Annotated in this window: 44 protein-coding genes (1 of these 44 running past the window's edge); 27 read left to right on the top strand and 17 right to left on the bottom strand. The window is 68.1% G+C overall.

The features are described 5' to 3' along the window. From KHO18_RS16510 to KHO18_RS16500, 3 genes are all read left to right on the top strand, one after another. On the top strand, positions 1-2,452 hold the 3' portion of the coding sequence (locus KHO18_RS16510; RefSeq protein WP_144196922.1) for a LuxR C-terminal-related transcriptional regulator. 356 nt of this gene lie to the left of the window's left edge; 2,452 of the gene's 2,808 nt are visible here — the last part of the coding sequence; its start codon lies beyond the left edge, outside the window; it ends in the stop codon at positions 2,450-2,452. A gap of 158 nt (positions 2,453-2,610) precedes the next feature. Continuing rightward, positions 2,611-3,696 carry a Zn-dependent alcohol dehydrogenase gene (locus tag KHO18_RS16505; RefSeq protein WP_092297031.1) on the top strand — a complete coding sequence of 362 codons (1,086 nt, stop codon included), beginning with the start codon at positions 2,611-2,613 and terminating at the stop codon, positions 3,694-3,696. Positions 3,697-3,755: 59 nt separating this feature from the next. Further along, positions 3,756-4,676, top strand: a complete 921-nt coding sequence (locus tag KHO18_RS16500) for a TauD/TfdA dioxygenase family protein (protein ID WP_144196923.1) — start codon at positions 3,756-3,758, stop codon at positions 4,674-4,676. Positions 4,677-4,751: 75 nt separating this feature from the next. On the opposite strand, the gene KHO18_RS16495 is transcribed toward KHO18_RS16500, so the two are convergent. Genes KHO18_RS16495 through KHO18_RS16485 form a run of 3 tightly spaced genes read right to left on the bottom strand, consistent with a single transcriptional unit; the run spans position 4,752 to position 7,983 of the window. Next, positions 4,752-5,582: an SDR family NAD(P)-dependent oxidoreductase gene (locus tag KHO18_RS16495; RefSeq protein ID WP_144196924.1), complete on the bottom strand. Its 831-nt coding sequence runs from the start codon at positions 5,580-5,582 to the stop codon at positions 4,752-4,754. 27 nt (positions 5,583-5,609) lie between these two features. Continuing rightward, positions 5,610-6,797, bottom strand: a complete 1,188-nt coding sequence (locus KHO18_RS16490; RefSeq protein ID WP_144196925.1) for a lipid-transfer protein — start codon at positions 6,795-6,797, stop codon at positions 5,610-5,612. A gap of 46 nt (positions 6,798-6,843) precedes the next feature. Next, positions 6,844-7,983 carry an acyl-CoA dehydrogenase family protein gene (locus KHO18_RS16485; RefSeq protein ID WP_144196926.1) on the bottom strand — a complete coding sequence of 380 codons (1,140 nt, stop codon included), beginning with the start codon at positions 7,981-7,983 and terminating at the stop codon, positions 6,844-6,846. 247 nt (positions 7,984-8,230) lie between these two features. Between KHO18_RS16485 and KHO18_RS16480 the strand changes: the two genes are divergently transcribed. The 8 genes from KHO18_RS16480 (at position 8,231) to KHO18_RS16445 (ending at position 18,220) form a co-directional block, all read left to right on the top strand. Then, positions 8,231-9,367: an acyl-CoA dehydrogenase family protein gene (locus tag KHO18_RS16480; protein ID WP_144196927.1), complete on the top strand. Its 1,137-nt coding sequence runs from the start codon at positions 8,231-8,233 to the stop codon at positions 9,365-9,367. A 30-nt stretch (positions 9,368-9,397) separates the two neighbouring features. After that, positions 9,398-10,591 (top strand): lipid-transfer protein, encoded by a 1,194-nt coding sequence (locus tag KHO18_RS16475; protein ID WP_144196928.1) that lies wholly within the window; start codon positions 9,398-9,400, stop codon positions 10,589-10,591. Between the two features lie 28 nt (positions 10,592-10,619). After that, positions 10,620-11,063 carry a MaoC family dehydratase N-terminal domain-containing protein gene (locus KHO18_RS16470; protein ID WP_144196929.1) on the top strand — a complete coding sequence of 148 codons (444 nt, stop codon included), beginning with the start codon at positions 10,620-10,622 and terminating at the stop codon, positions 11,061-11,063. Positions 11,064-11,076: 13 nt separating this feature from the next. After that, positions 11,077-11,496: a MaoC family dehydratase gene (locus KHO18_RS16465; RefSeq protein WP_144196930.1), complete on the top strand. Its 420-nt coding sequence runs from the start codon at positions 11,077-11,079 to the stop codon at positions 11,494-11,496. Positions 11,497-11,544: 48 nt separating this feature from the next. Further along, positions 11,545-12,378, top strand: a complete 834-nt coding sequence (locus KHO18_RS16460; protein WP_092297054.1) for an SDR family NAD(P)-dependent oxidoreductase — start codon at positions 11,545-11,547, stop codon at positions 12,376-12,378. An 84-nt stretch (positions 12,379-12,462) separates the two neighbouring features. Continuing rightward, entirely contained in the window at positions 12,463-14,016 is a 1,554-nt protein-coding gene (locus KHO18_RS16455) for a long-chain-fatty-acid--CoA ligase (protein WP_211943566.1), read from the top strand. A gap of 6 nt (positions 14,017-14,022) precedes the next feature. Then, positions 14,023-16,743, top strand: coding sequence for a LuxR C-terminal-related transcriptional regulator (locus KHO18_RS16450; RefSeq protein ID WP_211943565.1), 2,721 nt, complete (start codon positions 14,023-14,025; stop codon positions 16,741-16,743). A gap of 55 nt (positions 16,744-16,798) precedes the next feature. After that, positions 16,799-18,220, top strand: coding sequence for an aldehyde dehydrogenase family protein (locus KHO18_RS16445; RefSeq protein ID WP_144196933.1), 1,422 nt, complete (start codon positions 16,799-16,801; stop codon positions 18,218-18,220). A 214-nt stretch (positions 18,221-18,434) separates the two neighbouring features. On the opposite strand, the gene KHO18_RS16440 is transcribed toward KHO18_RS16445, so the two are convergent. After that, complete coding sequence (locus tag KHO18_RS16440; RefSeq protein WP_039009350.1) at positions 18,435-18,638, bottom strand: cold-shock protein; 204 nt, start codon at positions 18,636-18,638, stop codon at positions 18,435-18,437. A gap of 867 nt (positions 18,639-19,505) precedes the next feature. On the opposite strand from KHO18_RS16440, the gene KHO18_RS16435 reads away from it, so the two are divergent. The 9 genes from KHO18_RS16435 (at position 19,506) to KHO18_RS16395 (ending at position 34,746) form a co-directional block, all read left to right on the top strand. Continuing rightward, entirely contained in the window at positions 19,506-22,394 is a 2,889-nt protein-coding gene (locus KHO18_RS16435; RefSeq protein WP_144197159.1) for a bifunctional glycoside hydrolase 114/ polysaccharide deacetylase family protein, read from the top strand. After that, a complete protein-coding gene (locus KHO18_RS16430) occupies positions 22,357-26,502 on the top strand; it encodes a tetratricopeptide repeat protein (RefSeq protein WP_211943564.1) in 4,146 nt (1,381 codons plus the stop codon). The genes KHO18_RS16435 and KHO18_RS16430 overlap by 38 nt, the downstream gene beginning before the upstream one ends. A gap of 47 nt (positions 26,503-26,549) precedes the next feature. Next, positions 26,550-27,101: a penicillin-binding protein activator LpoB gene (locus KHO18_RS16425; RefSeq protein WP_244844859.1), complete on the top strand. Its 552-nt coding sequence runs from the start codon at positions 26,550-26,552 to the stop codon at positions 27,099-27,101. Between the two features lie 40 nt (positions 27,102-27,141). Beyond that, on the top strand, positions 27,142-28,632 hold the full coding sequence (locus KHO18_RS16420) for a PelD GGDEF domain-containing protein (protein ID WP_144196936.1): 1,491 nt from the start codon (positions 27,142-27,144) through the stop codon (positions 28,630-28,632). 3 nt (positions 28,633-28,635) lie between these two features. Then, on the top strand, positions 28,636-29,622 hold the full coding sequence (locus KHO18_RS16415; RefSeq protein WP_211943563.1) for a tetratricopeptide repeat protein: 987 nt from the start codon (positions 28,636-28,638) through the stop codon (positions 29,620-29,622). Then, complete coding sequence (gene pelF, locus KHO18_RS16410; RefSeq protein ID WP_211943562.1) at positions 29,619-31,214, top strand: GT4 family glycosyltransferase PelF; 1,596 nt, start codon at positions 29,619-29,621, stop codon at positions 31,212-31,214. Before KHO18_RS16415 ends, pelF begins: the two co-directional genes overlap by 4 nt. 1 nt (position 31,215) lies before the next feature. Then, positions 31,216-32,586, top strand: a complete 1,371-nt coding sequence (gene pelG, locus KHO18_RS16405) for an exopolysaccharide Pel transporter PelG (protein WP_144196939.1) — start codon at positions 31,216-31,218, stop codon at positions 32,584-32,586. 266 nt (positions 32,587-32,852) lie between these two features. Further along, complete coding sequence (locus tag KHO18_RS16400) at positions 32,853-33,569, top strand: response regulator transcription factor (RefSeq protein ID WP_144196940.1); 717 nt, start codon at positions 32,853-32,855, stop codon at positions 33,567-33,569. Positions 33,570-33,585: 16 nt separating this feature from the next. Further along, entirely contained in the window at positions 33,586-34,746 is a 1,161-nt protein-coding gene (locus KHO18_RS16395; RefSeq protein WP_322791031.1) for a sensor histidine kinase, read from the top strand. A 208-nt stretch (positions 34,747-34,954) separates the two neighbouring features. On the opposite strand, the gene KHO18_RS16390 is transcribed toward KHO18_RS16395, so the two are convergent. Beyond that, complete coding sequence (locus tag KHO18_RS16390) at positions 34,955-35,452, bottom strand: hypothetical protein (protein ID WP_211943560.1); 498 nt, start codon at positions 35,450-35,452, stop codon at positions 34,955-34,957. A gap of 170 nt (positions 35,453-35,622) precedes the next feature. On the opposite strand from KHO18_RS16390, the gene KHO18_RS16385 reads away from it, so the two are divergent. Beyond that, a complete protein-coding gene (locus KHO18_RS16385; protein ID WP_211943559.1) occupies positions 35,623-36,507 on the top strand; it encodes a LysR family transcriptional regulator in 885 nt (294 codons plus the stop codon). A 127-nt stretch (positions 36,508-36,634) separates the two neighbouring features. Beyond that, a complete protein-coding gene (locus KHO18_RS16380; RefSeq protein WP_280527763.1) occupies positions 36,635-37,021 on the top strand; it encodes an SDR family oxidoreductase in 387 nt (128 codons plus the stop codon). A gap of 6 nt (positions 37,022-37,027) precedes the next feature. Here the strand turns inward: KHO18_RS16380 and KHO18_RS16375 are convergent, their stop codons facing one another. Together KHO18_RS16375 and hpnN are read right to left on the bottom strand one after the other, a co-directional pair. Beyond that, positions 37,028-37,963, bottom strand: coding sequence for an MlaA family lipoprotein (locus KHO18_RS16375; RefSeq protein WP_186296802.1), 936 nt, complete (start codon positions 37,961-37,963; stop codon positions 37,028-37,030). A gap of 98 nt (positions 37,964-38,061) precedes the next feature. Further along, positions 38,062-40,788, bottom strand: coding sequence for a hopanoid transporter HpnN (gene hpnN / locus KHO18_RS16370; protein ID WP_211943558.1), 2,727 nt, complete (start codon positions 40,786-40,788; stop codon positions 38,062-38,064). A gap of 168 nt (positions 40,789-40,956) precedes the next feature. Here hpnN and KHO18_RS16365 point away from each other — a divergent pair, with 168 nt between their 5' ends. Beyond that, a complete protein-coding gene (locus tag KHO18_RS16365; protein WP_144196945.1) occupies positions 40,957-41,598 on the top strand; it encodes an MlaC/ttg2D family ABC transporter substrate-binding protein in 642 nt (213 codons plus the stop codon). 112 nt (positions 41,599-41,710) lie between these two features. On the opposite strand, the gene hpnH is transcribed toward KHO18_RS16365, so the two are convergent. Together hpnH and ispH are read right to left on the bottom strand one after the other, a co-directional pair. Next, positions 41,711-42,877, bottom strand: coding sequence for an adenosyl-hopene transferase HpnH (hpnH, locus tag KHO18_RS16360; RefSeq protein WP_144196946.1), 1,167 nt, complete (start codon positions 42,875-42,877; stop codon positions 41,711-41,713). 33 nt (positions 42,878-42,910) lie between these two features. Continuing rightward, positions 42,911-43,909: a 4-hydroxy-3-methylbut-2-enyl diphosphate reductase gene (ispH, locus tag KHO18_RS16355; RefSeq protein WP_211943557.1), complete on the bottom strand. Its 999-nt coding sequence runs from the start codon at positions 43,907-43,909 to the stop codon at positions 42,911-42,913. A gap of 212 nt (positions 43,910-44,121) precedes the next feature. Between ispH and hpnA the strand changes: the two genes are divergently transcribed. After that, positions 44,122-45,114 carry a hopanoid-associated sugar epimerase gene (hpnA, locus tag KHO18_RS16350; protein WP_211943570.1) on the top strand — a complete coding sequence of 331 codons (993 nt, stop codon included), beginning with the start codon at positions 44,122-44,124 and terminating at the stop codon, positions 45,112-45,114. 36 nt (positions 45,115-45,150) lie between these two features. Here hpnA and KHO18_RS16345 read toward each other — a convergent pair whose 3' ends face one another. The 4 genes from KHO18_RS16345 to KHO18_RS16330 all read right to left on the bottom strand — a co-directional run bounded on the left by KHO18_RS16345 (position 45,151) and on the right by KHO18_RS16330 (position 48,190). Further along, on the bottom strand, positions 45,151-46,293 hold the full coding sequence (locus tag KHO18_RS16345) for a glycosyltransferase (RefSeq protein WP_144197161.1): 1,143 nt from the start codon (positions 46,291-46,293) through the stop codon (positions 45,151-45,153). 20 nt (positions 46,294-46,313) lie between these two features. Next, a complete protein-coding gene (locus KHO18_RS16340; RefSeq protein ID WP_211943569.1) occupies positions 46,314-47,222 on the bottom strand; it encodes a ferritin-like domain-containing protein in 909 nt (302 codons plus the stop codon). 256 nt (positions 47,223-47,478) lie between these two features. Then, positions 47,479-47,745, bottom strand: coding sequence for a hypothetical protein (locus tag KHO18_RS16335; RefSeq protein ID WP_144196949.1), 267 nt, complete (start codon positions 47,743-47,745; stop codon positions 47,479-47,481). Positions 47,746-47,920: 175 nt separating this feature from the next. After that, the gene (locus tag KHO18_RS16330) at positions 47,921-48,190 is read right to left on the bottom strand and encodes a hypothetical protein (RefSeq protein ID WP_144196950.1); all 270 of its coding nucleotides are present in this window, start codon (positions 48,188-48,190) and stop codon (positions 47,921-47,923) included. Between the two features lie 198 nt (positions 48,191-48,388). On the opposite strand from KHO18_RS16330, the gene KHO18_RS16325 reads away from it, so the two are divergent. Next, a complete protein-coding gene (locus KHO18_RS16325) occupies positions 48,389-49,501 on the top strand; it encodes an AGE family epimerase/isomerase (RefSeq protein ID WP_211943556.1) in 1,113 nt (370 codons plus the stop codon). 18 nt (positions 49,502-49,519) lie between these two features. Here KHO18_RS16325 and KHO18_RS16320 read toward each other — a convergent pair whose 3' ends face one another. Then, on the bottom strand, positions 49,520-50,377 hold the full coding sequence (locus tag KHO18_RS16320) for a LysR family transcriptional regulator (RefSeq protein WP_144196952.1): 858 nt from the start codon (positions 50,375-50,377) through the stop codon (positions 49,520-49,522). 129 nt (positions 50,378-50,506) lie between these two features. Between KHO18_RS16320 and mdtD the strand changes: the two genes are divergently transcribed. After that, entirely contained in the window at positions 50,507-51,913 is a 1,407-nt protein-coding gene (gene mdtD / locus KHO18_RS16315) for a multidrug transporter subunit MdtD (protein WP_244844852.1), read from the top strand. Between the two features lie 10 nt (positions 51,914-51,923). Here mdtD and KHO18_RS16310 read toward each other — a convergent pair whose 3' ends face one another. From KHO18_RS16310 to KHO18_RS16300, 3 genes are all read right to left on the bottom strand, one after another. After that, positions 51,924-52,295: a hypothetical protein gene (locus KHO18_RS16310; RefSeq protein ID WP_186296803.1), complete on the bottom strand. Its 372-nt coding sequence runs from the start codon at positions 52,293-52,295 to the stop codon at positions 51,924-51,926. Further along, positions 52,292-52,963, bottom strand: coding sequence for an alpha/beta hydrolase (locus tag KHO18_RS16305; protein WP_211943555.1), 672 nt, complete (start codon positions 52,961-52,963; stop codon positions 52,292-52,294). Before KHO18_RS16305 ends, KHO18_RS16310 begins: the two co-directional genes overlap by 4 nt. A gap of 118 nt (positions 52,964-53,081) precedes the next feature. Continuing rightward, positions 53,082-53,393, bottom strand: a complete 312-nt coding sequence (locus KHO18_RS16300) for a hypothetical protein (RefSeq protein WP_144196954.1) — start codon at positions 53,391-53,393, stop codon at positions 53,082-53,084. Positions 53,394-53,856: 463 nt separating this feature from the next. Between KHO18_RS16300 and KHO18_RS16295 the strand changes: the two genes are divergently transcribed. Next, a partial coding sequence (locus KHO18_RS16295; RefSeq protein WP_211943554.1) for a cobaltochelatase subunit CobN occupies positions 53,857-57,671 on the top strand: 3,815 nt, incomplete at its 3' end.

Raw genomic sequence — 57,671 nt, 5'->3', positions numbered from 1 at the left:
CCTGGTGGGCGACGGCAGCGATGCCTCGGCCATCGAGCACTGGGTGGTCACGCTGATCGAGGCTATCGCCGCGCAGCCGCGCGACCTCGTGCTGATCCTGGACGATGTGCACCTCCTCGAGGACGCCCGCATCTGGCAGATGCTGCAATGGCTGTTCGACTATGCGCCGCCGCACCTGCACATCGTGCTCTGTTCGCGCGCCGCGTTGCCGCTCTCGCTGGCGCGCCTGGATTCGCAGGGGCTGGTGGCCACGCTGGACCTGCGCGACCTGCGCTTCAGCCCCGAGGAGTCCGAAGCCTACCTGCGCGATCAACTCGGCGAGATCTCGCCGCGTGACGCGCGCCGCCTGCACGAGCTGACCGATGGCTGGATCGCCGGCCTGCAGCTGTTTGCGCTCGACATCAAGGCCAAGCAAGGCACCGGCACGCCGGGCTTCTTCCCCGGTTCCACCAGCACGCTGCGCGACGCCAGCGCCTTTGCCGACTATTTCGAGCACGAGGTGCTGCGCCAGCTCGGCACGGACGACCAGGAGCTGCTGACCTGCGTGGCCATCTGCAGCCGCTTCTGCGCGCCGCTGTGCGCCACGCTGGTGGGCGAGCCGCGCGCCGTGGCGCGCATGACCACCCGGCTGGTGCGGCTGGACAGCAGCAACCTGTTCATCATCCAGGTCAGCGGCCACGACCATGAAAGCTGGTATCGGCTGCACCCGCTGTTGCGCGAGGTGCTGCTGGCGCGCGTGGCGCGCATGCCGCAGGCCCGGCAGCATGCGCTGCACGCGGCGGCGTGGCGCTGGTTCGAGCAGCGCGGGCAGGTGGAGGAGGCGGTCCGGCACGCGGTGATGGCTGGCGAGGCCGGCGCGGCGGCCGACGCCATCCAGACCTGCGCGCCCGAGCTGCTCGCGCGCGGCAGTTTCCGCCAGCTGAGCGGCCTGCTGCGCCTGCTGCCCGTCGCGCAGATCGAGTCGCGCTTCGCGCTGCAGCTGATGCAGGCCCACGTGGATTTGCGCTCGCTCAGGCTGGACGCCACCACGCGGGCCATCCCCCGGCTGGAGGCGCAGGCCGCCGCGCTGGGCGCCCGCGAGCGCTTCTCGGTCATCGTGCTGCGCGGCGCCATGGCGCTGATGCGCGACGATATCGGCGCGGCCGTGGCCCTGCTGCCCGAGCTGGAAGCCGCGCCGCCCGATGCCGACGATTTCGTGCTGACCTCGCGCGCCAACGTGCTGGGCTGGCTGCACATGCACCGTGGTGAGTACGAGCGCGCCCGCCAGATCCTGGCCGATGGCACGCATCATGGCGGCGGCGGCATGCTCAGCAACCTGATCGGGCGATGCCTGTCCGGCCTGAGCCTGTCGATCGAAGGCAGGATGCTGCAGGCCGAGCCCGTGTTCCGGCAGGTGCTGCACGAGGCCGACCAGCTTGGTTCCGAGTACGTCGGCGTGGCGCACATGGCAGCGGTGCTGCTGAGCGAGACGTTCTACGAACTCAACGAGATCGACGCCGTCTGCACGCTGCTGGAGCGGTGGATCGGCCAGCTGGAAACCGTGTCGGTGCCGGATGCCACGCTGCGCGCGCTGCTGATGCTGTCGCTGTCGCACCGCGTGGCGGGCCGGCGCCTGGAGGCCGCGGCCTGCCTGGACCGCCTGGAGGACTACGCGGTGCGCAACAACCTCGACCGCCTGCTGGTAATGGCGCTCAACGTGCGCTCGCGCTGGCAGTTGCGCGAAGGCGAGACCGATCTGGCCGAGGCAACCATCGAGCGCGTGCGCAAGCTGGCCGCCGTCAACGCGGGCCGGACCGATGTATGGGAGATTGCGGCGCACGCGCAGCTGGCCTGCATCGGCCTGTGCCTGCATCGACATGATTTCGACGGGGCGCTGGCCCGGCTCCAGCCGATGCTCTCCAGCCCGGTGCTGGCGTCGCGCGGCCGGCATGGCGCCATCGTCCATATGCAATGCGCGGTGGCCGAGAACGGCCGGGGCAATGGCCGTGCCGCGCGCGAACATCTGGTCGAGGCGCTCCGTCTTGGCCACCGGCTGGGCCTGCTGCGCAGTCTGCTCGATGCCACCTCGGGCGGCGTCACGCTGCTGCGCACGGTGCTGGCCGAAGGCACGCTCGACCCCGTACTGGCGTTTTATACGAAGCGGCTGCTCGAGGCGTCGGGCCGCTGGCGCGAGCGCCAGGCGCCGGCCGCGCCGGCCCGCCGCTCGGCGCCGATCAAGGCCCTGAGCGAACGCGAGACCGAGGTGCTGACCTTGATCTCCCAGGCGATGTCGAACAAGATGGTGGCGCGCACGCTGGCGGTCTCGCCCGAGACGGTGAAGTGGCACCTCAAGAATATCTTCATGAAACTGGGCGTGAGCGGGCGCGACGAGGCGGTGGCCCTGCTGCGCGACCTCGCCGCCGATGCGCCCGCCGGCGGCAAGCCATCCGGCAGCCGTCAGCCTGCTCCGTAGTCCCCGCCGTCCTGCTGCACCGCCACCCCCCCCCGTACCGGGGAGGGGTGACGCCGTCGCACCGCTGTAACGTCCAGATCCGTGGGCGGGCGTCCTTCCGGCATCTCTTCTGGCATGCCCGCCTGTTTGTCCGTCCCATCGCATTTAGAGGTTCAGCCATGAAAGCTGCGGTATTCCATCGTCCCGGCCAACCCCTCAGTATTGAGGACATCGCCATCGCCAAGCCCGGCCCGCGCGAGGTGTTGATTCGCACCCGCGCCGTCGGCGTCTGCCATTCCGACCTCCATTTCGTCGACGGCGTGTTTCCGCACCCGGCGCCGGTGGTGCTGGGCCATGAGGCCGCCGGCGTGGTCGAGCAGGTGGGCTCGGAGGTGCGTACGGTCAAGCCGGGCGACCACGTGGTGACCTGCCTGTCGGTCTACTGCGGGCACTGCGAGCACTGCCTGACCGGGCACCTGTCGCTGTGCGAGTCCCCCGACACCCGCCGGTCCAAGGGCGATGAGCCGCGTCTGGCGTACCAGCACAAGCCGATGCCGCAGTTCGCCAACCTGTCGGCCTTCGCCGAGCAGATGCTCGTGCACGAACACGCCTGCGTGGCAATCCGGCGCGACATGCCACTGGACCGCGCCGCGCTGATCGGCTGCGCCATCACCACCGGCACCGGCGCGGTGGTCAATACCGCCAAGGTGGCGCCCGGCGAGACGGTTGCCGTGATCGGCTGCGGCGGCATCGGCCTGGCGGCGATCAACGGCGCGGCGCTGGCCGGGGCCGGGCGGATCATCGCCATCGACATGCTCGACAGCAAGCTGGAACTGGCGCGGCAGTTCGGCGCCACGGACCTGATCCAGGCGAAGGACATCGACGTGGTCGCGGCCGTGCGCGAGTTGACCGGGCAGGGCGTGCACCACGCCTTCGAGTGCATCGGCCTGAAAGCCACCGCCGAGCAGGCCTTCGGCATGCTGCGGCGCGGCGGCACCGCCACGGTCATCGGCATGATCAAGCCGGGCACCAAGCTGGAGATCGACCCGTTCCACCTGCTGTACGAGCGCCGTATCCAGGGCTCGATGATGGGCTCCAACCGCTTTCCGGTGGATATGCCGCGCCTTGTCGATTTCTACATGGCGGGCAAGCTGCATCTCGACCAGATGATTTCGCGCCGCCTGCGGCTCGAACAGATCAACGAGGCCTTCGACGAGCTGCGGCGCGGCGAACTGGCGCGCTCGGTGATCGTGTTCGACAGCTAAACCGCCCCGCACGTCCGCGCGGGGCTGCATTCCCACGACGATAAAACGAGGAGACAACCATGCAACCTGCAGCAACCGCCGTCGCCGAAGACGCGCCCCCTGCGCGGACCAACGCCCAGGACACCGAATCCTGGCCGTTTGGCGTGCGCCGTTCTACCCCCGCGATCGGTGCCGAGATTACCGGCATCGACTTCGCCCGGCCGCTCGACGACGAGACCTACCTCGCCCTGCGCCGCGCGCTTCTGAAGTTCAAGGTGCTGTTCTTCCGCGACCAGCACATCACGCCGGCACAGCACGTGGCCGTGGCACGCCGCTTTGGCGAGCTGGAGGTGCATCCGATGATCCCGCATCATCCGGAGCACCCGGAACTGGTGGTGTTTGGCCGTGACGGCAGCGCGCGTGGCCGCGAGAACCTCTACCACTCCGACGTGACGTGGCGCGAGGTGCCGTCGATGGGTTCGATGCTGCGATGCGTGAGCTGCCCCGAGGTGGGCGGCGACACCATCTGGGTGAACATGGTGGCGGCGTACGAGAACCTGCCGGACGAGATGAAGGCGAAGATCGCCCGGCTGCGCGCCGTGCATGACGCCATGCCGACCTTCGGCCAGGCCCTCTCCGATGCCAAGGTCGAGGAACTGCGCAAGAAGTATCCGCCGATGGTGCATCCGGTAGTGCGCACCCATCCGGAGACTGGCGAGAAGATCCTGTTCGTCAACGAAGGCTTCACCACCCATTTCGACAATTTCAGCAAGGTACAGCCGTACCGCATCGGCTCCGATTTCCGCCCGGCCGAGCTGGACCTGCTGCAATACCTGTTCCGCCAGGCCGCCGCGCCCGAGTATCAGGTGCGCCTGAAGTGGGAGCCGGACACCATCGCGCTGTGGGACAACCGCTCCACGCAGCACTATGCGGTGCAGGACTACTTTCCGGCGCCGCGCCATATGAACCGCGCCACCATCATCGGGGACCGCCCGGTCTGAGCGCGCGGGGCAGGGAATGAAAAACGGGGCGCATGCCGCAGTGGCATGCGCCCCGTTCTCATTGGAGCGTGGGGATCAGAACCCGCCGCGCCCGCCGCCGCAGATGATGGTCTGGCCGGTGACGTAGTCGGACTCGGGGATGCAGAACATGAAGACCGAACCGGCGGCTTCCTCGGGCGTGCCCGGGCGGCCCAGCGCGATTTCCTTGCTGGCCTGGACGATGCGGTCCGGGTTCACGCCGACCTTGATGTCGCGTCCTTCGATACTGACGGTCTTCTCCTCGGCGGTCGGCTCGGTCAGGCGCGTGGCGATGAAGCCGAAGGCCACGCAGTTGACGTTGACCTTCATGCGGCCCCATTCCCGGGCCAGCGTCTTGGTCATGCCCATCACGCCGGCCTTGGCGGCCGAGTAGTTGACCTGTCCGGCGTTGCCCTGCGTGCCGGAGGTCGACGAGATATTGACCACCTTGCGGAACACCTCGCGGCCGTCCGCCGCCTCGGCCTTGCTGGCCTCGCGGAAGTAGGGCTGGGCGGCGCGCAGCAGGTTGAAGGGCGCCTTCAGATGGCAATCGATGATCGCGTCCCACTGCTCGTCGCTCATCTTCTGGATCACGTTGTCCCAGGTGTAGCCGGCGTTGTTGACGATGATGTCGATGCCGCCGAAGGCTTCCAGCGTGGCCTTGACGAGGCGGTCGCCGAAGTCCGGCGCCGTGACGTTGCACGGAAAGGCCAGCGCCTGGCCGCCGGCGGCGCGGATCTCCGCCACGACTTCGTTGGCCGGTGCGGCGTCGAGGTCGTTGACGACCACGCTGGCGCCTTCATTGGCGAATTTCAGCGCGATGCAGCGGCCGATGCCGCGTCCCGCGCCGGTGACGATGGCGACCTTGCCTTCCAGTTTCTTGCTCATGTCGTGGACTCCTTGAAGTGGGTAGCGTCAGTTCTTGCCGTAGAGCGTGACCACGCACGCGCCGCCAAGACCGAGGTTGTGTTGCAGGGCAAGGCGCGCGCCTTCGACCTGGCGCTTGTCGGCCGTGCCGCGCAGCTGGTGGGTCAGTTCGTAGCACTGGGCCAGCCCGGTGGCGCCGAGCGGGTGCCCCTTGGACAGCAGGCCGCCGGACGGGTTGGTCACGACCTTGCCGCCGTAGGTGTTGTCGCCGTCCATCACGAACTTCTCGCCCTCTCCGGTGGGACAGAAGCCGAGCGCCTCGTAGCTCAGCAGCTCGTTCTGGGCGAAGCAGTCATGCAGCTCGCATACGTCGATGTCCTGCGGACCGACGCCGGCGCGCTCGTACACCTGCTGCGCGGCGGCGCGGGCCATATGGCCACCGACGTAGCTGATCATCGAGGGCGGATCGAACGATTCCACCGGGTCCGTCGTCATCGACTGGGCCACGATGACCACATCCGAACGCAGGTTGTGCTTGCGGGCAAAGCGCTCCGAGACGATCAGCGCGGCGGCGGCGCCGCACGTCGGCGGGCAGGCCATCAGGCGGGTCATCACGCCGGGCCACATCACCTTGTCGTTCATCACGTCTTCGGTGGTCAGCACGTTGCGGAACAGCGCCAGCGGGTTGTTGGCGGCGTGGCGGCTGGCCTTGGCGCGGATGGCGGCAAAGGTCTCCATGCGCGTGCCGTAGCGCTGCATGTGCTCGCGGCCTGCGCCGCCGAAGCTGCGCAGTGCCTGGGGAATGTCCGTAACGTCCTCGGTCAGCTTCTTGAGGATCGGCTGGAAGCGCGCGCGCGTGGGCGGGCGGTCGTCCCAGTGGGACTTCAGCGCGCCGGCCTGCATCTGCTCGAAGCCGAGCGCCAGCACGCAGTCGGCATCGCCCAGCGCCACGGCCTGGCGGGCGAGGTACAGCGCGGTGGAACCCGTCGAGCAGTTGTTGTTGACGTTGACGATGGGAATGCCGGTGAGGCCCACCTCGTACAGCGCGGTCTGGCCGCAGGTGGAGTCGCCGTAGACGTACCCCGCGTAAGCCTGCTGGACCAGCTCGTAGCCGATGCCGGCGTCGGCCAGCGCGCGGCGCACGGCTTCGGCGCCCATGTCGGTGTAGCTGGCGCTCGCGCCGGGCTTTGCGAACGGGATCATGCCCACGCCGCCGATGATGACTTTCTCGCTCATGTTTTTCCTCTGCTCACTGATGTATAGGGATGGATGCCGCCGGCTGTTACAGCTTGCGGGCAATCAGGTCGCGCATGACCTCGTTGGCGCCGCCCACCACGCGCGAGACGCGGTAGTCGGTAAAGGCCCGCGCGATGGGGTACTCGATCATGTAGCCGTAGCCGCCGTGGAGCTGGACCATATCGTCCAGGCATTTCCACAGTGTCTCGGTGGCGTGCATCTTGGCGATGGCCGCCTCGTTCACAGTCAGCTTGCGGCGCAGGTGCTCGCCGAGGTAGTAGTCGACCATGGTGCGGATGGCCACGGCGTGCGCCTTGGCGTCGGCCAGCTTGAAGCGGGTGTTCTGGAAGTCCCAGATCGTGCCGCCGAAGGCCTTGCGGTCCTTGACGTATGCCACCGTGATGCCGAGCAGGCGCTCCAGCGCCACGGCGGCGTAGAGCGCGATGATCAGGCGTTCCTGGGCCAGCTCCTGCATCAGGTAGCCGAAGCCCTGGTTCAGTTCGCCGAGCAGGTTGCTGGCCGGCACGCGCACGTTGTCGAAGAACAGTTCGGCAGTGTCCGCGGCGGGCTGGCCTACCTTCTGGAGCTTGCGGCCCCGGCGGAAGCCTGCGCGGTTGGTCTCCACCATGATCAGGCTCACGCCCTTGGCGCCGGCCGCCGGATCGGTCTTGCAGATCACCATGATCATGTCGGCGCTGGTGCCGTTCGAGATGAACGTCTTGCTGCCGTTGATGACCCACTCGTCGCCGTCCCGGACCGCCGTGGTGCGGCACGCCTTGACGTCGGAGCCGCCGCCCGGCTCGGTGATCGCCACGGCGAGAATGGTTTCGCCGGCGCAGACGCCCGGCAGCCAGCGCTGCTTCTGCTCTTCGGTGCCCAGCCGCGCGATGTACGGCGCCACGATGTCCGAGTGCAGGGAAAACCCCGAGCCCGAGATCCCGGCGCGGTGCGTTTCCTCGAGCACCACCGCCGAGTGGCCGAAGTCGCCGCCCCCGCCGCCATATTCGGTGGGGATGGCCACGCAGAGCAGTCCTTCGCGGCCGGCCTTCAGCCAGGTCTCGCGGTCTACGCGGCCGTCCGCGTCCCACTGCGCCTGGCGCGGGGCGCATTCGCGCTCGAAGAAGCGCCGCGCACTCTCGCGGAGCATTTCGTGGTCCTCACGGAAAACGGTACGGGTTACTTCCACGGCACACCTCCTCTTCTGGTTATGGTCGGCGCGGCGTTGGGGGCACGCGGCCTGACGGAGATGATGGCGGGGAGACAGGGGGGCACGGCCTCCCCGGTTTGGGGAGGGACGCGGCGGCGCGGGCGGGGAGGTAGCGACTACCCGATTCGGGGAGGGGTGGTGCGCGATGCGGCCCCGCATCATTCCGCTCACCGCGGGTAGCCCGGGAGCTGCCAGGCGCTTACCCATTTCGAACAGGAGAGTCTGCGTGGAAGTCGTTCGTAACGTTTATCGTGAAGATCACGAGCAGTTCCGCACCACCGTGCGCCGTTTCCTGGAGCGCGAATGTCTGCCGCGTCAGGAAACCTGGCTGGCCGACGGTATCGTCGACCGCGAGACCTGGCAGAAGGCCGGCCGCGAAGGCTTGCTGGGCACCTCGCTGCCGGAAGAGTACGGCGGTGGCGGCGGCGACTTCGGCCATGCGGCGATCATCGCCGAGGAAATGGCCCACGTGGGCGTCAGCGTGAGCTTCGGCCTGCATTCGGACATCGTCGCGCCGTACATTGCGCGCCTGGGTACCGAAGAGCAGAAGCAGCGCTGGCTGCCGGGCGTCTGCGCCGGCGAAACCATTCTCGCCGTGGCGATCACCGAGCCGGGCGGCGGCTCGGACGTCAAGGCGTGCCGCACCACGGCGGTCCGCGATGGTGACGAGTGGGTCATCAACGGCAGCAAGACCTTTATCTCCAACGGCTTTATCTCGGACATGGTGATGGTGGTCTGCAAGACCGACCCGGCGGCCGGCGCCAAGGGCGTGAGCCTGATCATGGTGGAGACCAACCGCGAGGGCTTCCGCCGCGGCCGCAAGCTGCACAAGGTGGGGATGCACTCGCAGGACACCGCCGAGCTGTTCTTCGACAACGTGCGCGTGCCGGCCAGCAACCTGCTGGGCGAGGTCAACAAGGGCTTCGGCTACCTGATGCACGACCTGGCGCAGGAGCGCTTCATCATCGCCGTGGGCGCCGCCTCCAAGCTGGAGCGTCTGCTCGCCCAGACCGTCGAGTATGTAAAGGACCGTAAGGCCTTCGGCGGCACGATCTGGGACTTCCAGAACACCAGGTTCAAGCTCGCCGACATCAAGGCCAATGCCGTGGCGCTGCGCACGATGGTGGACTACTACCTGGCCGAGCACATGCGCCGGGGCCTCTCGGGCGAGGAGGCCGCCATCGCCAAGCTGTACTCCACGGAAGTGCTGTGGAAGTGCATCGACGACATGGTGCAGCTGCACGGTGGCTACGGCTACATGCTCGAATACCCGATCGCCCGGGCGTTCGTGGACATGCGCATCGCGCGCGTCTATGGTGGTTCCAACGAAGTCATGCGTGAGCTCATCACGCGCAAGATGTAAGCAAAACAAGACCAGCGAGGAGACAAGGCAATGTCAAAGCATGTAGTGGTAGCCGGGGTCGGCATGATCCCGTTCAAGAAGCCGGGCCAGAGCGAGTCGTACAGCGTGATGGGCGCCACGGCCGCGAAGCTGGCGCTCGAGGATGCGGGCCTGCCGTACGACAAGATCCAGCAGGCATTCGTTGGCTACGTCTATGGCGATTCCACCTGCGGCCAGGCCGCGCTGTACAAGGTAGGCGTGACGGGCATTCCCATCGTCAACGTCAACAACAACTGCTCCACCGGTTCCAGCGCGCTGTTCCTGGCGCGCCAGGCCGTGGAGTCCGGCGCGGTGGAATGCGCGCTGGCGCTGGGCTTCGAGTTCATGCAGCCGGGTGCGCTCAAGGGCAAGTGGGATGACCGCGAGGGCCCGCTCGATGGCTTTACCGCGATTGGCGGCCATCTGATCCAGGACGCTGTGGACGCCGGCGTGCCGCGCGCGCTGACCCTGTTCGGCGGCGCCGGCCGCGAGCATATGGAGCAGTACGGCACCAAGCTGGAGACCTTTGCCCGCATCCGCGCCAAGGCCAGCCGCCACGCCGCCAACAACCCGCTCGCCGTGTTCCGCGACGTGGTCACGCCGGAAGACGTGATGAACGAAAAGGTGATGTGGCCGGGCGTGATGACGCGCTCGATGGCCTGCCCGCCGACCTGCGGCGCCGCCGCCGCCATCGTCTGTACCGAGGCCTTCGCGCGCAAGCACAACCTGCGCACCGACGTGCGCATCCTGGCGCAGTCGATGACGACCGATGTGCCGGACAGCTTCGCGCCGCCGTCGATGATCCGCCTGGTGGGCTTCCACATGGCGCAGAACGCCGCCAAGGCCGTCTACGAGCAGGCTGGCGTGAGCCCGTCCGACATCCAGGTGTGCGAGCTGCACGACTGCTTCGCGCACAACGAGCTGCTGACCTACGAGTCGCTCGGGTTCGCCAAGGTGGGCGAGGCCGAGAAGATGGTGATGGACGGCGACAACACCTATGGCGGCAAGGTTGTCACCAATCCGTCGGGCGGCCTGCTCTCGAAGGGCCACCCGCTGGGCGCGACGGGCCTCGCCCAGTGCTACGAACTGACCAACCAGTTGCGCGGCACGGCCGACAAGCGCCAGGTGGAGAACGTGCAACTCGCGCTGCAGCACAACCTCGGCCTGGGCGGCGCCTGCGTGGTGACGCTGTACGGTCGCGGCTGAACCGTCCAATCGAAGAGGAGATAAGAACATGGCAGACAAGAGCATGATCGGGCTCAGCCTGGGCAAGGGCTCGATCGACGTGGAGATGGGGCGCCTGCGCTTCTTCGCCAAGGCCATCGGCGAGACCGATGCGATCTATACCGATGAAGCCGCCGCGCGCGATGCCGGGCACCCCACGCTGCCCGTGCCGCCGACCTTCCTGATGTGCCTGAACAGCGACGTCTCGGCAGGCGTGGACCGCATGGGCCTGCTGAAGCTGGACCTCGCGCGCATCCTGCACGCCGAGCAGGCGTTCGACTATCACCGGATGGCCTACGCCGGCGATACGCTGCATTTCGAAACCACCGTGACCGATGTGTACGACAAGAAGGGCGGCGCGCTGCACTTCGTGGTCAACACGACGCGCGTGACCAACCAGCGTGGCGAGCACGTGGCCGATATGCGCGGCACGCTCGTGGAACGCCGTGGCTAAGGAGACAATGACCATGCAAGCCCCCCGTTTCAACGATGTGAAGGTTGGCGACAAGCTCCCGCCGCTGGCCCTGCCGGCGATCAACCGCACCACGCTGGCGCTGTACTGCGGCGCCTCCGGCGACCACAACCCGATCCACATCGATCTCGACTTCGCCCGCAAGGCGCGCATGCCGGATGTGTTCGCACACGGCATGCTCTCCGCCGCCTACCTGGGCCGCCTGCTGACCGGCTGGGTGCCGCAGGCGCAGGTGCGCAACGTGGCCATCCGCTTCACCGGCATCACGCACCTGGGCAACCAGCCGACGTGCACCGGCGTGGTGACCGAGAAATTCGAGGCCGATGGCGAGCAGCGCGTGAAAGTGGCGCTGCGCTGCGCCAACCAGTATGGCGAGGACAAGCTGCTGGGCGAAGCCATCGTCGCCCTGAAATAAGCCGGCTCCCCATCGCACCCTAGACGAATCGATACAGGAAGAACAGACATGAGCAAACTCGCAGGCAAGTCCGCCATCGTCACCGGCTCGGGCCGTGGCATTGGCCGTGAAGTGGCGCTGAAGCTGGCATCCGAAGGTGCCCGCGTGGTGGTGAACGACCTGGACGCCGATCCGGCCGCCGAAGTGGTGGAACTGATCCGCGCGCAGGGCGGCGAAGCCGTGGCATGCGTCGGCAGCGTCACTGCCCCCGATTTCGCCGATCGCCTGGTCAAGACGGCGGTCGAGCACCACAAGGGCATCGACATCATCATCAACAACGCCGGCTACACTTGGGACAACGTCATCCAGAAGATGACCGACGAACAGTGGTATGCCATCCTTGACTGCCATCTGACCGCGCCGTTCCGCATCCTGCGTGCCGCGCAGCCGGTGATCAGCGCCGCTGCCAAGGCCGAAGCGGCCGAGGGCCGGGAGGTGTTCCGCAAGATCGTCAATATCTCGTCCGGCGCGGCGGGCGGCAACCCGGGCCAGTCGAACTACTCGGCAGCCAAGGCCGGCATCCTGGGCATGACCAAGACCCTGGCCAAGGAGTGGGGCCGCCTCAAGGTCAACGTGAACGCGGTGGCCTTTGGCCTGATCGAAACGCGCCTGACACAGGCACTGGCCGGCGACCAGAGCAAGACCGTCAACATCGAAGGCCGCGAGATCAAGGTCGGTGTGCAGCAGGCGATGCTCGACGGCGTGAGCCGCATGACGCCGCTGGGCCGTGCCGGCAAGCCGGAAGAAGCGGCTGGCGCCGTGTATCTGTTCTGCACGCCGGAGTCGAACTTCCTGTCCGGGCAGGTCGTCTACTGCGGTGGTGGCCCCGGCGGCAATTTCTAAGCCCGGCTGCACCCGGAAGACCCACAGAGCGGCCCGACAAGAGGCCGCTACCGCCCCTCTCGGTTGGTGACGGAGACACATCGCATGTACATGACACAATCGCTGCACAGATCGCTGCAGCAACGGCCGGACAAGACGGCCGTGCGTTTCCAGGGCCGCAGCCAGACCTATGCCGAACTTGCCGACCGCGTGGCGCGGCTGGCCGGCGCGCTGAAGAAGCTCGGCGTGACCGACGGCGAGCGCGTGGCGATGTTCTCGCTCAATTCGGCCCGCTATATCGAGTACTACATGGCCGTGCCGTGGGCCGGCGCGGCGCTCAATCCGGTGAACACGCGCTGGAGCGCGGCCGAGATCCTGTATTCGTTCAATGACTCGGGCACCGCCGTGCTGATCGTCGACGACCCCTTCACGGTCGTGGCGCGCAAGGTGGCCGCCGAATGCCCCACGCTGCGCCACGTCATCTACGCCGGCGACGGCGAGACGCCCGAGGGCATGCTGAACTACGAGGCACTGGTTGCCGATAGCGAGCCGGTGGAGGATGCCTACCGTCACGGCGACGACCTGGCCGGCATCTTCTACACGGGCGGCACCACGGGCTTCCCGAAGGGCGTGATGCTCAGCCACACGAACCTCGTCTCCTCGGCCTGCAACCAGCCGATGACGGGTACCTTCGACGAAACGATCGTGATGCTGCACGTCATGCCGATGTTCCACCTGGCATGCTTCGCGGCCATCAACGCGGTCTTCCTGGTCGGCGGCACGCATGTGCCGATGACGGCTTTCGATCCCGGCCAGATGCTGGAGACGATCGCGCGTGGCGCCGTAACCTCGGTGCTGCTGGCGCCGACGATGATCCAGATGGGACTCGACTGGCGCGAGCAGAACCCGCAGCGCGCGGCCGATCTCGACCTCTCGTCGCTCAACCTGATCCGCTACGGCGCCTCGCCGATGACGCCGGCGCTACTGGCCCGCTGCCGGGCCGCGTTCCCGAACGCGCAGTTCGCGCAGGGCTATGGCATGACCGAACTGGCGCCGGTGGCCACGCTGCTCGGCCCCGAGTATCACAGCGATGCCGCCCTGGCGAGCGGCAAGATGCACTCGGTGGGACGGCCCGCGCCGATGGTGGAAGTGAAAATTATCGACCCGCAGGGCCGCGAGGTGCCGCGTGGCACGGTGGGGGAGATCGCCGTGCGCGGCCCCAACGTGATGCTCGGCTACTGGAACCAGCCCGAGGCAACGGCGGAGGCCGTGCGCAACGGCTGGATGCACACCGGCGACGGCGGCTACATGGACACGGACGGCTTCGTGTTCCTGGTGGATCGCATGAAGGACATGATCATCAGCGGCGGCGAGAACGTCTATTCCGCCGAGGTGGAGCGCGCGCTGGCGAGCCACCCCGCGGTGGCGCAGGTCGCCGTGATCGGGGTGCCGCACGAGAAGTGGGGCGAGTCCGTGCACGCGGTGGTGGTGCTGAAGTCAGGCGCGGAAGCCACGTTCGAGTCGATCCAGGGCCATTGCCGGGCGCTGATTGCCGGGTACAAGATCCCGCGCAGCGCCGAGTTTGTGGACGCCCTGCCACTGTCCAGCGTCGGCAAGGTGCTCAAGAACGAGCTGCGCAAGCGCCACTGGAAGTCGTAGGCCTCGATGGTCGCGTCTCCGTGCATCCTGCCCAAGATCGTGCCGCCGCGCCCGGCGAGCGACGCGATCTCGCGCGAGCGGCTGATCGGCCGGCTGCAGGCCGCCAGCGACCGCAAGCTGGTGCTGCTCACGGGCGGCGCCGGCTTTGGCAAGACCACGCTGATGGCGCAGTGGCGCCAGCGGCTCGACAGGGCCGGCGCGCGCGTGGCCTGGCTCACGCTGGCGATGCAGGACGGGGCGTTGCCGACGTTCCGGGGCATCCTGGCCGGCGCGCTCGGGCACGCGGGCCTTGCCATCGAGGCGGGCGAGGGGGGCGGGGAGGCCCTGATCGCCTCGCTGCTGGAAGTGCTGGCGCGCACGCCGGCCGATGTCTACCTGATGATCGACGACTTCCATCATGTGCAGGACCCCGCCACGCTGGCGCTGGTGCAGGCGCTGATCGACGCCATCCTGCCCGGACTGCATCTGGTGATCGCCTCGCGCACCGTGCCCGCGCTGCGGCTTGGGCGGCTGCGGGCCATGGAGGAATTCGTGGAAATCGACGGGGCCGAGCTGACGTTCGACTTCGACGAGACGGCGGCCTTCCTGACCGCGCGCGCGGGCGTGCCGGCCAATGCCGAAGTGGCGCGGCAGGTGCACGAGATTACCGAAGGCTGGCCGGTGGGCGTGCGGCTGGCCGGCCGCACGCGTGACGCCGCCTGCGATAGCCCAGGCGATGTGCCCGCCCGGATGGGTGCCGGCGACAACGGCAACCTGGAGGCCTACCTGTCGGAGGAGGTCATCGACGAACTGCCGGCCTGCCTGCTCGACTTTATGCTGCATGTGTCGGTGCTGCGCAGCTTCCAGGCTGACCTCGCGGCGTTCGTCACCAGCCGCGACGATGCAGCAACCTTGATCGACGAGATTCTCGGGCGCCACGTGTTCCTGCGGCGCGTGGACCGTCGCGACGATCAGGCGTGGTATCGCTTCCATCCGATGTTCGCCGCCTACCTGGACAAGCGCCGGGGGCGGGCGGGCATCGACCCGAAACCGCTCCACCGCCGCGCGGCGCTATGGTTCGTGCAGCAGGGGCGATTCGCCGATGCGATGCGCAGCGCCGCGCTGTGCGACGACCTGGAGCTTGCCACGCAGTTGGTCGATGGCGGGCTGCCGCCGGCGCATTCGCTGGCGCACCTCGGCGTGGTGGCGCGCTGGACCGAAAGCGTGGGCGGCCATCGTATGGCGGCCCATCCGCGGCTGCTGCGCATGGGTGCGTGGGCGGCCGCGCTGACCGCGCGCATGGACCTTGCCGAACGGTGGCTGACACGTCTGGAGACCACCGCGGATGCCGATGGCCTGGCCGAAGACCCCGTCGAGTTGCGGCATCGGTTGCTGCTGCGCGCCGTGCTGGCCACTCATGGCGATGATGAACCCGCCGCGCAGGCCGCCTTGCAGGGGTTGGAATCGATCCCGGCACCGTCGCTGCCGGGCGGGCTGGAGGATATTGAACTGGCGGTGCGCCTGCACTGGCTTTCGGCGCAGGGCCATCATCTGGCCGCGCGCTGCCTCTACAGCGCCCCGGCGGCACGCGCCACGCGAACCGGCCGTGGCGAACTGGCCCTTGTGGCGGCGGCGGCAGCGGCTAACGTGGCGATGCGCGAAGGCAACGCGCTCGAGGCGGAGCGCATCGGCGCCACTGCCCTGCGCCGCGCGCGGACTATCCACGGCAGCGGGGCGCTCTGCGCGACCCTTTGCGCCGGCGTGGTGGCGCAGGCCTGGTTCGAACTTGACCGTCTGGACGAGGCGTACGCGGCGCTGGCCGCATGCCGGATGCGCTTGCGCGGGGCCTCGGCGGAACTGAAGGTGGGCGCCGCGCGCGTCTTCGGCCGCATCCAGGCCCTGCGCGAGCCGCCGCAGGACGCGCTCGCCTACTTCACGCGCGCGGAGGCGCATTTCCGCGCCACCGGCATGGATCGCGGTGTGGTTGCCATGGTCGCCGAACAGCAGCGGCTGGTGCTGTCCTATGGCGACCGCCGGCATGCGCAGGCCCTGCAGGCGGTGCTCGACGGCTACGCCGCACGGCATCCGGGCGACGGCATCCACGATGTGGAGATTGGCGCGGCGGCGGCATTGTCGCGGGCACGGCTGGCGCTGGCGCAGGACGCCCCGCAGGAGGCACTGTCGGCGCTGGAGACGCTGCGGCGGTTCGCCGCGGCGCGCGGTTGCGAGCGACTGCAGGCCGTGGCCGACCTGCTGCAAGCCCGCGCGCTCGAAGCACTGGGCCGCAGCGCACAGGCCCAGGGTTGCGCGCAATCGGCCGTGGCAACGTGCTACCGGCTCGGGCTCCATCGCACCCTGATCGAGGAGGGCGCCGGCCTGCACCCGATGCTGGTGCGCGCCGCCGCGCATGGTGGCGCGGCGCTGGTCGAGCATGTGCGCGCGCGGCTGGGCGAGGCGGGGAGTGCCCCGGCGCTGGCCGTGGCCGCGGTGCCCACGCTTGCTTCACTCCCGCAGGCACCTGCCGCGCCGGTGCGCACCATCGCCGCCACGCCGGGGCTCACCCGGCGCGAACAGGAGGTGCTCGCGCTGCTCGAGCAGTCCATGTCGAACAAGCGCATTGCGCTGACGCTGAACATCAGCGTGCAGACGGTCAAGTGGAACCTCAAGAAGATCTTCGTCAAGCTGCAGGTCACCAGCCGCTACGAAGCCATCGTCGCGGCCCGCAAGCTCGCTACCTGCGAGCAGTGAGCCGGGCATCCTCGTTTCAAATACCCGAAGTCCAACCCTCAGGGAGACACAGCGCATGTATCAGCTCGACCAGTTCTATATCGGCGGCCAGTGGGTGGCGCCAGCCGCGGGCGCCGGCCGCCTCGACATCGTCAATCCGGCCACCGAGGCAGTGATTGGCCGCGTGGCCATGGGCGGCGCGGCCGATGTCGATGCCGCCGTGGCGGCGGCCCGGGCGGCCTTCCCGGCCTGGTCGGCCACCACCCGCGAAACCCGCGTGGACGTGCTGTCGCGGCTGATCGCGCTGTACAAGGCGCGCATGGACGACATCGCGCTGGCCATCCACCACGAGATCGGCGCGCCGCAATGGCTGTGCAAGGTCAAGCAGGCGCCGTTGGGCCTGCAGATGCTGGAGTCCGCGCTGGCCGCGCTGAAGGAAGCGGATTTCACGCGGCAGCTTGGCGGCACCGAGGTCGTCAGCGAGCCGATTGGCGTGGCGGCGCTGATCACGCCGTGGAACTGGCCGGTCACGACGATTGCCACCAAGGTGGGCTCGGCGCTGGCGGCGGGGTGCACGGTGGTGCTGAAGCCTTCGGAGCTGGCGCCACTCGATGCGCGGATCTTCGCCGAGATCGTGCACGCAGCCGAGGTGCCGGCGGGTGTCTTCAATATGGTCTACGGCGATGGGCCGACGGTCGGCGCTGCGCTGTCGCGCCATGGCGACGTGGACGTGATCTCGATCACCGGCTCCACGCGGGCCGGGATCGAGGTGGCGGCGGCGGCGGCCGGCACGGTCAAGCGTGTGCTCCAGGAGCTGGGCGGCAAGTCGGCCAACGTGATTCTGGACGATGCGGACCTGCGCGCGGCGGTCTCGGATGGCGTGGTCAGCTGCATGATCAACTCCGGCCAGACCTGCGTGGCGCCCACGCGGATGCTGGTGCCGCGCCATCTGCACGAGCAGGTCGTGGCCATTGCGGCGGCCACGGTTGCCGCGCTGAAGGTGGGTGACCCGACGCTGCCGGAGAGCAAGGTCGGCTCGATGGCCAACCGGGCGCAGTTCGAGAAGGTCCAGCGCCTGATCGGCATCGGCATCGAGGAGGGCGGGCAGGTCGTGGCGGGGGGTGTTGGCCGGCCCGAGGGGCTGGCGTCAGGCTATTTCGTGCGGCCGACCATCTTCGCCAACATCCGCAACGACGCCACCGTGGCGCGCGAGGAGATCTTCGGCCCGGTGCTGGCGATTCTCCCGTATGACTCGGAGGAAGAGGCGATTGCCATCGCCAATGACACCGAATACGGTCTGGCTGCCTATGTCTGGTCGGGCGATCCGGCGCGGGCACGGCGCGTGGCGGGGCGCCTGCAGGCTGGCATGGTCCGTATCAACGGTGCCCAGCCGCACAGCGGCGCGCCGTTCGGCGGCTACAAGCGCTCCGGCAATGGCCGCGAGTTCGGCAGCTATGGGCTCGCTGAATATATGGAAATCAAGGCCATCGCGGCCTGACCGATGCCTGATCGATGATGCTTGTCCCGGATTGGCGCGCGGTCATTCCGGTGACACGGAATATGGGTATGTGAGTATGGGTAAACGAGAACCCGGACACATGCCCCGGGGAAACGTCCCCAAAGCCATACATTATCAAGACTGCAAAAAGCAGAAAGCCCCGCCGGAGGCGGGGCTTCCCAGGCAAGATATTGCCGGGCGCTTCAGGCGGTAATCAAACTGCCTGAATCTTCGTGGCCTGTTCGCCCTTCTGGCCCATTGCCTTGACGTAGCGGACCTTCTGGCCTTCCTTCAGCGACTTGAAGCCATTGCCTTCAATTGCCGAGAAATGCGCGAACAGGTCGTTGCCGCCTGCGTCCGGGGTGATGAAGCCGAAGCCCTTGGCGTCGTTGAACCACTTAACGGTACCGGTTTCCATATTTCTATCCAACCTTGAATTTCAGATGAGCGCAATCGCCCGACGAGGCATGATCTTCGCAACACCCCGCGTCGAAAAACTCGTTTGAGGGCAGTGCGCATGCGAGGACCCATTCTGCCGGTTTTTTTTCGCGTGTCAATCGGACTAACCCCCTAACGGTATTTCGGCATGCAAACAGCAGATATTAGAGTTTTCTACATCGAAAGCGGTTTTGTCTGACATCTGAAGGGCTTACGCGATGATAAGACAGCTATATCAGCATAGCGAGTATCGATAGTCGGTACGAATTCGCGCGATTCCGTTCCGCCCGGCAGTGCGGCAGTCCGGCCGTGCGTCAGTGCGGCCGGCGCCGGCGCGCAATGCTTCAAACTCCTGTACTCCATATGGACTATGGCATTTGGCGGACGATGCCACGACAATGGCGGCCAATACAAAACAGCGGCGCCCGGACATCGGGCGGCGCGCGCGCCCAAGGCGCGATTTGAACGAAGAACGGGGATTTTCATGTCATTCGAGCCATAGCCTGGCCGACCGGACGTGCCGTGCGCGCGTCGCAGCGTCGGCCCGCCTCGGTCCATGTCGGCCCGCATCCGGGTTGGACGGACACCCGCCACAATTTTTCACAATCCATTCCCAGCGAATGCCCTAGCATCGCCCCTTGCCCGGCACATTAGGGAAAATCCCGTATCAATGGCCACGGGGACGGGCATCGCGCGGGCAGCGCCGCCAACGGCGCGCCCAAGGCATAACAGAAGAAGCGGATAACAGCCAGTGAAGCAAGTGCAACGTTCAATCCGGGGACTTTTCGGCAATGCCGGCGATGCCAGCCAGGCGCCGTCGCGGGCCGCCGCCACATGGCAGCGCGCCATGGCGGTCGTGGCGGTACTGGCGTCCGCGCTCGGCGTGGTGCTTGCCACGCTGACGCCTTCGACGGCGGTTCAGGCCCAGCCGGCGGCCGATCTGGCCCAGCCGGCAGCGCCCAACGTCGCCTTCCACTATGGCAGCAAGCCGCCCGTGGATGCCCTGCAGGCCTTCGACGTGGCCGTGGTGGAGCCCGACAGCGGCTTCGATCCGCGCCGCGCCGCCACGCCGCAGACAGCGTGGTTCGCCTACGTCAGCCTGGGCGAGGTGCTGCCCAGCCGGGCCTACTTCCAGGACATCCCCAAAAATTGGCTGGTCGGCAGCAATGACGCCTGGCAGGCACGCGTGGTTGACCAGGCCGCCGACGGCTGGCCGGCATTCTATGTGGACAAGGTCATCGCCCCGCTGTGGGAGCGCGGCTATCGCGGCTTCTTCCTCGATACGCTCGACTCCTATCACCTGGTAGCCAAGACCGATGCCGAGCGCGCCCGGCAGGAAGCCGGCATGGTGCGCGTGATCCAGGCCATCAAGGCCCGTTACCCCGAGGCCCGGCTGCTGTTCAACCGGGGCTTTGAGATCCTGCCGCAGGTACACGGCCTGGTCTACGGCGTGGTGTTCGAATCGCTGTTCCGGGGCTGGAACCAGGCGCAGGGCCGCTATACCGAGGTCAGCCAGCAGGACCGCGACTGGCTGCTGGCGCAGGCCCGCGTCATCCGCGAGCAGTACAAGCTGCCGGTGATTTCCATCGATTACTGCCCGCCGGCCGACCGCCGCTGCGCCCGCGACACCGCGCGCCGCATCCGCGCGCTCGGCATCACGCCGTACGTGACCGATTCCGGCCTGCAGACCGTGGGCGTCGGCCAGATCGAGGTCATGCCGCGCCGCGTGCTGGTGGTGCAGGAGAGCGAGCCCGGCGTGGCCATCGACAACACCGAGGGCGTGCGTTTCGTCTCCATGCCGATCAACTACCTGGGCTACCGGGTGGATTTCGCCGAGACGCGCGATCCGCTGCCCGAGATCGGCCCGGACCGCTATGCGGGCGTGGTGGTCTGGTCCAACGGCTATTTCACCCAGCAGCCCGGCCGCTTCCTGGCCTGGGTGGAGAAGCAGATGGCCCAGGGCGTGCCCGTGGTCTTCATGAACGGCTTCGGCGCCCCCGTGGCCGGCTCGCTGGCGCGTACGCTGGGGCTCAAGCCGGTGAAGGGCCGCGTCTCCGGGCCGGTGTCGATCGTGTCGAAGGACCCGATGCTGGGTTTCGAGATGCCGGTCGCCCCGGACCGCTCGGAAGCGGTGCCGGTGCAGGTGCAGGAGGGCGCGGCCAACACGCGGTCGCTGCTGCGCATGCGCTCGGGCACGCTGACCTATGATGCCGCGGCCATCACGCCATGGGGCGGATACGTCACAGGGCCTTACGCGGTGCGCCAGAACGCGGCCACCGACCAGGACCGCTGGATCATCCAGCCGCTCCAGTTCCTGCGCGAGGCGCTGCGCCTGCCGCAGATGCCCGTCCCGGATTCCACCACGGAGAGCGGCCGCCGCCTGCTGACCATCCATATCGATGGCGACGGCTTTGCCTCCAAGGCTGAAATTCCTGGCGGGGGCTTCTCGGGCGAGGTGCTGTTCCGCGAGATCTTCGACAAATACCGCCTGCCGATGACCATGTCGGTGATCGAAGGCGAAGTGGGCAAGTCGGGCATGTACCCGAAGCTGACGGCGGAACTGGAGCCGATTGCCCGCAAGATCTTCGCGCAGCCGTACGTGGAAGTGGCCAGCCACACCTACTCGCACCCGTTCGAGTGGGGCCGTACCGTGCCCGGCCACGAGAGTGATGCCCGCATCCAGGAGGGTGACGAGGCCTATCACCTGGCGATTCCCGGCTACAAGATGGACCTGAACCGCGAGATCGGCGGGTCGATCGACTACATCAACAGGGTGCTGGCGCCCCCGGGCAAGCCGGTGAAGATGGTGCTGTGGCCCGGCGACTGCCAGGCCCCGCCCGAGGCGCTCAAGCTGACCGAGCAGGCTGGCGTGCTGAACATGAATGGTGGCGACACCATGATCACGCGCAGCAACCCCAGCTGGACCGCGATTGCGCCGCTGGGCATCCACAAGGCCGACAACACCTTCCAGGTGTTTGCCACCAACCAGAACGAGAACATCTACACCAACCTGTGGCATGGCCCGTTCTACGGCTTCGAGCGCGTAATCGAAACCTACGAGCTGACCGAGAAGCCGTACCGCTTCAAGGCCGTGAACATCTACTACCACAGCTATTCGGGCACCAAGGTGGCGTCCCTGCGGGCGCTGCGCAAGGTCTATGACTACGTGCTCACGCAGCCGCTGCTGCCGATGCATTCCACCGACTACGTGCTCAAGGTCATCGACTGGCAGGGCATGGCCGTGGCGCGCGAGCTGGGCGAGCGCGCGAATGGTGAGAGTGGTGAGATGGGCGCGCCGGCCGCCGGGGCCTGGGTGGTGCGCGGCGATGGCAACCTGCGCAACCTGCGCTGGAACGGCACGGGCGTGCCGGACGTGGCCACCGCGCGCGGCGTGACCGGTTCGTCGCCGGCGCCGGGCGGCGGCACCTACGTGCACCTCGATGGCGGCAATGCGCGCTTCCAGATCGTGCCGGCCGCCACGCTCGCCGTGCCCGAGATCCCCGAGGCCAACGGCCTGGTGCGCGACTGGCAGCGCGATGGCCAGGTCACGCGCTTCCGTTTCAGCGGCTACTACAAGCCTTTCTTCCGGCTGGCCAATGCCGGCCAGTGCAGTGTGACGGTCGACGGCAAGCCCGTGGCCGGTATGCGCGAGCGCAACACGCTGCGAATCGATACCCCCGCGGTGAATGATCCGATCCATGTCCAGCAACAAGTCGAAGTCCGCTGCGCCGGCTGAACGCGAGCGGCTGTTGCCGCCCGCGCTGGTCCTGACTTTCACCGCCATGGTGGGGGTGGGGCTGGCGCTGATGTTCCCGCGTGAAACGCTGCGCGAGCGCCTGCTCGGCCAGGGCCGCACCGTCGATGGCCTGACCGTGGCCTACCTCGAGGCATGGTCGCGCGTGGCCCCCAACGACACCAGCTTCATGGGCGTGCTGGCGGAGCAGTACGCCCGCAGCGGCCGGCTCGATGACGCCGAGGCCATGCTCGCCCGCATGCAGGCGGTGCAGGGCGCGGACCTGAGCGGCCCGATCCTGCGCACGCGGATCGAGATCTCCCAGCAGCGCGCCTACGCGGCGCTGCCGGAGACGCCCGAGCGCGCGCAGCGGCTGGCGACCATGAACGACCTGCTGAAGGACGCCACCACGCCGGCGCAGATGCGCAAGTGGTCGCTCGCGGATCTGCAGGCGCTGGCCACGCAGTCGCGCCAGATCGGCGCGGCGGACCCGGCCGGCAAGCTGTTCCGCGAACTGGCCGTGCGCGACCCCGGCAACGCGGACTTCTACAACAAGCAACTGGCCGGCATCGCGCTGGCCGGCGGCAACTATCGTGACTCCGCCCAGGCGCTGTTCGACGCGCAGGCGCGCGCCAAGAACCTGTACGAGCAGCGCACGCTGTTCCTCCAGGCGCTGCAGACGCTGCAATCGGGCAACCTGCTCGACGAGGCGCTGGCGGAAGCCGAGCACCGGGGCGGCAAGCTGCTCGATGATGCCGAGGTGCTGCGCTACCTGACAAAACTGGCGCTGGCGGCGGGCAAGCCCGAGCTGGCGGCGAAGTACGTCGAGCGGCTGCTGAAGCTGTCGGCCAACAAGCCGATGGGCGCGACACTGCTCGCGCAGGCCCATCTCCGGCGCGTCTCCGACACCGAACCGTGGCTGGCCCGCGAGGTGGTGTTCCTCGACGGCCCGCGCGGCGTGGCGCTGCGCGAGCGGCTGGCGGCAGCCGGCGAACTCGGCGTGCGCCACGTGGCGGACACCGGCAACCTCTCGCAGGCCGACGCCCAGGCGGCGGCCAAGGCCGAGGTGGCGGCTGCGGCGGCCAAAGACGGCAAGGCGTTCAATCCGGACGACTACGATCTCGCTTATCGCGTGTTCCTGGCCGCCGGCAAGCTCGACCAGGCGCAGCGCGTGGCGCAGACCGCCGTGCAGAAGCTGCCGAACGAGCCGGTCTGGCGCGAGCGGCTGGCACAGGTGGCCGAATGGAACCGCCAGCCGATGATCGCGCTGCAAAGCTGGCTCCAGTACGCCCAGGCCACCAACGACGAACGTGCGTGGAACAACGTCATGCGGCTGGCGCCGGGGCTGTCCGACGACCGCGCCTATCTGGCGGCGCTGCGGCACCGTGCCGGCAGCGGGGACCTGAAGACCATCGACGAGGTGGTGGCCGCCTACGAACGCCTCGGCGAGCCCGAGGCCGGCATGGCCTTCCTCGATTCCCTGAGCAGCGGCCCGCACGGCCGCGCGGTGATGGAGCGCAACGCGCAGCTGGCCGAGCGCGCCGGCCGCGACAGCCGCGCCTTCGAACTGTATGGCCAGCTGCAGCAGCGCTTCGGCGCGCAGCCCGAGTACGCGCTCAAGCGCGCCAACATGCTCTATGTGAATGGCCGCCTGACGCAGGCCATGGACGCGCTGCTGCCGGCCCGCGCCAAGGCCGGCCCGCGCGACCTGCTGTACTGGCGCACCTACACCGAGCTGGCGCGCCTGACGCAGCGCGATGACCTGCTCACGGACGGCTACCGCCAGATGATGATCGCGGTTGGCAACACGCACGACGACCATTGCATGGCAATGCCGCCCGGCGCTGCCCGCAACGACTGCCTGGCCGAGGTGCGCGATACCGAGGAAGCCGATTTCTCGAACCTGATCCAGTACTACGACACGACGCCCATCGATGCGGGCCGGATTGCCGAGGCCGGCTGGCGCAAGAGCGGCAAGCGCGAGCAGCTCGAACTCGCCATCTATTACTACACGCGCGCCCATGCCTACGTGCGCGTGGAACGGCTGTTTGCCAGCCTCACGCCCGAGCAGAAGCGCGACGCCGAAGGCTCGGCGACGTTCCTGATGCGTCGCGCCGAGTACTGGCGCCTGACCGGCGACCGCGAGCACGCGCTGGCCGACCTGCGCCACGCGGTAGGCCAGTCCGATGCGGACAGCGAGACCTTTGCCGCCCTGCTGTGGGCGCTGGTCGACATGGGGACGGACAGCGAAGTGCGCGCCGTGATGCAGCGGCTGAAGCCCGAGGCCGAGGACGATCCCGGCCTGTGGGGCGCCTATGCCGCCGGCGCCATGCGCTTCCAGGACGGGCGCACCGCGCTGCACTACCTGCACAAGATCCAGATGGGCAAGAGCGCCGATCCGCTCTGGCTGGGCCTGATGGCCGATGCGTACGAGGCCATCGGCCAGACGCAGATGGCATGGCGCATCCGCAAGCAGGCGTGGATCGACCTCCATCACGCGTGGTCTCCGGCGGGGCAGAAGGGCGCCGAGGTGCCGCACGCCGGTGAGGAGGACGACGCGGCCAGCGACCCCGAGGACGAGGAAAACGCGCAGGGCGCCCCGGCGCGCGCGGACCTGCGCCGCCAGACCGTGGCACTGGGCCAGATATTTGCATCGGGCGATGTCTCGCGCAATCTGGTGATAGAAATGCTGCGCCGCGACCGCGCGGAAGTGGCCGCACGCCGTCAGTCGCCGGGTGAGTCGCCGGCCGTCACGGGGGCTTCGAAGCTTGGCAACGTGCCGGGTTTGCCGCCGCTGGTGGTGGCGCCGCCCGCCGAGCTGACCGAGCGCGAGCGCCGGCGCCAGAGCCTGATCTCGGCCGCCAGCCGCGAGGTGGCGCTGGCCTGGGCGATGTCGTCGGAGTCGAACGAGCTGGCCCGCGCGTGGCTGGCGCGGCAGTACGTCAAGACGCTCCAGCGCCCGGCCTATGCCGAAGTGTCGATCGCGCTCGACAACAACGACATGAATGCACTGGACCGCATCATGGAGCGTCAGGCGGGCCGCGTGCCCGTGGCGAACCAGATCGAGGCCAATCGCCAGCTTGACCGCATCTCGGCCGCGCAGACGCAGGCGTTCGAGACCCAGGAGCTGGCCCGCACCGACGACACCCTGCAGGAGACCCTGCAGGATGCGCTGCTGTTCAACGCGCAGGCCATCGAGCCGCGCGTGACCTTCCAGCACCAGAAGCCGCTCGAATACTTCGAGTACAGCCTGGGCGCCGGCGCCCGGCTGTGGGATGGCTACGCGGTGGGCCTGCGCGGCGTGTTCCGCGACCAGCGCAGCACCGATCCGACCCAGCTGGCCAACGTGCCGGCCGGCGACCGCCGCGCCGAGCTGACGCTGGACTACCGCGACTCCCAGAAGCGCTGGCTGTTTGGTGTGGGCCGCCGTGATGGCCTGGAAAGCTTCACCACTGCGCGCATGACCGGCCAGTGGAATATGGAAAGCCGGGTGTCGTTCACGACGCTGGCGGGCTACAACCAGCCGGCCGACGAGTCGTCGCAACTGCGCGTGGGCGGCATGAAGGATGTGCTGGGCGCCGGCGCCACGTGGCGGCTGGGCCTGCGCGAGTTCATCAGCGGGCGCTTCGAGTACAGCCATTTCTATGGCCAGGACCGCAGCGCGCTGGGCCATGGCCTGCTGTTCGACGTGGAGGCGGGCTACCGCATCCGCACGCAGTATCCCGACTACACGGTACGCGCCGTGGCCACGCGCGGCATCTACACCCGCAACAGCGGCACGCTGACGCCGGCCCTGCAGCGGCTGATGCCGGCCGATGACGACGAGGCAAACACGGCGTTCTATATGCCGCAGAGCTTCACGCAGACCGGCGTGCTGTTCGGCTTCGGCACCGACCTGCTTGCCGAATACACGCGCAAGTGGCGGCCATTCGCGGAGGTGGGTGCGCTGTACGACTCGCGCGCCGGGCACAACTTCCACGGGCAGGCGGGCGTGGCCGGCTCGGTGTTCGGCAACGACCACCTGGCGCTGTATATCTCGCACGACACCGCGGCCCGCACCAGCGGGACGCCGCTGACCGAGGTCGGCCTGCGCTATCGCTGGCTGTACTGAAGATTGACGACGAAGGTTTGAAGGTAAACGAGGGGAATCCCATGAAAATGACAATGACTGGCAAGGGCCGCATCGGGCGGCTGGCGGCATGGATCGGCACCGTTGGCGCGGCGCTGTGGCTGGCGGGTTGCGCGGTGACGGATGTGGGCCGCGCGCCGCAAATGGCGCCCGGCGACACGGTGGCGGTGCTGCCGATCGTCAACTACACCGAGACGCCGCAGGCCGGCCTGCGCGCCGAAGCCATCACCGAATCGCTGCTGAAGACCGGCGGCATTGCCAACCTGAAGCGCTATCCGGCTTCGCTGAACCCGGAAACGCTGTTCGAGCCGGCCGAGCGGGAGTCCGTGGGCAAGGCGCTGGAATGGGCCCGCGGCGAGCGCGCCCGCTACGCGCTGACCGGCGCGGTGCAGGAATGGCGTTATAAGGTAGGTGTGGATGGCGAGCCGGCGGTGGGCATCTCGCTGCAACTGATCGACGTGGCCAGCGGCCAGGTGGTGTGGTCGGCCACGGGCAGCGACAGCGGCTGGAGCCGCGCCTCGCTGTCGGGCACCGCGCAGAAACTGCTGCGCCGCCTGCTGGCGCCGCTGATGCAGGGCTGATCGCGTTCTCGGACGCTGTAGAAAAGGACAGGTGACACGCGTGGGGAATTCTGCGGAAAAGAGGCGCCAGGGGCAGGGGATCGGCCTCGGCGGGCGCTATGCGCGCTGGCTGGCGCCCGCGGTGAGCGGGCCGGCCGCGGCGCTGGAGTTGATCGCCACCATGGTGATCGCGATGGGGCTGGCCTGGCTCGTGCTGCCGCAGAACCCGCTGCTGCTCGGCATGGGCTTTCCCTGGGCGTGGCTGCTGCCGGTGATCCTGGCGCTGCGCTATGGCACGCTGATTGGCGTGGGCTCGGTGCTGATGCTGCTGGGCGGCTGGTTCTTCTTTGAATCGCTCGGCAGCTACACCAGCGCGTTCCCGCGCATGTTCTTCCTGGGCGGCCTGCTGCTGGTGCTGGTGTCGGGGCAGTTTGGCGATGTGTGGGGCACGCGGCTGGCGCGCGCCCGGGCCGTCAACCGCTACCTGGACGAGCGGCTGGCCGCGCTGACCAAGAACCACTACCTGCTGCGCATTTCGCACGCGCGGCTGGAGAACGACCTGCTGGCACGCCCGACCACGCTGCGCGACACACTCTCGCAGATGCGGGCCGTCGCCATGGGCGACGCCGCACGGGGCGTGGCGGGCCAGCCCGACATGCTGCCCGGCGCCCAGCCGATGCTGCAGGTGGTGGCACAGGCTTGCCAGATCGAAGGCGCGGCGCTGTTCGCGTGCGATGGCGAACGCATCTCGCCGCAGGCCGCCGCGAGCATCGGGCCGGCCTTCGAGCTGAACCTGGACGATCCGCTGGTGCGCCATTGCCTCGACACGCGCGAACTGGCCCACCTGCGCTCGTCCGGCCTGCAGCAGGACGCCGAGACCCGCTACGTGGCCGTGGCGCCGGTGCTGGCCGGCTCCGACCGGCTGATCGGCGTGCTGGTGGTGGAACGTATGCCGTTCCTCTCGCTGACCTATGAAAACCTCCAGCTGCTGATGGTGCTGATGGGCTACTACGCCGATGGCGTGGAGCACGGCCAGGCCACGCACGGTATCCAGGCGCTGATGCCTGCCATTCCGTACGCATTTGCGCTCGACTACGCGCGGCTGTCGCGGCTGCGCCAGGAAACCGGCGTCGAAAGCTCGGTGGTGGCGCTGGTGTTCGACCTCGACGAAGCCCGCGACGCGCTGTTCGAACAGGTGGTGCGCAGCCGCCGGGCGCTGGACGTGGCCTGGCCCGCGCGCAGCCCGCGCCAGCGCGCCATGCTGACGCTGATGCCGCTGTCCGACAGCCAGGCCGTCTCGGCCTATCTGGTGCGGATCGAAGACATGCTGCGCGCGCAGTTCGGCACCGACTTCGCCACCTCGCACATCGGCGTGTACTCGCTGACCGTGCCGGCCACCGGCGCCGAAGACGCGCTGGTGCGGCTGTTGCAGCGTTGCCAGATCGATGGCGCCACGGCGACCGATGCCACGGCGCCGCGCCCCGCGGCGTCCGGCGTGGTGGCTGGCAACAATGCTCCGGTGCCTGCTTCGGCAGGCACGCAGGCGGGCTGACGCATGGGCAAGCTGACCCTCTGCGGCACCGCCTTCCAGATCGCCGCGCTGGCGCTGCTGTTTCGCGGCGGCACGGGCCTGCCGCTGCTGCTGGCGTTCTTCGCCCTGCAGGCGGCGGCTGCCGGCCTGCTGGGGCTGGCGCTGTGGCGCCTGCTGCCGCGCCGCTTCCGCACACCGTTTGCGTGGACCTATGCCTACCTGGCTGCGTTCTGCTTCTTTGTGCCGCTGGGCGGGACGCTGGTCTGCCTCGGCAGCCTGCTGTTTGCGCGGCTGTTCCCGGGCCGGCGCGATGCGTCCGGCATTGCCTCGGTGGCGCTGCCGGCCTTCGTCACCCACCTGATCCAGCGCGTGACGCACGGCGGCGGGGCGCGCCTGCGCGCGCAGCTTGGCAATACACGCGCACCGCTGCCGGAGCGCATGAACGCGCTGGTGGCGATGCAGTCGATGCCGACGCGCACCGCCAGCCCGGTGCTGCGCGAGCTGCTGGCAGACAGCACGGACGACATCCGCCTGCTCGCCTACGGCATGCTCGATGGCGCGGAGAAGCAACTGACGCAACAGATCCTGGCCGAATTGCCGCGCCTGGAAGCCGCCGACACGCCCCAGGCGCGCGGCGAGATCAACAAGCGGCTGGCCGACCTCTACTGGGAGCTGATCTACCAGAACCTGGTGCAGGGCGATGTGTACCGCTATACCGCCAGCCAGGTGGAGCGCTACGCCAGCGCCGCGCTGGAGACCGACGACACCAACGCCGCGCTCTGGTACATGCGCGGCCGGCTGGCGCTCACGCGCAATGCGCCGGCCGAGGCGCGCGCCTGGCTCACGCGGGCCGAGTCGCTCGGCTTCGCGCGCGAGCGCGTGCTGCCGCTGCTGGCGGAAGCCGCCTACCTGGAACGCGACTACGCCGCCGTGCATCGCCTGATGGCGGCTTTCGACAGTCCTTCGCCGCTCCCGCTGGTGCGGCCCCTGCTGCGGTACTGGCAATCATGAGTGAAATACTGGTTAAGGGAACGTCCGCCGACGTCATGCTGCTGCTGGAAGGCACGTTCCCGTATGTAAGCGGGGGCGTGTCCAGCTGGGTCAACCAGATGATCCGCGCCTTCCCGGACATCCGCTTCGGCATCGTCTTTATCGGCAGCCGCCGGCAGGATTATGGCGAGATGGCCTACGCGCTGCCGGACAACGTCGTGCATCTGGAAACCCATTTCCTGTACGACTTTCCGCCGCCGCCGATGGTGCACGGCAGCTCCGGCGACCCGCGCGCCTTTGACAAGGCCGACGCGCTGCACGAGATGCTGCGCGAGCCCGGACGCGAGCAGGAAGCCGGCGAGCTGATCCGCGAACTGATGCCGGCGCTGCGCGAGGGCGGGGCGCTCTCCGAGGACGCTTTCCTCTACAGCCGCCGCGCCTGGCAGACCATTACCGATCAGTATCGCCAGTTCTGCACGGACCCGTCGTTCACGGACTACTTCTGGACCATCCGCATCATGCACAAGCCGCTGTGGCAGCTGGTGCGGATTGCCGATTCGCTGATCCCGGCGAAGATGTACCACACGGTGTCCACGGGCTACGCGGGCTTCCTGGGTGCCATGCTGCGCTACCGCACCGGGCGGCCGCTGCTGGTGTCCGAGCACGGCATCTATACGAAGGAACGCAAGATCGACCTGTTCCAGAGCCAGTGGATCCGGGATAACCGCAACATCTTCGAGCGGGACATTTCCCAGATCAGCTACTTCCGCGAGCTGTGGGTGCGCTTCTTCGAGACCCTGGGCCGGGTCTGCTACGACGCCGGCGACGAGATCGTGGCGCTCTACGAGGGCAACCGCCGCCGCCAGGTGGCCGATGGCGCGGTGGAAACCCGCACGCGCAATATCCCGAACGGCATTAACCTGCCGCGGCTGTCGGCGCTGCGCACGCAGCGGGCGCCGGGCGTGCCGCCGGTGCTGTGCCTGATCGGCCGCGTGGTGCCGATCAAGGACATCAAGACCTTTATCCGCGCGATGCTGACCGTGGTGCGCGAGTACCCGGACGCCGAAGGCTGGATCGCCGGCCCCGAGGACGAGGATCCCGAGTACGCGCAGGAATGCCGCAGCCTGGCGGAAAGCCTGGGGCTCGGCAAGAAAGTGAAGTTCCTCGGCTTCCAGAAGATCGACGAACTGCTGCCGAAGGTGGGCGTGCTGATCCTCAGCTCGATCTCGGAGGCGCTGCCGCTGGTGGTGCTGGAGGGCTTCGCGGCGGGCGTGCCGTGCGTGACGACTGACGTGGGCTCGTGCCGCGAACTGATCTTCGGCCTGCCCGGCGAGGACGCGGCGCTTGGCGCGGCGGGCGGCGTGGTCCGCATCGCCGATCCGGCCGCGTTGGCCGGTGCCGCGCTGGCGTTGCTGACCGATCCGCCGCGCTGGCAGGCCGCCCAGGCGGCCGGCATTGCGCGGGTGGAACGCTATTACACGCAGGAACAGATGGTGGGCAGCTATCGCACGCTGTATGCGGCGCTGATGGACAAGCCCGATTACACGGGACGCACGGATGGGGCCGCGCCGGCCGGTAATCCGGCAAAGTGCCCCGTGCACGGAGGACGCTGACATGGCCGGGATTGGTTTCGAACTCCGCAAGATGCTCCGGCGCGACAGCCTGTCCGGCATGCTGAGCGCCTACGCTTACGCCGGCGTGATCAGCTCCGGGCCGTGGGTGCTGTCGATCCTCGGCATCCTGCTGATCGGCCTGCTGAGCATCGGCTTCGTGATTCCGGGGATGCTGATCACGCAGTTCCAGGTGTCGGTGACCTACCTGATTGCCTGCAGCCTGATCCTGACCGGGCCGATGCAGCTGTCGTTCACGCGCTTCACCTCCGACCGGCTGTTCGAGCGGCGCGACCACCTCGTGCTGTCGAACTACCACGCGGTGGCGCTGCTCTCCACGGGGCTGGCCGGCGCCATCGGCGTGGGCTGCGCGGTCTGGGCGTTCCCGGAACAGTCGGTGCTGTACCGGCTGCTGATGATCGCGGGCTTCGTGATCATGAGCAATATCTGGATCGCGGCGATCTTCCTGTCGGGCATGAAGCAGTACAAGGCCATCGTGTGGACGTTCTTCGTCGGCTACACGATCACGGTGCTGGGCGCGCTGGCGCTGCGCTCGCGCGGGCTGGAGGGGCTGCTGGCCGGTTTCGTGGTGGGCCAGCTGTGCCTGCTGGTGGGCATGATCACGCTGATCTACCGCAACTACACCAGCCAGCGCTTCATGTCGTTCGAGGTGTTCCAGAAGCGCTACGCCTATCCGAGCCTGGTGGCCATCGGCCTGTTCTACAACCTCGGCATCTGGCTGGACAAGTTCATGTTCTGGTACGCGCCGTCCACGGGCCAGCAGGTGATTGGCCCGCTGCACGCGTCCATCATCTACGACATCCCGGTGTTCCTGGCCTACCTCGCCATCATCCCGGGCATGGCGGTGTTCCTGGTGCGTATCGAGACCGATTTCGTCGAGTACTACGACGCGTTCTACAACGCGGTGCGCGGCGGCAGCTCGCTCGAGCACATCGAGGACATGCGCAACACGATGGTCCAGACCATCCGCCTGGGGCTGTACGAGATCGTCAAGGTGCAGGCCATTGCGGCGCTGCTGCTGTTCGTGGTGGGGCCGTGGGTGCTGCGGCTGCTGGGCATTTCCGAGCTGTACCTGCCGCTGCTCTATGTCGACGTGATCGGCGCGAGCCTGCAGGTGGTGCTGCTCGGCGTGCTCAACATCTACTTCTACCTGGACCGCCGGCGCGAAGTGCTGCTGCTGACCGGGAGCTTCGTGGTGCTGAACTTCGTGCTGACCCGGCTGACGCTGGAGCTGGGCCCAGCCTGGTATGGCTACGGGTTCGCGGTGTCGCTGCTGATCGTGGTGGCGCTGGCGCTGTACCTGCTGGACCGCAAGCTGGAGCGGCTGGAGTACGAGACGTACATGCTGCAGTAGGGCAGAGGACGAGGAGTCAAGGGCCGCAGGCCGCGGGCGTGCCTGTTGTAGCTTTTACACACGCTCCGGCGCCCGGGCGCGGCCCCGCTGGCCATCGTTTCAAACGTGCCAGCCCAATGCTGCGCTTGCCGCGCGCCATCCCCGCCGTCGCAGCGGCGCCGCAACACTGTTGCATGCCCCTCGAACGGAGCCTCGACGCGCCGTCGCGCGTTTGGGTAACATGATGCGGCCGCGCCACACATCGGCGGCAGTCATCAGAGGGATGTATGAGAATTGCCTCCGTGGAGGACGACCCCAGCCAGGCCGCACAGATCCGACAACTGCTCGAGGAGGCCGGCTTTACGTGTACGAGCTTCGCCACCGGATCGGACTTCCTGCGCGCGCTGCGTGACCAGGTGTTCGACCTGCTGGTCATTGACTGGCAACTGCCCGACATGAGCGGCTACGAGGTCGTGAACTGGGTGCGCCAGCATGCCGGCCGGCTGCCGCCCATCCTGTTCCTGACCAGCCGGATCGATGAATCCGATATCGTCGCCGGCCTCGCCGTCGGGGCGGACGACTACCTGGCCAAGCCGGTGCGGCCCGCCGAGTTCGTGGCCCGCGTGCGCGCGCTGCTGCGCCGCGCCTATCCGGCCGTGCCCCATGACGACCAGTTGCTGCGCCAGGGCCGCTATGTGGTGGATGCGCGCCGGCGGTCCATCACGCTCTCGGGCGCGCCGGTGGAACTGTCGCCGCGCGAATTCGACCTCGCGCTGTTCCTGTTCCGCAATATCGGCCGGCTGCTCTCGCGCGAGGTGATCGAGCAGGCCGTCTGGGGCCGCGCGATGGAAGCCGGCTCGCGTACGCTGGACACCCATATCTCGCGGTTGCGCATCAAGCTGGAGATGCGGCCCGACAACGGCGTGCGGCTGATGTCCGTCTACTCGCATGGCTACCGGTTCGAGGAGGCCAGCACGCTGGCCGCCGGGCAGCCCGATGCATAGCCAGGCGCCGCCGCCGTTGCCCCGCTTTCTCGACGGCCTCGAGAACCTGCCCGAGGCCACGGTGATCTGCGATATCGACGGCGGCATCCTCGTGGCGAACCGCCGCGCGGTGGCGCTGGCTCCCGCCATGCTGTCCGGCATCGAGGATCTGGCCGTGCGCGGCGGCGGCACCGCGCCGGGTGCCTCCCCGGATTCCCCTGATTTCCCTGATTTCGCCGACGATGCCTATGGCGGCCTTGCCCCGCCGGGCCTGCCGGATCTGATCGAAGCGCTGTTCCCGGTGCCGGGCCCCGGCCTCGCCTACTGGGATGCGCTCTGCGCGGTGCTGGACTCCCACGCGCCGGTCATGTCGTCCGACGATTCCCAGGGCGTGGAACTGGCCACCGAGGACGACCGCCGCTTCCTGCTCCACGGCGCGCCGCTACAGAGCGAAAGCGGCCGTCCGCCCGGGGCCATCGTCAGCCTGATCGACATCACCACGGTGCGCCGCGCCGAGCGTCAGCGCGCCCAGATGCTGCATTTCCTGTCGCACGACATGCGTTCCCCCCAGGCGTCGATCCTGGCGCTGATCGACATGCAGTCGCGCCCCACCCGCGCGCTGCCGCCGGACGTGCTGCTGGCCCGCATCGCCGAACACGCGCACCGCACGCTGGCGCTGGCCGACGACTTCATCCGGCTGGCGCAGGCGGATTCGGAACGGCTGGAGTTTGCGGAGGTGGAGTTGACCGGCCTGGTGCTGGACGCCACCGATGAACTCTGGGCGCTGGCCAAGGCGCGCGGCATCGAGCTGCAACTGAGCCTGGAAGCGGAGGGCGAGACCCTGCGCGCTGCCCCCGTGCTGCTGGTGCGCGCCATCGCCAATCTGGTCAGCAATGCCATCAAGTTCGGGCCGCCCGGCAAGCCGGTGTCGGTGCGGCTGCGGCGCATGGGGCTGTTCCTGGCGGTGGCGGTGTCAGATTCCGGCCCGGGCATTTCCTACGCGGATCAGGCGCGCCTGTTCGAACCGTTCCGCCGCGTGCACGCGCCGGGCGCCGATGCGCCGGCCGGCAGCGGGCTGGGGCTGGTGTTCGTGAAGACGGTGGCGGAGCGGCACGGTGGCCGCGTCATGGTGGACAGCGCCGCCGGCGCGGGCGCCACCTTCACGCTGTTGCTGCCGTTGCGGCGGCGCGCCGGCTGATCTGACCGCGCCAACATCGGGCGTCGACGTTCGTCCCCGGCAAGCTGTATAGACATCGCCCGCCGACACAATTGTTGGCAATCGACGTGGACGAAATTGCCTACGATGGGCGAGGCCACGGACTCCGCATCCGAGGCTTTAGTGTCCGCGCTGGCCTCGGCGCGGACACGGCTTTTTTGGCCTGTCGCGATGCCGCAGGAGACGGAGACTAGGCGCCAGACAGCAGCACGCCGATTGCGTCGCGATCCTCCCGGGAAAATCGCATGACCGTGAGCGTGTCGTTGAGCGTGGCCGTGGCGGTCCGGATGGCCGACGTAATGGTGCCAACCGCGTCGCGAAGGGCCGCCGTCTTCATTTCGCGCTGACGCGGCGCCAGCTTCCGGTCGGCTGCCACTTCCTGCAGTTCGGCCGCTTTCTCACGCAACTGCGCCTGCAGTTCGCGGATCTTGATCATCAGTTTCTTGATTTCCTCGGGATACTTGCTGTCCTGGATCGCGCGTGTCACCGCATCCGTGCCGTCGTCCTTCGTCTTCGCCAGCAGCCGCCCACCGTGGGACATCGTGATGCGATTCCGCCCATCGGCGGCGGATAACGGCGAAAACGGACCTTGACCGGTTTCGGCCTGATCGGGCGAAGGCGCGGCCACGGGTGCCGGGAGATCTCGCGTCGCCGTGCCGAAAGATCCGAGGGAAGGCGTGATTTGCATGGTCGTTTTCCTGTCTACTTTCTTGTTTGACGATGCTAATCAATGTCGGGTCACGTGCACTTACGAAATTTCTTGATTGGGGTATCGGAAGAAGCGATAGCGGGCTGCAACTTCGCATGGGCCGGGTGATAGCGCTACACTGCGCCCATTTTTCGAACGTAGCGAGACCCATGGACGTCGCGGACCTGAAGTACTTCGAGACTGTCGCCCGCCTCGGCAGCATGAACAAAGCGGCGAGCGAATTGCATACGGTGCAGTCAAACGTGACCGCCCGAATCCGGGCGCTGGAGGGCGAGATCGGTGTCCCGCTCTTTGTGCGGCATACCCGCGGCGTCAGCCTGACCCCCGCCGGGCAACGGATGCTGCCGTATGCCGGACGCATGGCAAAACTGCTGGCGGACGCGCGCCACGCCGCCATGGACGACGGCCCGCCCAGTGGTGCCCTGGTGCTCGGCACGCTGGAAACCACGGCCGCGCTGCGGCTGTCGCCCGTGCTGAGCCAATTCGCGCGGCGCTATCCGAAGGTCAGCCTGTCGTTGACCACGGGCACCAGTGCCAGCCTGACGAGCGATGTCGTGGAATGCCGGCTCGACGCCGCGTTCGTCGGGGGGCCGCTCAACCATCCCGATCTGCATAGCCAGGCGGTCTTCCGGGAGGAACTGGTCCTGGTCACGCCGGATACGATGCCCACGATCGATGCCATCCAATCCACACCTGACCTGAAGGCGATCGTGTTCCGCCGTGGGTGTTCGTACCGGCAGCGGCTGGAGGGGTGGTTTTCGGAGAGGGGAATGGTCCTCGCTACGCCGATGGAGTTCGGTGCGCTGGACACGATCCTGGCCTGCGTGGCGGGGGGTGTCGGGGTCACGCTACTTCCCCGTGGTGTGGCCCAGGCCGCGAGCGAACGCCATGCGCTCCGGCTGCACGCATTGCCGCCGGACAAGGCTTACGTCGAAACCTTGTTCATCCGCCGCCAGGACGCCTACCCATCGAGCGCAATGCTGGCATTTCTCGATGCGGTGACGGCAATGGGGGCGACTGGCAAGGCGGGCTAGGTGGGCTAGGCGGGCCAGGGCAGGGGCGATCGGCGGGAAACGCTAAATGCCGAGACCACCTGCCAGCCGCTGCGCCAGCCCCTCGCGCATCGTCCATTGGTGCGTGCGTCCGGTTCGTCCGGAGCGCATGAGCTCGAAGCCACCGCCAATGGCCGCGTCGCACCCTTCGAAACGGGCGCGTGATCCATATCGGTTCGTCGATGACGCGCGATGCGGCGTTTCCCACCGCATCGCTCTACCGCTGACAAAGGGCGCCATCACAGGCTTCACGCGCAGTCTGGTGCGCGACCTGGGGCCGAAAGGCATCACGGTCAATACGGGCCACCCGGGCCCGACCGATACCGACATGTTGCCCGACGGCGGCCCGGTCGGCCAGATCGTCGGCCCCGGCATTGCCGTGGGCCGGTACGGCCAGCCGCATGAGATTGCCGGTGTCGTGGCATTCCTCGCGAGCCCCGACGCAGCGTTCGTGACCGGGGCGGAGATTGTTGCCGACGGTGGCTTTACCGCCTGAGCGAGCTTACTTCGCCATGCCTGGCGCAGGCGCCGGCGTGGCGGCCGGCACCGGCGGGGTGGCCTCGGGTTTGGCGCCGTCGGCGTCCGGCTTGGCCGGTGCGTCGGGGGAAGCCGGCGTGTCCGGCTTGATCCGCTTCGGCACGTCCGAAGGCGTGCCCTCATCCTCGTCGTCATACGACGGCAGGTCGTCGCCCCCCTGGCCCAGCAGGTAGCGGCGGCGCTGCAGATAGCCATCCCGCACGAAGGAATACTTATCCAGCGCGGCCAGCGAGAGCAGGTCCGTCGCGCCGAGCAGGTTGGTCCGCACGTTCACCACGTTGAGCGCGAACAGCGAATTGCGCCATGCCGGATCGAGGTAATGCGCCGGGTCGAGGTAGAAGCTGCCGGCCAGCCCGATACCATCGCGCACGGTGCTCGGCCCGAACAGCGGCAGCACGATGTACGGCCCCTGCGGAAAGCCCCACACCCCTAGCGTCAGCCCCAGATCCTGCGAATGGCGCTCAATGCCGGCCGCCGTGGCGATGTCGATCAGGCCGCCGATGCCGAGCACCGAGTTGATCGCCACGCGCATCAGGGTTTCCGCCGCGGCGGTGCCCTTGCCCTGCAGCAGATTGTTGGCGAAGTTGCCGACGTCGGCCAGGTTCGAATAGAAGTTGGTCACCGCCTGCCGCACCGGCTCGGGCGTCACCGCCTTGTAGCCCTTGGAGATGGGCACGGCCACGTACTCGTCCACCGTGTCGTTGACCTTGAAGGTCACGCGGTTCATGGGCTCGAGCGGATCGTCGGGGTTGGCCTGCGGGCCGGAGGCGCAGCCCGCGAGCAGGGCGGAGAGGGCGGTGGCGGCCAGTGCGCTGGCGATCCGGGAGCGGCCGGTCAGGCCAATCGAGCGGGAAATCGGAAGGCGGCGGGCGCCGGGCAGGAGCGGGAGACGGGAGAGCATGGTGAGACGGTAGGTCTTTCTTGATTTCTTGTGGTTATGGGGGCCGGCCGCCGGCACTTCAAGGGCTGCGGCAGGCAACAATACCGCATCACCGCCACTTACCGCCTGGTATTCCCGTGGTCCGCCCCATGGTGGTTATCGGCGGAATTCCCCAGCGTCGTAGCCACCGTCAAGGGGGGTAGCGAGGGGCCGAGCGGATCGTGGCGCCCAACCGGCGCGCGGCGCGGCCGGCCCATCAGGATCGGCTGGAAGAACACCGCGCCGGCCAGCGTGGTCACCAGCGCCAGCGCCAGCAGCTTGCCCATGCTCGCCGTGCCCGGGTGGTGCGACAGCCAGAGGCTGCCGAACGCCGTAGCCGTGGTGGCGGCGCTGAACAGCACCGCATGCGTCAGGCTCGATTGCAGCAGCTTGGTCTTGCCGTTGCGCCACGCAATCACGTAGTAGATCTTGAACGCGACGCCGATGCCCAGCAGCAGCGGCAGCGCAATCACGTTGGCGAAGTTCAGCGCGATGCCGAACACCACGCACAGCTCCAGCGTGACGATGCCGGACACCAGCAGCGGAATCAGCGTGCGCAGCACGTCGCCCACGCGCCGCAGCGTAATCCAGAGCAGCATCGTGATCGACAGCACGGCCCAGAGGCCGGCATGGGCGAACGCGGTCATGATCGTGTCCGCCGAACCGCGGATCGCGATCGGGCCGCCTGTGGCATCGGGCTGCACGCGCGCCATCACGTCCAGGAAGTGGTCGAGCGCGGCCGCGCGCGCGGCCTCGTTCTTGACGCCGGGAGGCGGCAGCTTGGGCGAGACACTGACCAGCGCCTTGCCGTCCGGGGCCAGCCAGTCGCGCACGAGTTCCGGCGGCAGCGTCTGCTGCGACACCGGCTCCGGCTGGAGCGAGCGTTGCAGCGTGGCGAGCGCAAGCCGCAGCGGCAGGGCGATGGCCCGCTCGGCGCGGTCGCGCGTGGCGGGTTCGGCATCGGACAGCTTCTTCAGCGAGCGCGACAGATGCGCGGCGGCTTCCGCGCCCGGGCCGGGATGATCGAGGGCGGCCAGGTCGAGCTGGCGCGAGGCGTTGCGCAGCGATGCCACGCGCCGCACGTCGTCAGCCGGTTCGGACGGGGTTTGCGTCAGCGCCGGCATCATCGTCTTCGCCAGTCCGGCGATGATCGCCAGCTTGGGCGCCTGGTCGTCGGGGATGAAGGTGCGCAGCGTGACCACGCGCTCGACTTCGGGCAGGGCCTTGAGCTTGTCTGCGGTGCGCTGGGCGGCCGCCAGCGACGGGGCCAGCACCTTCACGTCATCGGTGCCGGCCTGCGGGGCATCCTTGAGCGCCAGCAGCGTGGACATCGACTCGGAATGCGGGTCCTTCAGGTGCAGCGGATCGAAATCGAACTTCAGGTGCGGCAGCAGCGGGGCGCCGCCGAAGATCAGCACCAGCACGCCCACCAGCACGCCCTTGCGATGGCGCTCGAAGAACGCATCGGCCGGGGCCAGCCAGCCGAAGCCCGGCAGCTCGGCCTCGCCCTTGGGGCGCAGCACGCGGATCAGGGCCGGCAGCAGCGTGAACGTGGTGGCGTAGGCGATGAACATGCCCACGCCGGCAATCTTGCCCAGCTCCGCCACGCCACGGTAATCAGTGGGCAGGAAGCAGAAGAACGCGGCGGCGGTGGCGGCGGCGGCCAGCGTCAGCGGCGTGCCGACGTCGCGCGCGGTCAGCCGCAGGGCCTCGTCGAGGTCGTCGTGCTCGTGCCGCTCGGCGCGGTAGCGCACGCCGAACTGGATGCCGAAGTCCACTCCCAGCCCGACGAACAGCACGGCGAACGCCACCGAGATCATGTTCAGCGCGCCCACCATCATCAGGCCCAGCGCCGCCGTCATCAGCAGGCCGGCCACCAGGCTGGCCAGCACGGCCACGATCAGGCGCGCGGAACGCAGCGCCATCCAGAGAATGCCGATGACCACCACCAGCGTGAGCACGCCGTTGAGCACGGCACCTTCGCTCACGGACGCGAACTCGTCGTCCGCCAGCGGCTGGGGGCCGGTGAGGCGGACGGCGGCGCCATAGCGCTGGTCGAGCTTGAGATCGGCGGCGGCGCGGCGGATGGCCTCGCTGGCGCCGGCGCCGGCCTTGAGGTCGCTGAAGTCGAGCACCGGCGACAGCGTGACGAAGCTGAACGCCCGGCCATCGGCATTGGGCTTCAGGCTGTCGTCGACCAGTCCCATCCAGGACAGCGCCACGGGCTTGTTGGCCAGCACGCCGTCCACGGTGGTGGCGCTGGCTGCCAGCAGCTTCTCCATGTCGCCCAGCTTGATCTGGCCCAGTTGCAGCGGCAGGGTCAGGGTGGTGGTCAGCAGGTCTGAGAGCCCGCGCAGCGTGGGGTCATGGGCGAGGTTATTGATCAGCGGGCGCGCCTGGGTGAGCTTGGTAGCCATGTCGTTGACCGAGGCCGTGTCGGCGAACAGCAGGCCGTTGCGCTCGAAGAAGGCGCCCGCGCCGGGCTGGCCCACCGCGCGGAAGCGCTGCGGCTGCTGGCGCAGGGCATCGGCCAGTTCGTTGGCGGCGGCATCGGCCAGCTCCTTGGCCGGGGCCTGCACCACGGCCAGGATCATTTTGTCGCGCTGCGGAAACGCATCGCTGATGGCCGCGTCGTTCTGCGCCCACGGTTGGTCGGACTCCAGCAGGCGGCTGATATCGGTATTGATGGCGAAATTGCGCGCCATGTAGACGCCGCTGGCGATGGTGAGCAGCAGCGAAATGCCGATCACGGTCCAGGCGCGGACGGTGGAAAACTTGACGATACGGGTCAGCGTGGATCTGATCATTTGCGTGGTGTTCTGGCACCCGGCCCGGCCGGGGCGCGCGGAGGCGGCAGCCCGGAGTATAGCCGCTGGCGGCGGCTTTCCCGCACCCGCCGCGGTCCGGCCGCGCCGCGATCCGCTATATACTGCCCCGACTGGCCCTGTGGCCGATTATCCCTGCATCGGAGACTCATGAACCGACAATTTCCCACCGCCATCATTGCTCCCGCGATTGCCCCCGTCACCGTGGCGATTGCGGCCGTGGCGATGATCGGCACCGCACACGCCCAGACGTCACCTGACAAGCTCGTGCAAACCGCCGTAGAAGGCGTGATTGCCAAGATCAAGGCCGATCCCGAGACCCGCAGCGGCGATCTGGCAAAAATTACCGCCGTGGTGCAGCGCGAGTTCCTGCCTTACACGGATTTCGGCCGCACCACCCGCCTCGCGCTCGGCAATGCCTGGAAGCAGGCTACCCCTGAACAGCAAAAAACACTCCAGGAGCAATTCACCGCCCTGCTGGTGCGCAGCTACGCGGTTTCGCTCTCGCAACTGCGTGACCAGAGTCCCAAATTTACCTACAAGCCGGCCAAGGCTGGCAGCAGCGCCAACGACTCCGTGGTGGCCACCCGCGTGCTGAACAACGGCGACGAGATGCTGATCGACTACCGCCTGCAGCGCGGCAACGACGGCTGGAAAATCTACGACATCAACATGATGGGCGCCTGGCTGATCGAGGTGTACCGCAAGCAGTTCGCCGACATCGTTGCCCGCGACGGCGTGGACGGCCTGATCAAGTACCTGACCAATCACAACGCCCGGGCAGCGGCGTAATCGCCCCAAGCAAAAAATGAAGCCGACTTGGCTACAGACGTAGTCAAATCGGCTTCATTCATTTGAAGCGTTTGCCCCGGCCGCTTGCGCGGGCCGGGGTGCGTTCATGCGCTCAATGCGTCGCTTGCGCCTGCACGGCCTCGGCGCGGCTGCCCTGGGCTTTCTTCAGGTTGCCGATCTCGGCCAGCTTGATCTCCACGTGGCGCGAGAACACGTAGTCGGCCGGGCGCTGCTTGTCCAGCGAGATGTCCGGGGCCATCGCGCCGGTGGTCTTCACGCCGCGCAGGGTCACGCCCAGCGCCTTGAGCGGGTGGGCGAACGTGTCGGCCACGGCGGTGGCTTCGAAGCCGCTGTGGACCATGCAGTCGGCGCACTTCTCATAGTTGCCGACGCCGTAGGCGTCCCAGTCCGTGTCTTCCATCAGTTCCTTGAAGGTCTTCACGTAGCCTTCGCCCACCAGGTAGCAGGGGCGTTGCCAGCCGAACACCGTGCGCGCCGGGTTGCCCCAGGGCGTGCACTTGTAGGTCTGGTTGCCGGCCAGGAAGTCCAGGAACATCGTCGACTGGCTGAATGCCCAGTTCTTGCCCGCGCGGCCGCGCGAGAGGATGTCGCGGAACAGCTGCTTGGTCTTGTTGCGGTTCAGGAAGTGCTGCTGGTCCGGCGCGCGCTCGTAGGCATAGCCTGGCGACACCGTGATGCCGTCCACGCCCATCGCCTTGACCGAGTCGAAGAACTTGGCCACGCGGTCCGGCTTGGCGTCGTTGAACAGCGTGCAGTTGATGTTCACGCGGAAGCCGCGCTCCTTGGCCATGCGGATGGCGTCCACGCAGCGGTCGTACACGCCTTCCTGGTTGACCGAGTGGTCATGCATCTCGCGGTCGCCGTCGAGGTGGATCGACCACACGAAGTACGGGCTCGGCTCGTACTGGTCGATCTTCTTCTCCAGCAGCAGCGCGTTGGTGCACAGGTAGACAAAGCGCTTGCGGGCGATGATGCCGCGCACGATCTCGGGCATGTCCTTGTGCAGCAGCGGCTCGCCGCCGGCGATGGACACCACGGGCGCGCCGCACTCGTCCACGGCCTCCAGGCATTCCGCCACGGACAGGCGCTGGTTCAGGATGGGGTCCGGATAGTCGATCTTGCCGCAGCCGGAGCAGGCGAGGTTGCAGCGGAACAGGGGTTCCAGCATCAGGGCGAGCGGATAGCGCTTTTGCCCGGAGAGGTGCTTGCGAGCAATATAGGCGCCAACGCGGGCGACCTGCAGAAACGGAATGGCCAAGGGGTGCTTCCTGTGAGGGTTCGGCGGTGCGGTTCAGCCTGCCGCCGTCTGGTCGGCGAGGCGCGCATCGCGCTGTTCGGTTGTCTTGCTGGCGGGTTGCGCCAGTGCTGTGCCGGCCAGTTCGGCCGGCAGGCGGAATTCCGCGTGTTCCACGATGCCTTCCATGGTCGATACCTCGACCGGCCCGAGTCGGCGTAATGCCGCGATCACGTCTTCCACCATCGCCTCGGGCGCCGAGGCCCCCGCGGTAATGCCCACGACATCGGCGTCCCGAACCCAGGCGGGATCCAGCTCGCTGCCATCGGCAATCAGGTAGCTCGGCACGCCGCTTTCCGTGCCAATTTCGCGCAAACGGTTGGAATTGGAGCTATTTGTCGCCCCGATCACGAGAATCACATCCACCCGCGACGACATCTCGCGCACCGCACTCTGGCGGTTCTGGGTGGCGTAGCAGATGTCGCGCGTGTTCGGCCCCACCAGATTCGTGAAGCGCGCCGCGAGCGCCGCAATGATATTACGGGTGTCGTCCACGGACAACGTGGTCTGCGTGATATAGGCCACAGGGGCATCCACCGGCAGGTCCAGCGTGGCCACTTCCGCTTCATTCTGGACCAGGATCACCTTGCCGGGGATCTGGCCCATGGTGCCTTCCACCTCGGGGTGGCCGGCGTGTCCGATCAGGATCACGTGGCGGCCGGCTGCGGCATACTGGCGACCTTGGGTATGCACCTTGATGACGAGTGGGCAGGTCGCGTCGATCGCGTGCAACTCCCGCCGCTGGGCATCCGCCACGACTTCCCGCGAGACCCCGTGGGCGCTGAAGATGGTGACCGCGCCGCCTGGGACTTCTTCCAGTTCCTCGACGAAACGCGCGCCTTTCTGCCGCAAGCCTTCCACCACGTGCTTGTTGTGGACAATCTCGTGCCGGACGTAGACGGGGGCGCCGTGCTTGACCAGCGCGCGGTCGACGATCTCGATCGCGCGGACCACGCCGGCACAGAAGCCCCGAGGCTGGGCGAGTATTACCTGCATAGGGACGGCCCCCCGACCCACTGACGAATATTCAACATTTTCTTATCTTGGTATGCCGGCATCACTTTCCGGCTCACGGTGGTTACTATATACCGGTGCAGAAATTTCTGTCTGGCACGTTGGCTGGGGCCAACACGGGCTTTTGGCTCACAATGCGCGTGGTTTAGGGCCTTAACGGCCCAAAATGGCAATCTGTAGACAGGGGAACTGAAATTAACAATTGCATTTTGGTGACAGGCGCGTCGGGCTTTCTTGGCTCTTCTGTGATGCGGCAGGCCCTCGACCGGGGTTTTCAGGTCCGGGTGCTGGTGCGGGCCACCAGCCCGCGTGCCAACCTCGCCGGGCTGCCCGTGGAGGTGGTCGAGGGCGATATGCGTGACGCGGCGTCCATGGCGCGTGCGATGGCGGGCGTGCGCTACCTGTTCCACGTGGCGGCCGACTACCGGCTCTGGGCGCCCGATCCCGAGGAAATCGTGCGGTCCAACGTGGATGGCACCGTGACCGTGATGGAAGCCGCCCGGCAGGCCGGCGTGGAGCGCATTGTCTATACCAGCAGCGTGGCCACGCTGCGGGTGGCCGGCGCCACCGCGCCCGTGGACGAGACCGCCGCCATGGCGGGCCACGAGGCCATTGGCGCCTACAAGCGCAGCAAGGTGCTGGCCGAGCGCGAGGTGGAGCGTCTGGTCGCCGAGGGGTTGCCGGCGGTCATCGTCAACCCGTCCACGCCGATTGGTCCGCGCGACGTGCGACCCACGCCCACCGGGCGGATCATCGTCGAGGCAGCCACCGGCAAGATCCCGGCCTTTGTCGATACGGGCTTGAATCTCGCCCATGTCGATGACGTCGCCACCGGCCACTTCCTGGCGCTGGAGCGCGGCAAGATCGGCGAGCGGTACATCTTGGGCGGACAGGACGTCACTTTGCAGCAGATGCTGCACGACATCGCCGGCATGACCGGCCGCAAGCCGCCCACCGTGCAACTGCCGCGCTGGCCGTTGTACCCCTTGGCGCGGGTGGCGGAGACCGTGGCGCGCTTTACCGGAAAGGAGCCGTTCGTCACCGTTGACGGCCTGAAGATGTCGCAATACCGGATGTTCTTCACCTCGGACAAGGCGCAGCGAGAGCTTGGCTACACGCCGCGGCCGTATCAGGATGGGCTGCGCGACGCCCTGACCTGGTTCCGCGAGGCCGGCTATCTCAAATAGCACTGTTAGATATAGATCGAGATATAGCGAGCGCGATCACGAGCGGATCGGCGCCTGGGCGCGGCCTTTCCACTGGCCGCCCCGGCGCAGCCAGTAGCGGCGTGCCGAATCGAGCGTTGCGCCCAGATAGAACAGCGCCGTGAGCGGCAGCAGCGGCGCCAGCCACGCCGGCTGCCGGTATTCGCGCAGCATTGGCCGATAGCTGACCGCCATCAGGATCCACGCCAGCCACGCCGGCCACAGCGCCGCGCCACCGGCCAGCGCCAGCACGGGCGGGGCCAGATAGGTCAGGATCATGCCGAGCGTGGCGCCGGCCAGCATCCAGGGCGAGTAGTGCAACTGGGTGTAGGCGCTGCGCGCGATCATGTTCCAGAGGCTTTCCCAGTCGTCGTAGGGGCGCAGCGAGATGCTGTCGTCCGCCAGGTCGAGCCGGATGGCGCCGCCTTCCTTGATCCGCGCTGCCAGGCTGCAATCGTCGATCAACTCGCCGCGAATGGCATGGAAACCGCCGATGCGCGCCAGCGCCGTGCGCCGTGCCAGCATGCAGCCGCCCGCTGCGGCCGCGACGCGGCTCGATGGGTCCGCAACCCGCGCGAACGGGTAGAGTTTGGCGAAGTAGAAGACAAAAGCCGGCACGATCATGCGTTCCCAGGCCGATTCGCAGCGCAGGCGCACCATCAGCGAGACGAGGTCGCGGCGCTCAGCCTCGGCGCGGGCCACCAGTTCCGTCACCGTTCCCGGGCCATGCCAGATGTCGGCGTCGGTGAGGAAGGCGAACCCGGCGTCGGGCATCTGCACGTCGGCAGCGGCCAACCCTTCGGACTGCGCCCAGACCTTGCCGCTCCAGCCGGCAGGCAGGTCCCGCGCCGCCACCACGGTGAGCTGGTCGGCCTTGCCGATCGACAGGGCGGCGGCCCGCGCGATGTCGGCGGTGCCGTCGCTGCTATGGTCGTCCACCACGATCAGGTGGAGCCGCCCCGCATAGTGCTGGCCCAGCACGCCGGTCACGGCGCGGCCGATCACATCGGCCTCATTGCGGGCGGGGATGATGCCGACCACGGGCGGCCACGCGGCGGGGCGGGGGGAGGGCGCGGGTTTGCGCACGCGCCAGAAGCCGGCGCGGGCGAAGACCAGCACGCACCAGATCAACAGGGCCAGCAGGGACAATCCAAACGCCATGGCGTGCGTCAATTCCAGATTCATTTGAGAAAGCGGCGCACCAGCCGGGCCAGCCGGGGCACCGTGGTCGGGCGCAGAAGCCGCGCATCATACCCCGCCATGCGCCGCGCGTCCTCGGCCAGGCAGAGGTCGATCATGGCGCCGGGGGAGAGCGTCTGGCCCAGCGTATCGGCCGCGTTCATCGGGAAATTCGCATCCTGGGCGGCGCCGTCCACATCCACGTCGATGCCGCGCGCGATGCCGATGCGTTCGCGGATCAGGAAGAACCAGACCCGCCAGACCTTCCAGGCGAAGGCCGGCTTGCGCCACCACGGCAGGCTGGCGCGATACCACGCCACCCAGTTCGCAAAAAACAGGATATGGCGGCCTTCTTCCTGGATCACGGGCTCAAATGTCTCGACCAGCTCGGCCGGGAAGAAGCCGGAATCCTTGGCCGCGGCAAACAGCCCGAACGCGGCAAAGCTGTCGATGCACTCGCTGTAGCCGGTCACCAGCCAGCCCCATTCGGGGTCGGCGGGCGGCAGGTACTCGGGTTCCGGTGCCAGCGTGATGCCATACGCCTCCACCAGCTTGGCCAGCACCACCTTGTGGCGCGCCTCCTCGTCGGCATCCATCTCCAGCGCGCTGCGCAGCAGCGGGTCGCGCACGGTGCGGGCGTAGCTGTGCACGCGGATGGACGCACGGCCCTCGGTTTGCACGGCGATGTCCCAGATCGGCAGCGAGGTCACGCGGCGCAGCGCATCGGGCGGCAGCACCGGCCAGTCGATCACGGACGGTTTGTAGGGGTTGTGGGTCTGGAGCAGCATGTTGCAGAACATGCGCAGATGCTCGGGAGAGCCGATGCGGAGCCGGTCCGGCAAGGGATCGGTCCAGTGGCGCATGGCGTGGTCGGCCTGCTCCACCGCCGTGCGGGCGATGGTCGCCGCCACGGCGGCGGCGCGCGCTTCAGCGCTGGCGGGGGCAGACGGGCTCGGCGAACTGGCGGTGTCGGCAGGGGCGGATGGCAGGTCCGCGACGCTGCCATCGGCTTCGAAAGCTCTTTTCATTGGCGCTCCGGGCAGGGGATGCGGAGGCCATTGTATCTAGCGCCGGTCAATATCGCAGGCCAGGGCGGCCTGATTTTTTAGGGCGCGCACTGCCGCGAGCGGGTGTTCGGCGGGTGTTCGGCGGATTTTCTTGCCGTTCCTACCGCGCGCGCGATTCGTGTCCGGGGCGGCGATGGGGGTCAGGCGGGAATTCGGGGAAGACATCGCACTCGCCCCGCACGATGTTCTCGATGGTGGCGCAGATGCCCTCGGTGCCGCGCGGCCCCACGCAGACCAGGCTGCGCGGATGGTCGGAATGCTGCGGGATGGCGTAGACATGCATCCCTTCCCGATAGAGGGGATGCCGCGCGAGCCGCTCGTTCATCAGTTCGACAAAGCGGCGGGGGCTGACAGTGGGCTTGTCCATCGCTTTTCTCCGAGGGGCATACGGGAAAAAACGGGACAAAGCGTCCCGTGCCGTGTGCCGCCACACCTTTCAGGCTAGGCCGGCGGCCACAGTGGATCAAGGGGCGAAAATGGGAAAAGAGACTAACCGCCCCTAACAGGAGCCAAACGGATTCTTGATGCGCCTGATGGCGTTATCAATGGCGCATATCTTTTGGATACATGCCGGGCAGTTCACTCGCGGCGCGCTGACCTTCGAGCATGCTGTTGCCGGCCGCCCAGCAGGCCGCTTCCGCCTCGGCCTGCGAGCCATAGTCCGTGGCGGCCTCGATCATGCTGTCGCAGTCGGCACCACCGCATTTCTCCTCCACGACGATACGCCACGTGTAGCGTCCGGGTGGGTCTTCCATCACATGCATCACGAGGGTGCGACGGTGGTCGGCGATTGTCGTGGGATGAGCGGACATGGCGGTTCTCCCGGAGGGCAGGGTTACGACCGGTGGTGGACTTTCAACATAGCACCGCGTGGCCGCTTTGCCAGTGTCATCTGCGGCCGAGCGGCGCGCGCGGCGCACGGCGCCTTCCGCCGCCCTGCCATTTCCAGTATCTTGTGTCGCCTGGGCAGTGGCCGCGCAATGCGGCAGCGCCCGTATTTCGCTCACCCCATGCTCGCCTCCCCGACACTTTCCGAACGGATCGCCTCGCTGATCGCCCATTTCGACACGGCCATCCTGCCCGCCTGGACCGGCCCCGGCTGGCGGGCAGACCTCCGGCTGGCGCACGAGGCTCTCGACGGCGCCACCAGCCAGCCCTTGCCAGACAGGCGTTTCCGGGCGATGGCCTGCGCGCGGCAGCTGTACGTCTTCGCTACCGCCGGCCACCTCGCGCATGCCGATACGCTGTTCACCTCGCTCCAGCACTATTTCGGCGACGGAACGGGCGGCTGGATCTACAGCATCGATGCCGATGGCGCGCCGCGTGATACCACGCGCGACCTCTACACCCACGCGTTCGTGGTTTTCGCCTGCGCCCATTACCATCGCGCCGGCGGCAGCGCGGCGGCGCTCGAGACCATGCGCCGCACCGTGGATGTGATCGAACATCGATTTGGCGATGGAAACGGTCTCTATCACGCGGCTTTGTCGCCCAATTTCGCGGTCAATGGTGGGGGCGTGTTGCAGAACCCGATCATGCACCTGACCGAAGCCTACCTCGCCGCCAGCGAGGTGACCGGCGACCCCTGGTTCGCCGCCCGCCTGCCGGAGATGGCGGCGGCGGTGGCGCAGCGTTTCGTCGATCCCGCCAATGGCTGCGTGGCCGAGCAGCCGCAGGGCACGCCCGGCAACCGGATCGAGCCCGGGCATCAGTTCGAGTGGTATTCGCTGGTAATGACGGCGCCGGCCCTGTTCGCCAATACGCCGTTGCCGGCCTCGCTGCGCCGCGCGTACGACTTCGCGCGTGCCCATGGTGTGATCAATGACACACTCGGCGTCAGTGCCGCGCTGGATCTGGACGGCACGCTGCAGGACGGCACCCAGCGGATCTGGGCCCAGACCGAATTCGCCCGCGCGCTGGCTGTGAAGGGCACCGTGGAGCAAGACCCGGCGCCGCTGATCGAACTGGAGCAGTGGATCGACCGTTTCCGCAGCCGTTTCCTCCATGCCGATGGCTGGCACGAATGCGTGGCGCCGGATGGCGAGGTGGTGCGCGCCGAAATGCCGTCGACCACGCCCTACCACCTGCTCACGGCCTATCAGGCGCTACGCGCGCTCGGCTGAATACGCAGACGAAGCCTATCAATCCGTGCGCGATGCGCGCAGATCACTCTTGCGCAGCAGCGTCAGCAGCGTCTCGGCCGGCTCGGACAACCGGCCGGCCGCCAGCGAGATGAACTCCACCTCCGGCAGCGCCGGCAACTCCTGGCTGTTGACCGGCGGCACCAGCCCGCGCCCCGCCAGGGCCTGCGCCCGGACGGTAATGCCGAGCCCGCCGCGCGCCGCCGCGATGCAGCCCGAATGGCTGCTGCTGGCGCAGACCACCCGCCACGGCCAGCCGGCCTTGGCCAGCGTGGCGAGCACAATCGAGCGCGTGACGCTGGGCTCGTTCACCAGGATCAGCGGCAGCGGCTGGCGCACGTCGATCACCGTGCCCGGCCGCGCCAGCCATTCCAGCGGCCCCCGGAACAGCGAGACGCCGCGCCGGTCGCCTTCGCGCCGCTTGCCGATCATCAGATCCAGCATGCCGGCATCGACCAGTTCATAGAGCTTGCCGGTCATGCCGATGGTGATTTCGAGTTCGACATCGGGATGGGTGTCACGGAACGCCGCCAGCACATTGGGCAGCGGGCCCTGCGCGAGGTCGTCCGAGGTGCCCAGCCGCACACGGCCCTGCAGCCGGGGCGCGCTGAACTGGGATTCGGCGCGCGCCAGCGCCTCCAGGATCAGCCGGGCGTGCACGAGCAGCGCCTCGCCATCGGCGGTCAGGCGCAGGGAGTGGGTGTCGCGGATAAACAGGCGCCGGCCCACGCTGTCTTCGAGCCGGCGGATATGGTCGCTGACCGACGATTGCGAGAGGCCGAGCTGCCGGCCGGCATCGGTGAAACTGCGCGCCGTCGCCACGGTGGCGAAGGTCTGGATCCAGACGGGATTGAGCATCGGCCCATTGTCATCGGATTTTTCGATAGCAGTCAATAACGCCAGAGGGGTTCCCGATGGCTATCCCGGTGTTTACCATAGGGTCCATTGTTCCTGGCCACTGCCGACCAGGGATTCCAAAGAATTCCCATGACCACCGCTCCAGCCCCCGCCAGCCCAGCCGTCGCCTCGCAGAAGGCCATGCTGTGGATCGTCTTCGCCGGCTTCTTCATGCAGACGCTGGACACCACCATCGTCAACACCGCGCTGCCCTCGATGGCGCACAGCCTTGGCGAGAAGCCGCTGGACCTGAAACCGGTGGTGGTGGCGTACACGCTGACCATGGCGATGCTGACCCCGGCCTCCGGCTGGCTGGCCGACAAGTTCGGCACGCGGCGCGTGTATTTCTGCGCCATCCTGATCTTCGTGCTCGGCTCCGTGTACTGCGCCACGGCCCATACGCTCACGCAACTGGTGATTGCGCGGGTGCTGCAGGGCGTGGGCGGGTCGATGCTGCTGCCGATCGGCCGGCTGGCCGTGCTGCGCAATATCCCGGGCGAGCAGTACATCGCGGCGCTGGCGTTCGTGTCGATTGCCGGGCAGGTGGGGCCGATCTTCGGGCCGGTGCTGGGCGGCTGGCTGGTGCAGAGCGCGTCCTGGCACTGGATCTTCCTGATCAACGTGCCAGTGGGGCTGGTTGGCCTGCTGGCGGTACGCCGCTACCTGCCGGCGGGGGAGGCCGGCGTGGCGCCGCCGTTCGACTGGGTGGGCTGCGGGCTGCTGTCGCTGTGCATGGTGGCGTTCTCGCTGGCGCTGGACGTACCGCACGGCGCCTCCCACGCGCTGCTGTGGAGCCTGGTGCTGGCCGCCGTCAGCATCGTCGCCGCGCTGCTCTATATCCCCCATGCACGGCGGCATGCGACGCCGCTGTTCCGGCTGGCGCTGTTCCGCGAGCCGAACTTCAGCGTGGGGCTGGTGGGCAATCTGGTCTGCCGCATCGGTTCCGGCGCGGTGCCGTTCCTGCTGCCGCTGCTGATGCAGTTGCAGCTGGGCTATTCCCCGTTCCATTCGGGCCTGATGCTGCTGCCGGTGGCGGTGGCCGGGGCGGTGTCCAAGCGCTGGATCGTGCCGCTGGTCAACCGCTACGGCTACGACAACTTCCTGCTGGTGAACACGCTGATCGTGGGGGCCTCGATTGCCTCGTTCGCGGCGATGTCCCCGGGCTGGCCGCTGGCCGTGTCGATCCTGCAACTGGCCACCTTCGGCGCTTCGAATTCGATGCAGTTCGCGGCGATGAACAGCGTGACGCTGAAGGGGCTCTCGCGCGAGGACGCCGGCAGCGGCAACAGCCTGTTCTCGATGGTGCAGATGCTGGCCATCGGCCTGGGGGTGACGATTGGCGGCGGGCTCGTCAGCCTGTTCTCGAACGAACTGGGCGTGGCCGCGCCCGCCTATCGGCTGGCCTTCCTGGCGGTGGGCATCATCACGCTGCTGTCGGCCTTCGTGTTCCGGCGGCTGGACGGCGAGGCGCTCAATCCCGTGCGCCGCGCGGTCTGAGCCATCTCCGTCACTCGGTCACGCCGTTCTCATGGAGCAGCCGTTCGCATTCGTCCAGCATGTCGTGGGCGAAGGCGGACTGGTAGTTCGGGTCGAGCGCTTCCATCATCTCGTGCGCCGCGTACAGGCCGGCCTCGCGCGAGAGCGATTCGGACAACTGGCGCGCGAACTGGTCGCTCAGCTCCGAGAGCAGCCGCCGCTCCGACAGCGCCAGTTGCAGCTTGGAGCGCGACAGCCACATCCCGGCCAGCGTGGCGCCCTGCGCGTCGGTCATCCATTTGCCGTGTTCGTAGAACGCTGCCAGCCGCTCGGCCGTCAGCGCAAACAGCAGCGCCTTGCGGGTGTTGAAGTCGATGCGGGGCGGGGGCGTGGTGGGGATCATGCCAGCCGCTCGCGCAGCCACTGGCCGATATCGGCAATCTCTTCCAGGCAGACCGAGTGCGGCATGCGATACGTGTGCCAGGCCACCGGCTGCTCCCGCGCGGCGAGGAAGTCCCGGGCGCGCGTGCCCAGGCCCAACGGCACCACGTCGTCCTCGGTGCCGTGCGCGGCGAAGACCGGCGTGGCGGCATTGGCGGGCGTGGCCTCGGCCGCGATCAGGTCCGGCGCGGGGATGTAGGTGGAGAGCGCAATCACCCCGGCCAGCGTCTCCGGGTGCGTCAGCGCCGTGGTGTAGGCGATGGCGCCGCCCTGCGAGAACCCGGCCAGCACGATGCGGCTGGTCGGCACGCCGCGCCCGTTCTCACGCGCGATCAGCGCCCGGATGGCCTCGCGCGAGGCACGGATGCCCGCCTCGTCGGCACGCCGGCCGGCTTCGTCGAGCGAATAGATGTCGTACCAGGCCGGCATGACGTAGCCGTTGTTGCAGGTGACGGGAATCGCCGGCGCGTGCGGGAAGATGAAGCGCACCGCCAGCGTGGCGGGCAAGCCCAGCTCGGGCACGACGGGGACGAAATCGTTGCCATCGGCGCCAAGGCCGTGCATCCAGATCACGCTGTGCGTGGGGTTTGGCGCGGTCTCGAGGTCAATCGCGGGGAGAAGGGTGCTCATGGGCCGGTTCCTTGAAGTCTGGTGCAGACGTGCGCATGCCGCCCCGGTGCGGGGGCGGCATGGCATCGAACGCGGCGAGTATCGCACAGCCGGGCATGCCGGCCGGGCGAAGGATCGGTCAGGCGGCCGAGGGTACGATAGGTACGGTGGTCAGGCCCGGCGCCACGCGCGCGGGCTGCGAGGCCGGCGGCAGGGCGGGCGCCCCGGGTGTCGGCGACATGGCCGCATGGCGACGGTCCGCCACGCCTTCGACACCGGTCGCGCCCACTTCTTCGAGGAACGCGATCATGTTGCGGTAGTAATCGACTTGCATCTGCGCTTCCAGCAGGCGACGCTCTGCCTGAAAAAGCGTCAGCCTCATGTCTTGCAGTTCCTTCTCGGCGATCTTCTCTGGCGTCGGCGGACTGAACAAGTTGGCAAGCGAACGCATGGCAGTTACCTCCAGGGCTGTCTTACGGCTGGGTGATTCGGGATGTGCGCGCCATGGGTCAAATATAGTCGATCCGCCGCGAGGTACACGATGGGTCACCACAATGCATGTGGCGTCGCCCACAAGGATGATTGCCGCCACTTGCACGGATGCGTAGATTGTTCGCCCATTGGCCTCCCGCCCCGGGATTCCGGGCCGTGCAGGCAATATCCGGGGCGATTCGGACGCCATACTTTGTGATTACTACCTGCGGCTTTGTGACGTAATTGCCTGTCGTGGTCAAATTTGCCAACCCGCTTTCAGGCGCCCATCCCACGAAAAAAACAACACCTGCGTGGATGGCGCGCAACAGCGGGTGATCTGCACGCATCAAACATCCGTACGAAAGGCGTGCCGCCGACGCGTCCCCTCCGGGTAAAATGCCGAGCCAGCCGCTTCCGCGATGTGCGGTGTGCTGCCCGCCATGCCATCCTGCCCCCGCCGAGTGATTCCCCATCCTGCCTTCGCCAGTCGCCTGCGTCCATGGCTTGCGCTGCTGTGCTGCCTGATCTGCGCCCTGTGGCTGCTGCCGTCGGCGATGGCCGCCGCGCCGGTGCGCGTGCTCGTCGTCACCTCCAACGCGCACCTGCTGCCTGCCGCCGAGGCCGCGTTCCGCGCCACGCACGGCGAGGCGGTGGCCACCTTCACGTTCCGCACCGAGGCACCGGACGCGGCAATGCTCGCGCAGGCCGATGTCATCTATGCACGATTCGCCCCGGCCACGGTGCTGCGCGCGATGGCGCCCGGCGTGCGCCAGGCCGCCGCACGCGGCGTGCTGGTCTTCGGGGCGCCGGCGGAGAGCGTCGAGGCGGCGTGGGGCCCGGGCGCAGCCAAGCGTGATGCCGCCGATGCTGCGCAGCCCTATTGGGAGGCCGGTGGCGTGGACAACCTCGCCGCCTTCCTCGCCCTTGCCGTGGCGGCGCGGCAGCGCATGCAGGGCCTGCCGGCGCAGGACGTGATCGCGGTGCCCGCCGTACGCCCTGCGCCCGCCGCCGGCATCTACCATCCGCGCGCAGCACAGCCGTTCGCGTCGCTGCAGGATTACCTCAAGTGGTATCGGCAGGCCGGCATCGTTGCCGATGGGGCGCCGCTGGTCGGCATCGCCTTCTACGCCACCCACTACCGCCAGCGCGACCTCGCCCATATCGACGCCCTGATCGCTGCGCTGGAGCGCCAGGGCGTAGGCGCGGTGCCGGTGTTCGGCTGGCCGCTCTCGGGGCTCGATGCGCTGGTCACGCAGGATGGCACCACGCCGCTGCGCGCGCTGCTGGCGTTGAACCTGACCATTCCGCGCACCGAGGACAAGGACTGGCTGGCGCGGCACGGCCTGCACACGATCAACCTGATCGCCACGCGCGACAGCGAAGCCGGCTGGCGTGCCGATGTGCGCGGCATCGCCGGAGAGCGGCTGCCGCTGTTGCTGACCGCGCCCGAGCGCAGCGGGGCGACCGAGCCGATCCTGTTCGCCACGCAGGAAGGCGGGGAGGGGAGCCAGCGCAGCACGGCGGTACCGGAGCGCGTGGCCGCCATCGTGGCGCGCGTGCGCCGCTGGATCGCGCTGCAGGACAAGCCGCCCGCCAGCAAGCACGTGGCGGTGCTCTACTACAACAACCCGCCCGGGCGCGGCAATCTCGGCGCCAGCTATCTGGCCACGCTGCCGTCGCTCACGCAGATCCTGCAGCGGCTGCGCGCGGCGGGTTACCAAACGGGCGATGACCTGCCCGACACGCCCACGCTGACCGCGCTGCTCGAGGCGAACGGGCGCAATATCGAAACGTGGTCGCCCGGCGAGCTGGCGCGCATGGTGCGCGGCGGCCACGTCACGCTGCTGCCGCTGGCGCAGTACCGGCGCTGGTTCGAGACGCTGCCGCCGGCCTTCCGCGCCGCCGTGACGCAAGCGTGGGGACCGCCCGAGCGCAACCCGCTGATGCTGGCGCGCGACGCGCAGGGCGAGCCCGCCTTCGTGATCCCGGGCCTGCGCTTCGGCAATGTCTTCGTCGGCCCCCAGCCGCTGCGCTCGACCTTCGCGCGCGCGATGGACACCTCGCACGACACCATCACGCCGCCGCCGCATTCCTACCTCGCGGCCTATCTCTGGTACCGCCATGCCTTCGGCGCCGATGCCATGGTGCACGTGGGCCGGCACGGCACGCTGGAGTGGCTGCCCGGCAAGCAGGTGGGGCAGGCTGGCGACGATAGCGCCGAAGTGCTGCTCGGCGACCTGCCCAACGCCTACGTCTACATCCAGGACGGCGGCGGCGAGGCGATCCAGGCCAAGCGCCGCAGCGCTGCCGTGCTGGTGAGCCATCTGGCGCCGCTGCTGGCCAGCGCCGGCCAGCCGCCGGTGCTGGCGCAGCTGGACGAAGCCATCGAGCAGGCCGAGGCCACGCGCGACAGCTCGCCCGAGCTATCGGCGCAGTACCGGCAGCAGGCCATCGCCCAGATGCGCGCGCTGAAGCTCGACCAGCAACTGGGTCTCGACGCCAACGCACCGTGGGCGCAGATCGAGCCGATCCTGCACGCCTTCCTGCACAAGGTGGAGGCCGAGCCGATGCCGCTGGGCATCCACGCGCTCGGCGAGATGCCGCCCGAGGCCGATCAGGTGGACGCGCTGGCGCTGCTGCTCTCGTCCCAGCTCCGCAACCCCGCCTATGACGCCCAAGTGCGCGCGTGGGCCGAGGATCTGGTGGCCGGCCGCGCGCCGCCGCTGGTCGGGCTGGCGGACGATCAGGCGCCTACAGTGCGGGCCGCGCTCCAACTCGCCCGGCAATGGCTGGCCGATCTGCGCGCATCGCCCCGGGCCGAACTGGACGGCCTGGTCACCGTGCTGGCGGGCCGCTATCTGCCGACCGGGCCGCTTGGCGACCCGGTGCGCACGCCCGACGGCCTGCCCACGGGCCGCAACCTCCATGCCTTCGATGGCGCGAAGATCCCCACGCCGGCGGCGTGGGCGCTTGGCAAGACCATGGCGGCGCAGACGCTGGCGCGCTATCGGCAGGAAACGGGGCGGCTGCCGGAGTCGGTGTCGATGGTGCTCTGGTACGGCGAAACGGAACGGCATCAGGGCGCGATGGAGGCCGAGGCGCTCTGGCTGATGGGCGTGGCGCCGGTATGGAACGCGCGCGGCGGCGTGGAGGACGTGCGGCTGATTCCCGATGCCGAATTGGGCCGGCCCCGCGTGAACGTGCTGCTGACCATTTCCGGCATCTACCGCGACGGGTTTGGCGACAAGGTGGCGCTGCTCGACAAGGCTGCGCGGCTCGCCGCCGCCGCCGGCGACAACGCCATCAGCCGCCACGACCGCATGGTGGCCGCCGCGCTGGCCGCCCGGGGCACCGACCTGGACACTGCCGGCAAGCTGGCCCGTGCCCGCGTGTTCGCCGCCAAGCCCGGCAACTACGCCATCGGCGTGCAGCAGATGGTGGAGCAGAGCCGCGATGCGCAGGACGGCCCGGATGCCCTCGCGCGGCAGTACCTGCGCTACATGAACTTCGCCTATTCGGCCGAAGGCTGGGGTGCCAGCGCGCCGGACGCGCTGGCGAGCCATCTGGCCTCGAACGAGGCGGTGCTGTTCTCGCGCACCAGCACGCTGTACGGCGCGCTGGACAACGACGACACCTACCAGTACGCCGGCAGCCTGACCGCCGCCACGCGCGCGGTGCGCGGGCAGGCGCCGCGCTTCTGGCTGCACAACCTGCGCCGCGCCGGCGAGACGGACACCGTGGACGTGCGCACGTGGCTGGCCACGGAGTTGAACGCGCGGCAATGGAACCCGAAGTGGATCGGCGCGATGCAGCGCTCGGGCTATGCCGGCGCGCGCGAGATGGTCAAGGAGATCGAGCATCTGTACGGCTTCCAGGCCACCGTGCCGGAGCAGATGCCGGGCGAGTTCTGGCAGCGCACCTATGACGTCTACGTGGCCGACAAGCTCGGTCTCGGCATGGACGCCTTCTTCCGGCAGGCCAATCCCCACGCGCAGCAGGGCATTCTGGCGCGGCTGCTCGAAGTAGACCGGCAGGGCAGCTATCGATTCACGGACGCGGAACGGGCCGAACTGCTGCGCCGCTACGCGGATGCCGTGCGGCGCGATGGGCTCTCCTGCACGGCGAATACCTGCGGCAACCCGGTGCTGATGGCGCATATCGCGCAGGCCGGCCGGGCAGCCCGCGTGGACCCGGCGCTGCTGCGCGCGCTGGGCCGGCAGCTGGCCGATGCGGTGGTGGCGCCGGGGCCGGTGGC

Origin of the sequence: Cupriavidus campinensis (genome assembly GCF_905397395.1) — a bacterium.
Taxonomy (GTDB): Bacteria; Pseudomonadota; Gammaproteobacteria; order Burkholderiales; family Burkholderiaceae; genus Cupriavidus; species Cupriavidus campinensis.
The sequence above is the reverse complement of the archived record's forward strand: the minus strand, read 5'-3'. Positions and strand labels throughout refer to the sequence as shown.

Coding starts and splice junctions, on each gene's coding strand:
- KHO18_RS16390 (WP_211943560.1), bottom strand. CDS start 35,452: ATGCAAATCACGCCTTCCCTCGGATCTTTCGGCACGGCGACGCGAGAT.
- KHO18_RS16465 (WP_144196930.1), top strand. CDS start 11,077: ATGCAAGCCCCCCGTTTCAACGATGTGAAGGTTGGCGACAAGCTCCCG.
- pelG (WP_144196939.1), top strand. CDS start 31,216: ATGGCCGGGATTGGTTTCGAACTCCGCAAGATGCTCCGGCGCGACAGC.
- KHO18_RS16455 (WP_211943566.1), top strand. CDS start 12,463: ATGTACATGACACAATCGCTGCACAGATCGCTGCAGCAACGGCCGGAC.
- KHO18_RS16425 (WP_244844859.1), top strand. CDS start 26,550: ATGACAATGACTGGCAAGGGCCGCATCGGGCGGCTGGCGGCATGGATC.
- KHO18_RS16375 (WP_186296802.1), bottom strand. CDS start 37,963: ATGCTCTCCCGTCTCCCGCTCCTGCCCGGCGCCCGCCGCCTTCCGATT.
- KHO18_RS16400 (WP_144196940.1), top strand. CDS start 32,853: ATGAGAATTGCCTCCGTGGAGGACGACCCCAGCCAGGCCGCACAGATC.
- KHO18_RS16330 (WP_144196950.1), bottom strand. CDS start 48,190: ATGTCCGCTCATCCCACGACAATCGCCGACCACCGTCGCACCCTCGTG.
- KHO18_RS16490 (WP_144196925.1), bottom strand. CDS start 6,797: ATGAGCGAGAAAGTCATCATCGGCGGCGTGGGCATGATCCCGTTCGCA.
- KHO18_RS16385 (WP_211943559.1), top strand. CDS start 35,623: ATGGACGTCGCGGACCTGAAGTACTTCGAGACTGTCGCCCGCCTCGGC.
- KHO18_RS16430 (WP_211943564.1), top strand. CDS start 22,357: ATGTCCAGCAACAAGTCGAAGTCCGCTGCGCCGGCTGAACGCGAGCGG.
- KHO18_RS16435 (WP_144197159.1), top strand. CDS start 19,506: ATGGCGGTCGTGGCGGTACTGGCGTCCGCGCTCGGCGTGGTGCTTGCC.
- KHO18_RS16470 (WP_144196929.1), top strand. CDS start 10,620: ATGGCAGACAAGAGCATGATCGGGCTCAGCCTGGGCAAGGGCTCGATC.
- KHO18_RS16300 (WP_144196954.1), bottom strand. CDS start 53,393: ATGCGTTCGCTTGCCAACTTGTTCAGTCCGCCGACGCCAGAGAAGATC.
- KHO18_RS16305 (WP_211943555.1), bottom strand. CDS start 52,963: ATGAGCACCCTTCTCCCCGCGATTGACCTCGAGACCGCGCCAAACCCC.
- KHO18_RS16500 (WP_144196923.1), top strand. CDS start 3,756: ATGCAACCTGCAGCAACCGCCGTCGCCGAAGACGCGCCCCCTGCGCGG.
- KHO18_RS16365 (WP_144196945.1), top strand. CDS start 40,957: ATGAACCGACAATTTCCCACCGCCATCATTGCTCCCGCGATTGCCCCC.
- KHO18_RS16325 (WP_211943556.1), top strand. CDS start 48,389: ATGCTCGCCTCCCCGACACTTTCCGAACGGATCGCCTCGCTGATCGCC.
- KHO18_RS16380 (WP_280527763.1), top strand. CDS start 36,635: ATGAGCTCGAAGCCACCGCCAATGGCCGCGTCGCACCCTTCGAAACGG.
- KHO18_RS16495 (WP_144196924.1), bottom strand. CDS start 5,582: ATGAGCAAGAAACTGGAAGGCAAGGTCGCCATCGTCACCGGCGCGGGA.
- KHO18_RS16445 (WP_144196933.1), top strand. CDS start 16,799: ATGTATCAGCTCGACCAGTTCTATATCGGCGGCCAGTGGGTGGCGCCA.
- KHO18_RS16505 (WP_092297031.1), top strand. CDS start 2,611: ATGAAAGCTGCGGTATTCCATCGTCCCGGCCAACCCCTCAGTATTGAG.
- KHO18_RS16310 (WP_186296803.1), bottom strand. CDS start 52,295: ATGATCCCCACCACGCCCCCGCCCCGCATCGACTTCAACACCCGCAAG.
- KHO18_RS16335 (WP_144196949.1), bottom strand. CDS start 47,745: ATGGACAAGCCCACTGTCAGCCCCCGCCGCTTTGTCGAACTGATGAAC.
- ispH (WP_211943557.1), bottom strand. CDS start 43,909: ATGCAGGTAATACTCGCCCAGCCTCGGGGCTTCTGTGCCGGCGTGGTC.
- KHO18_RS16415 (WP_211943563.1), top strand. CDS start 28,636: ATGGGCAAGCTGACCCTCTGCGGCACCGCCTTCCAGATCGCCGCGCTG.
- pelF (WP_211943562.1), top strand. CDS start 29,619: ATGAGTGAAATACTGGTTAAGGGAACGTCCGCCGACGTCATGCTGCTG.
- hpnN (WP_211943558.1), bottom strand. CDS start 40,788: ATGATCAGATCCACGCTGACCCGTATCGTCAAGTTTTCCACCGTCCGC.
- mdtD (WP_244844852.1), top strand. CDS start 50,507: ATGACCACCGCTCCAGCCCCCGCCAGCCCAGCCGTCGCCTCGCAGAAG.
- KHO18_RS16460 (WP_092297054.1), top strand. CDS start 11,545: ATGAGCAAACTCGCAGGCAAGTCCGCCATCGTCACCGGCTCGGGCCGT.
- KHO18_RS16475 (WP_144196928.1), top strand. CDS start 9,398: ATGTCAAAGCATGTAGTGGTAGCCGGGGTCGGCATGATCCCGTTCAAG.
- KHO18_RS16440 (WP_039009350.1), bottom strand. CDS start 18,638: ATGGAAACCGGTACCGTTAAGTGGTTCAACGACGCCAAGGGCTTCGGC.
- KHO18_RS16320 (WP_144196952.1), bottom strand. CDS start 50,377: ATGCTCAATCCCGTCTGGATCCAGACCTTCGCCACCGTGGCGACGGCG.
- KHO18_RS16450 (WP_211943565.1), top strand. CDS start 14,023: ATGGTCGCGTCTCCGTGCATCCTGCCCAAGATCGTGCCGCCGCGCCCG.
- KHO18_RS16345 (WP_144197161.1), bottom strand. CDS start 46,293: ATGGCGTTTGGATTGTCCCTGCTGGCCCTGTTGATCTGGTGCGTGCTG.